At 73.4% G+C, this 55,652-nt stretch carries 54 protein-coding genes and 7 pseudogenes (2 of these 61 only partly in view); 46 read left to right on the top strand and 15 right to left on the bottom strand.

What is annotated here, in order from left to right:
- Positions 1–242: the 5' portion of a Gfo/Idh/MocA family protein gene (locus BJF86_RS10705; RefSeq protein WP_075818840.1), read on the bottom strand. The gene continues 814 nt to the left of window position 1, outside the view; only the first 242 of its 1,056 coding nucleotides appear in the window; it begins with the start codon at positions 240–242; the stop codon falls past the left edge of the window.
- A 23-nt stretch (positions 243–265) separates the two neighbouring features.
- On the opposite strand from BJF86_RS10705, the gene BJF86_RS10700 reads away from it, so the two are divergent.
- The 4 genes and pseudogenes from BJF86_RS10700 to BJF86_RS10680 all read left to right on the top strand — a co-directional run bounded on the left by BJF86_RS10700 (position 266) and on the right by BJF86_RS10680 (position 5,257).
- The gene (locus BJF86_RS10700) at positions 266–547 is read left to right on the top strand and encodes an acylphosphatase (protein WP_075818838.1); all 282 of its coding nucleotides are present in this window, start codon (positions 266–268) and stop codon (positions 545–547) included.
- Positions 548–656: 109 nt separating this feature from the next.
- A pseudogene (gene smc / locus BJF86_RS10690) lies at positions 657–4,345 on the top strand (chromosome segregation protein SMC).
- Positions 4,342–4,848 carry a hypothetical protein gene (locus tag BJF86_RS10685; RefSeq protein ID WP_075818832.1) on the top strand — a complete coding sequence of 169 codons (507 nt, stop codon included), beginning with the start codon at positions 4,342–4,344 and terminating at the stop codon, positions 4,846–4,848. The pseudogene smc and the gene BJF86_RS10685 overlap by 4 nt, the downstream one beginning before the upstream one ends.
- A gap of 118 nt (positions 4,849–4,966) precedes the next feature.
- On the top strand, positions 4,967–5,257 hold the full coding sequence (locus BJF86_RS10680) for a hypothetical protein (protein WP_075818830.1): 291 nt from the start codon (positions 4,967–4,969) through the stop codon (positions 5,255–5,257).
- A gap of 6 nt (positions 5,258–5,263) precedes the next feature.
- On the opposite strand, the gene BJF86_RS10675 is transcribed toward BJF86_RS10680, so the two are convergent.
- Positions 5,264–6,001 carry an AAA family ATPase gene (locus tag BJF86_RS10675; RefSeq protein WP_075818828.1) on the bottom strand — a complete coding sequence of 246 codons (738 nt, stop codon included), beginning with the start codon at positions 5,999–6,001 and terminating at the stop codon, positions 5,264–5,266.
- Positions 6,002–6,117: 116 nt separating this feature from the next.
- Here BJF86_RS10675 and ftsY point away from each other — a divergent pair, with 116 nt between their 5' ends.
- Positions 6,118–7,299 carry a signal recognition particle-docking protein FtsY gene (gene ftsY / locus BJF86_RS10670; RefSeq protein WP_075818826.1) on the top strand — a complete coding sequence of 394 codons (1,182 nt, stop codon included), beginning with the start codon at positions 6,118–6,120 and terminating at the stop codon, positions 7,297–7,299.
- Positions 7,300–7,316: 17 nt separating this feature from the next.
- Here ftsY and BJF86_RS10665 read toward each other — a convergent pair whose 3' ends face one another.
- Complete coding sequence (locus BJF86_RS10665) at positions 7,317–8,258, bottom strand: oxygenase MpaB family protein (protein WP_075818824.1); 942 nt, start codon at positions 8,256–8,258, stop codon at positions 7,317–7,319.
- A 94-nt stretch (positions 8,259–8,352) separates the two neighbouring features.
- On the opposite strand from BJF86_RS10665, the gene ffh reads away from it, so the two are divergent.
- The 5 genes and pseudogenes from ffh to BJF86_RS10640 all read left to right on the top strand — a co-directional run bounded on the left by ffh (position 8,353) and on the right by BJF86_RS10640 (position 13,905).
- Complete coding sequence (ffh, locus tag BJF86_RS10660) at positions 8,353–9,987, top strand: signal recognition particle protein (protein ID WP_075818822.1); 1,635 nt, start codon at positions 8,353–8,355, stop codon at positions 9,985–9,987.
- 49 nt (positions 9,988–10,036) lie between these two features.
- Entirely contained in the window at positions 10,037–11,185 is a 1,149-nt protein-coding gene (locus tag BJF86_RS10655) for a M4 family metallopeptidase (protein ID WP_075818820.1), read from the top strand.
- A complete protein-coding gene (locus tag BJF86_RS10650; protein ID WP_075818818.1) occupies positions 11,182–11,766 on the top strand; it encodes a mismatch-specific DNA-glycosylase in 585 nt (194 codons plus the stop codon). Before BJF86_RS10655 ends, BJF86_RS10650 begins: the two co-directional genes overlap by 4 nt.
- A 183-nt stretch (positions 11,767–11,949) precedes the next feature.
- A pseudogene (locus tag BJF86_RS18955) lies at positions 11,950–12,054 on the top strand (RidA family protein); the annotation flags it as partial.
- 748 nt (positions 12,055–12,802) lie between these two features.
- Positions 12,803–13,905, top strand: a pseudogene (locus tag BJF86_RS10640) (amidohydrolase family protein).
- An 85-nt stretch (positions 13,906–13,990) separates the two neighbouring features.
- On the opposite strand, the gene BJF86_RS10635 reads toward BJF86_RS10640, so the two are convergent.
- Positions 13,991–15,598, bottom strand: coding sequence for an aldolase/citrate lyase family protein (locus BJF86_RS10635; protein WP_075818816.1), 1,608 nt, complete (start codon positions 15,596–15,598; stop codon positions 13,991–13,993).
- A gap of 112 nt (positions 15,599–15,710) precedes the next feature.
- A complete protein-coding gene (gene aceA, locus BJF86_RS10630) occupies positions 15,711–17,015 on the bottom strand; it encodes an isocitrate lyase (RefSeq protein WP_075818814.1) in 1,305 nt (434 codons plus the stop codon).
- Positions 17,016–17,131: 116 nt separating this feature from the next.
- On the opposite strand from aceA, the pseudogene BJF86_RS10625 reads away from it, so the two are divergent.
- The 5 genes and pseudogenes from BJF86_RS10625 to trmD all read left to right on the top strand — a co-directional run bounded on the left by BJF86_RS10625 (position 17,132) and on the right by trmD (position 20,992).
- Positions 17,132–18,690, top strand: a pseudogene (locus tag BJF86_RS10625) (helix-turn-helix domain-containing protein).
- A gap of 133 nt (positions 18,691–18,823) precedes the next feature.
- A complete protein-coding gene (rpsP, locus tag BJF86_RS10620) occupies positions 18,824–19,396 on the top strand; it encodes a 30S ribosomal protein S16 (RefSeq protein WP_075818811.1) in 573 nt (190 codons plus the stop codon).
- A gap of 2 nt (positions 19,397–19,398) precedes the next feature.
- On the top strand, positions 19,399–19,641 hold the full coding sequence (locus BJF86_RS10615) for an RNA-binding protein (RefSeq protein ID WP_022926112.1): 243 nt from the start codon (positions 19,399–19,401) through the stop codon (positions 19,639–19,641).
- 107 nt (positions 19,642–19,748) lie between these two features.
- On the top strand, positions 19,749–20,270 hold the full coding sequence (gene rimM, locus BJF86_RS10610) for a ribosome maturation factor RimM (RefSeq protein ID WP_075818809.1): 522 nt from the start codon (positions 19,749–19,751) through the stop codon (positions 20,268–20,270).
- Positions 20,271–20,275: 5 nt separating this feature from the next.
- Positions 20,276–20,992: a tRNA (guanosine(37)-N1)-methyltransferase TrmD gene (gene trmD / locus BJF86_RS10605; RefSeq protein ID WP_075818807.1), complete on the top strand. Its 717-nt coding sequence runs from the start codon at positions 20,276–20,278 to the stop codon at positions 20,990–20,992.
- A gap of 55 nt (positions 20,993–21,047) precedes the next feature.
- Here the strand turns inward: trmD and serB are convergent, their stop codons facing one another.
- Together serB and BJF86_RS18950 are read right to left on the bottom strand one after the other, a co-directional pair.
- A complete protein-coding gene (serB, locus tag BJF86_RS10600) occupies positions 21,048–21,761 on the bottom strand; it encodes a phosphoserine phosphatase SerB (protein ID WP_237768176.1) in 714 nt (237 codons plus the stop codon).
- Entirely contained in the window at positions 21,665–21,925 is a 261-nt protein-coding gene (locus BJF86_RS18950; protein WP_237767477.1) for a hypothetical protein, read from the bottom strand. Before BJF86_RS18950 ends, serB begins: the two co-directional genes overlap by 97 nt.
- Positions 21,926–22,193: 268 nt before the next feature.
- On the opposite strand from BJF86_RS18950, the gene rplS reads away from it, so the two are divergent.
- The 4 genes from rplS (at position 22,194) to BJF86_RS10580 (ending at position 24,535) form a co-directional block, all read left to right on the top strand.
- Positions 22,194–22,595 carry a 50S ribosomal protein L19 gene (gene rplS / locus BJF86_RS10595; RefSeq protein ID WP_028131226.1) on the top strand — a complete coding sequence of 134 codons (402 nt, stop codon included), beginning with the start codon at positions 22,194–22,196 and terminating at the stop codon, positions 22,593–22,595.
- A 121-nt stretch (positions 22,596–22,716) separates the two neighbouring features.
- Positions 22,717–23,496, top strand: coding sequence for a signal peptidase I (gene lepB / locus BJF86_RS10590; protein ID WP_083652943.1), 780 nt, complete (start codon positions 22,717–22,719; stop codon positions 23,494–23,496).
- The gene (locus BJF86_RS10585; protein ID WP_237740066.1) at positions 23,493–24,218 is read left to right on the top strand and encodes a ribonuclease HII; all 726 of its coding nucleotides are present in this window, start codon (positions 23,493–23,495) and stop codon (positions 24,216–24,218) included. Before lepB ends, BJF86_RS10585 begins: the two co-directional genes overlap by 4 nt.
- Positions 24,215–24,535: a DUF2469 domain-containing protein gene (locus BJF86_RS10580; protein WP_075812478.1), complete on the top strand. Its 321-nt coding sequence runs from the start codon at positions 24,215–24,217 to the stop codon at positions 24,533–24,535. Before BJF86_RS10585 ends, BJF86_RS10580 begins: the two co-directional genes overlap by 4 nt.
- Positions 24,536–24,561: 26 nt before the next feature.
- Here the strand turns inward: BJF86_RS10580 and BJF86_RS10575 are convergent, their stop codons facing one another.
- A complete protein-coding gene (locus BJF86_RS10575) occupies positions 24,562–26,079 on the bottom strand; it encodes a CoA-acylating methylmalonate-semialdehyde dehydrogenase (protein WP_075818805.1) in 1,518 nt (505 codons plus the stop codon).
- A 158-nt stretch (positions 26,080–26,237) separates the two neighbouring features.
- On the opposite strand from BJF86_RS10575, the gene BJF86_RS10570 reads away from it, so the two are divergent.
- From BJF86_RS10570 to BJF86_RS10550, 5 genes are read left to right on the top strand one after another with little or no spacing between them, the layout of a single operon-like run.
- Entirely contained in the window at positions 26,238–26,612 is a 375-nt protein-coding gene (locus BJF86_RS10570) for a YraN family protein (RefSeq protein ID WP_028131223.1), read from the top strand.
- The gene (locus BJF86_RS10565; protein ID WP_075818803.1) at positions 26,612–28,141 is read left to right on the top strand and encodes a YifB family Mg chelatase-like AAA ATPase; all 1,530 of its coding nucleotides are present in this window, start codon (positions 26,612–26,614) and stop codon (positions 28,139–28,141) included. The genes BJF86_RS10570 and BJF86_RS10565 overlap by 1 nt, the downstream gene beginning before the upstream one ends.
- Positions 28,138–29,256, top strand: a complete 1,119-nt coding sequence (dprA, locus tag BJF86_RS10560; RefSeq protein WP_075818801.1) for a DNA-processing protein DprA — start codon at positions 28,138–28,140, stop codon at positions 29,254–29,256. Before BJF86_RS10565 ends, dprA begins: the two co-directional genes overlap by 4 nt.
- Before the next feature lie 2 nt (positions 29,257–29,258).
- The gene (locus BJF86_RS10555) at positions 29,259–29,888 is read left to right on the top strand and encodes a M23 family metallopeptidase (protein WP_083652940.1); all 630 of its coding nucleotides are present in this window, start codon (positions 29,259–29,261) and stop codon (positions 29,886–29,888) included.
- A gap of 44 nt (positions 29,889–29,932) precedes the next feature.
- On the top strand, positions 29,933–30,412 hold the full coding sequence (locus tag BJF86_RS10550; protein WP_237768175.1) for a DUF4112 domain-containing protein: 480 nt from the start codon (positions 29,933–29,935) through the stop codon (positions 30,410–30,412).
- Positions 30,413–30,467: 55 nt separating this feature from the next.
- Here BJF86_RS10550 and BJF86_RS10545 read toward each other — a convergent pair whose 3' ends face one another.
- From BJF86_RS10545 to BJF86_RS10535, 3 genes are all read right to left on the bottom strand, one after another.
- Positions 30,468–31,385, bottom strand: a complete 918-nt coding sequence (locus tag BJF86_RS10545; protein ID WP_075818797.1) for a tyrosine recombinase XerC — start codon at positions 31,383–31,385, stop codon at positions 30,468–30,470.
- On the bottom strand, positions 31,382–31,702 hold the full coding sequence (locus tag BJF86_RS10540) for an RDD family protein (protein WP_143553801.1): 321 nt from the start codon (positions 31,700–31,702) through the stop codon (positions 31,382–31,384). The genes BJF86_RS10545 and BJF86_RS10540 overlap by 4 nt, the downstream gene beginning before the upstream one ends.
- Before the next feature lie 240 nt (positions 31,703–31,942).
- Complete coding sequence (locus BJF86_RS10535) at positions 31,943–33,106, bottom strand: pyridoxal phosphate-dependent aminotransferase (RefSeq protein WP_075818794.1); 1,164 nt, start codon at positions 33,104–33,106, stop codon at positions 31,943–31,945.
- Positions 33,107–33,370: 264 nt separating this feature from the next.
- Between BJF86_RS10535 and rpsB the strand changes: the two genes are divergently transcribed.
- The 10 genes and pseudogenes from rpsB (at position 33,371) to BJF86_RS10485 (ending at position 41,468) form a co-directional block, all read left to right on the top strand.
- Positions 33,371–34,336, top strand: coding sequence for a 30S ribosomal protein S2 (gene rpsB / locus BJF86_RS10530; RefSeq protein ID WP_075818792.1), 966 nt, complete (start codon positions 33,371–33,373; stop codon positions 34,334–34,336).
- Positions 34,337–34,369: 33 nt separating this feature from the next.
- Positions 34,370–35,197, top strand: coding sequence for a translation elongation factor Ts (tsf, locus tag BJF86_RS10525; RefSeq protein ID WP_075818790.1), 828 nt, complete (start codon positions 34,370–34,372; stop codon positions 35,195–35,197).
- Positions 35,198–35,630: 433 nt separating this feature from the next.
- Positions 35,631–36,392, top strand: coding sequence for a UMP kinase (gene pyrH / locus BJF86_RS10520; protein ID WP_075818788.1), 762 nt, complete (start codon positions 35,631–35,633; stop codon positions 36,390–36,392).
- Positions 36,393–36,466: 74 nt separating this feature from the next.
- Positions 36,467–37,032 (top strand): annotated as a pseudogene (gene frr / locus BJF86_RS10515) (ribosome recycling factor).
- Positions 37,033–37,063: 31 nt separating this feature from the next.
- The gene (locus tag BJF86_RS10510; RefSeq protein WP_075818786.1) at positions 37,064–37,972 is read left to right on the top strand and encodes a phosphatidate cytidylyltransferase; all 909 of its coding nucleotides are present in this window, start codon (positions 37,064–37,066) and stop codon (positions 37,970–37,972) included.
- Between the two features lie 44 nt (positions 37,973–38,016).
- A pseudogene (gene rlmN, locus BJF86_RS10505) lies at positions 38,017–39,197 on the top strand (23S rRNA (adenine(2503)-C(2))-methyltransferase RlmN).
- Positions 39,198–39,242: 45 nt separating this feature from the next.
- The gene (locus tag BJF86_RS10500; protein ID WP_075815067.1) at positions 39,243–39,515 is read left to right on the top strand and encodes a hypothetical protein; all 273 of its coding nucleotides are present in this window, start codon (positions 39,243–39,245) and stop codon (positions 39,513–39,515) included.
- A 2-nt stretch (positions 39,516–39,517) separates the two neighbouring features.
- On the top strand, positions 39,518–40,120 hold the full coding sequence (locus BJF86_RS10495) for a hypothetical protein (RefSeq protein ID WP_075818784.1): 603 nt from the start codon (positions 39,518–39,520) through the stop codon (positions 40,118–40,120).
- A gap of 2 nt (positions 40,121–40,122) precedes the next feature.
- Complete coding sequence (locus tag BJF86_RS10490) at positions 40,123–40,971, top strand: hypothetical protein (RefSeq protein WP_075818782.1); 849 nt, start codon at positions 40,123–40,125, stop codon at positions 40,969–40,971.
- Positions 40,971–41,468, top strand: coding sequence for a hypothetical protein (locus tag BJF86_RS10485; protein WP_022926087.1), 498 nt, complete (start codon positions 40,971–40,973; stop codon positions 41,466–41,468). Before BJF86_RS10490 ends, BJF86_RS10485 begins: the two co-directional genes overlap by 1 nt.
- Before the next feature lie 41 nt (positions 41,469–41,509).
- Here the strand turns inward: BJF86_RS10485 and BJF86_RS10480 are convergent, their stop codons facing one another.
- The gene (locus BJF86_RS10480) at positions 41,510–42,724 is read right to left on the bottom strand and encodes an LOG family protein (protein ID WP_143553800.1); all 1,215 of its coding nucleotides are present in this window, start codon (positions 42,722–42,724) and stop codon (positions 41,510–41,512) included.
- Positions 42,725–42,816: 92 nt separating this feature from the next.
- Here BJF86_RS10480 and BJF86_RS10475 point away from each other — a divergent pair, with 92 nt between their 5' ends.
- The 12 genes and pseudogenes from BJF86_RS10475 (at position 42,817) to BJF86_RS10425 (ending at position 54,081) form a co-directional block, all read left to right on the top strand.
- Positions 42,817–44,739: an AMP-binding protein gene (locus tag BJF86_RS10475; RefSeq protein WP_075818780.1), complete on the top strand. Its 1,923-nt coding sequence runs from the start codon at positions 42,817–42,819 to the stop codon at positions 44,737–44,739.
- 130 nt (positions 44,740–44,869) lie between these two features.
- On the top strand, positions 44,870–45,190 hold the full coding sequence (locus BJF86_RS10470; RefSeq protein ID WP_143553799.1) for a hypothetical protein: 321 nt from the start codon (positions 44,870–44,872) through the stop codon (positions 45,188–45,190).
- Complete coding sequence (locus tag BJF86_RS10465; RefSeq protein ID WP_143553798.1) at positions 45,178–46,584, top strand: hypothetical protein; 1,407 nt, start codon at positions 45,178–45,180, stop codon at positions 46,582–46,584. Before BJF86_RS10470 ends, BJF86_RS10465 begins: the two co-directional genes overlap by 13 nt.
- On the top strand, positions 46,572–47,411 hold the full coding sequence (locus BJF86_RS10460) for a hypothetical protein (protein ID WP_075818774.1): 840 nt from the start codon (positions 46,572–46,574) through the stop codon (positions 47,409–47,411). The genes BJF86_RS10465 and BJF86_RS10460 overlap by 13 nt, the downstream gene beginning before the upstream one ends.
- A 64-nt stretch (positions 47,412–47,475) precedes the next feature.
- Positions 47,476–47,766 (top strand): annotated as a pseudogene (locus tag BJF86_RS19835) (threonine/serine exporter family protein); the annotation flags it as partial.
- Positions 47,767–47,779: 13 nt separating this feature from the next.
- Positions 47,780–48,208, top strand: coding sequence for a hypothetical protein (locus BJF86_RS18945; RefSeq protein ID WP_237768174.1), 429 nt, complete (start codon positions 47,780–47,782; stop codon positions 48,206–48,208).
- A gap of 4 nt (positions 48,209–48,212) precedes the next feature.
- Entirely contained in the window at positions 48,213–49,430 is a 1,218-nt protein-coding gene (dxr, locus tag BJF86_RS10450) for a 1-deoxy-D-xylulose-5-phosphate reductoisomerase (RefSeq protein ID WP_075818770.1), read from the top strand.
- A 15-nt stretch (positions 49,431–49,445) separates the two neighbouring features.
- On the top strand, positions 49,446–50,768 hold the full coding sequence (locus tag BJF86_RS10445) for a M50 family metallopeptidase (RefSeq protein WP_075818768.1): 1,323 nt from the start codon (positions 49,446–49,448) through the stop codon (positions 50,766–50,768).
- A 53-nt stretch (positions 50,769–50,821) separates the two neighbouring features.
- On the top strand, positions 50,822–51,997 hold the full coding sequence (gene ispG / locus BJF86_RS10440) for a flavodoxin-dependent (E)-4-hydroxy-3-methylbut-2-enyl-diphosphate synthase (RefSeq protein WP_075815087.1): 1,176 nt from the start codon (positions 50,822–50,824) through the stop codon (positions 51,995–51,997).
- 34 nt (positions 51,998–52,031) lie between these two features.
- On the top strand, positions 52,032–52,883 hold the full coding sequence (locus BJF86_RS10435; RefSeq protein WP_075818766.1) for a GNAT family N-acetyltransferase: 852 nt from the start codon (positions 52,032–52,034) through the stop codon (positions 52,881–52,883).
- A 4-nt stretch (positions 52,884–52,887) separates the two neighbouring features.
- The gene (locus BJF86_RS10430) at positions 52,888–53,589 is read left to right on the top strand and encodes a hypothetical protein (protein ID WP_083652938.1); all 702 of its coding nucleotides are present in this window, start codon (positions 52,888–52,890) and stop codon (positions 53,587–53,589) included.
- A 15-nt stretch (positions 53,590–53,604) separates the two neighbouring features.
- A complete protein-coding gene (locus BJF86_RS10425) occupies positions 53,605–54,081 on the top strand; it encodes an SRPBCC family protein (RefSeq protein WP_083652937.1) in 477 nt (158 codons plus the stop codon).
- A gap of 88 nt (positions 54,082–54,169) precedes the next feature.
- On the opposite strand, the gene BJF86_RS10420 is transcribed toward BJF86_RS10425, so the two are convergent.
- The 3 genes in view from BJF86_RS10420 to BJF86_RS18940 are tightly spaced (at most 1 nt apart) and all read right to left on the bottom strand, a layout consistent with a single transcriptional unit that may run on beyond the window.
- Positions 54,170–54,937, bottom strand: coding sequence for an amino acid ABC transporter ATP-binding protein (locus BJF86_RS10420; RefSeq protein WP_075818764.1), 768 nt, complete (start codon positions 54,935–54,937; stop codon positions 54,170–54,172).
- Position 54,938: 1 nt separating this feature from the next.
- Positions 54,939–55,541 carry an amino acid ABC transporter permease gene (locus tag BJF86_RS10415; RefSeq protein ID WP_237768181.1) on the bottom strand — a complete coding sequence of 201 codons (603 nt, stop codon included), beginning with the start codon at positions 55,539–55,541 and terminating at the stop codon, positions 54,939–54,941.
- On the bottom strand, positions 55,541–55,652 hold the 3' portion of the coding sequence (locus BJF86_RS18940) for a hypothetical protein (RefSeq protein ID WP_237768173.1). It continues 89 nt past the right edge of the window; 112 of the gene's 201 nt are visible here — the last part of the coding sequence; its start codon lies off the right edge, out of view; it ends in the stop codon at positions 55,541–55,543. Before BJF86_RS18940 ends, BJF86_RS10415 begins: the two co-directional genes overlap by 1 nt.

Here is a 55,652-nt window from a genome sequence, read left to right as displayed (position 1 = left end):
TCGGCGTCGTCGACCAGCTCGGCATAGCTGCCGTAGGCGCGAGGGATGCCGAACTCCTCCGCGAAGGACCGGGCGCGGTCGCCGTCGCGCGCCGCCACGGCGACCACCTCGCCCCCCTCGACCGCGGCGATCGCCTGGGCCAGGGCCCGGGCGATCCCTCCGGCGGCCAGCAGCCCCCATCGCACGGGCCGGTCGGCGATCGGGGTGTAGGCCGGCGGGGTCGCGGTCGACGGGTCGGTCATGGGTCCACCGTAGTCTCGGCGGCATGGAGCGCGCGCTGATCTTCGTCCGCGGCCGGGTCCAGGGCGTCGGCTTCCGCTGGTGGACGCGGGCGCGGGCGCTGGAGCTCGGCCTAGCGGGGCATGCCCGCAACCTGCCCGACGGCCGGGTCGAGGTGAACGCCCAGGGCGAGCGGGTCGCGGTGGAGACGCTCGCGGGGCTGCTGCGCGAGGACCCCTCCACCCGCAGCCGCCCCGGGAGGGTGGACGGCGTGGTGGTGCAGTGGCACGAGGTGCGGGAGGGGCTGACGGGGTTCCTGGAGCGCTGACCATGCTGACGAGCAGGAGGAGCCGGGTGTGGCGGCCGGGTCGCGGCATACCCGGCAGGTATGTTGACCGGACCACCGACTCGGCGACCAGTGCGGAAGACCCAGCCACATGTATGTGAAGAGCCTGACCCTCAAGGGCTTCAAGTCGTTCGCCTCGGCGACGAGCATGCGGCTCGAGCCGGGCATCACCTGCATCGTCGGGCCCAACGGCTCGGGCAAGTCCAACGTCGTCGACGCGCTCGCCTGGGTGATGGGGGAGCAGGGGGCCAAGAGCCTGCGCGGCGGCAAGATGGAGGACGTCATCTTCGCCGGCACCTCCGGCCGCCAGCCGCTGGGTCGCGCCGAGGTCTCGCTCACCATCGACAACACCGACGGCGCGCTGCCGATCGACTACAGCGAGGTGACGATCACCCGCACGATGTTCCGCGCCGGCGGGTCGGAGTACGCCATCAACGGCACCTCCTGCCGCCTGCTCGACGTGCAGGAGCTGCTCTCCGACTCCGGCATCGGCCGCGAGATGCACGTCATCGTCGGCCAGGGGCAGCTGGACCAGGTGCTGCGCGCCACCCCCGAGGAGCGGCGCGGCTTCATCGAGGAGGCGGCCGGCGTCCTCAAGCACCGCAAGCGCAAGGAGCGGGCGCTGCGCAAGCTCGAGACGATGGAGGGCAACCTCACCCGTCTCACCGACCTGACCACCGAGATCCGCCGCCAGCTCGGGCCGCTCGGCCGGCAGGCGGAGACCGCCCGGCGGGCCGCGACGATCCAGGCGGAGGTGCGCGACGCCCGGCTGCGCATCCTCGCCGACGACCTCGTCCAGCTCACGAGCGCGCTGGAGGCCGAGCTCGCCGACGAGCGGGCCCTCATCGAGCGACGCACCCGGGTGCAGGAGGCGGCGCGGTCCGCCGAGGCCAGGGTCGCCGAGCTGGAGCAGGAGCGGGCCGCGGCCGCGCCTGCGATCACCGCGGTGCAGGACCGGTGGTATGCCCTGTCCTCCCTGGTGGAGCGGGCCCGGGCCTGGGTGACCTCGCCGCCGAGCGGGTGCGCCTGCTCGGCGCGGAGGCCGAGGAGCTGGCGGCGGAGGAGAGCGGTCGCTCCCGCCGTGGCCGCGACCCCGAGGAGCTGCGTGCACAGGCGGCGAGGGTCCGGGAGGAGGAGGCCGCGCTGCAGGCCCGGGTGGCCGAGCTCGCGGCCGCGCTGGCCGACGCGGAGGGGGCGCGGGCGCAGGCCGAGGACGCGCATGCCCAGGAGCAGGCGCGGCTCCAGCGGCTGGCGAGGGCCGCGGCGGACCGTCGCGAGGGGCTGGCTCGGCTGTCCGGGCAGGTGGCCGCCCGACGCTCCCGGCTCGAGGCCGGCGAGGGCGAGGTCACCCGGCTGCAGCAGGTGGCCGCGGCCGTCGTGCAGCGGGCGGAGAAGGCCGAGCAGGACTACGCCGGGCTCGAGGGCACGGTCCTCGACGTCGAGCAGGGCGAGGAAGGGCTCGACGAGCACTACGAGGCCGCGGAGCAGCGCCGGGCCGAGGCGGGCGAGGAGGTCGAGCGGCTGACCGAGGAGCTGCGCGCGGCGCAGGCGGAGCAGGCGCAGTGGGGGGCCCGGGTGGAGGCGCTGTCGCTGAGCCTGCGGCGCACCGACGGCGCGAGCGCGCTGCTGTCGGCCGACGGCGTGACCGGCGTGACCGGCACCGTGACCGACCACCTCGTGGTCGAGGCCGGCCGCGAGGCCGCGGTCGCGGCCGCGCTGGGCTGGGCCGGTGAGGCGCTCGTCGTCGACGGGCTGGGCCAGGCGCAGGAGGCGCTGGCCTGGCTGCGCGACCAGGACCAGGGGCAGGCCGGCCTCATGGTCCCCGAGCTGGTGACGGGGGAGGCCGACGACGGTGCCGAGCGGGAGCGCTGGCCCGAGCTCCCCGGGTATGCCGTGTGGGCCGCCGACATGGTGCGCGCCAAGGACGGGGACGAGGCGCTGCGGCGAGCGGTCACCGGACTGCTGGAGCAGGTGGCCCTGGTCGACGACGCCGACGACGCCGCGCTGCTGGTGCGGGCGCTGCCCGGCATCACGGTGGTCACCGGTACCGGGGACGTCTACGGCCCGGGATGGGTCCGCGGGGGGTCGTCGGCCGCCCCCAGCATGCTGGAGCTGACCTCGGCGCTGGAGGAAGCGCAGAGCGGGGTCCAGGAGGCGACGTCGCGCGCCGAGCGGGCGACCTTCGCGCTGAGCTCGGCCACGGAGGACCTGGAGGAGGCGCAGCGCGGCGCCGACGAGGCGCTGGACGCGTTGCACGACTCCGACGCGCGGATGACCGCGGTGGCCGAGCAGCTCTCCCAGCTCGGCCAGACGATGCGCACGGCACGGGCCGAGCACGAGCGGGCCACCACCGCCATCGGCACCGCCGAGGAGTCCCTGGCCACGACCCGCGCCGAGCTCGCCGAGCTGGAGCAGCGGCTGGCCGACGCCGAGCAGCTCGCCAGCCAGGAGGGGACCGAGGAGCCGGACACCACCGAGCGGGAGCGCCTCGCCGAGGCGGCCGCCCGGGCGCGGACGCTGGAGACCGAGGCACGGCTGGCCCTGCGCACCCAGGAGGAGCGCGTCACCGCGCTGTCCGGCCGGGCCGACAGCCTGGAGTCGGCCGCCGCGGGCGAGCTCGCCGCCCGGCGGCAGGCCGCGCAGCGGCGGGAGCGCCGGGCCCGGGAGCGTGACACCGCCGCGGCGGTGCGTGCGGGGGCGGGCTACCTCCTGGCGCGGGCCGAGCAGGTCGTGGAGCGGGCCGCGCAGGAACGCTCCCGAGGGCAGGCGGAGCAGGCGGAGCGTGACCAGGCGCTCGCGACCGCCCGGCAGCAGGCCCGCGAGCTCGCCGACGACCTGCGTGACCTCACCGACTCCGTCCACGCCGACGAGATCGCCCGCGCCGAGCAGCGGCTGCGCATCGAGGCGCTGCAGACCCGGTCCGTCGAGGAGCTCGGTGTGGACCCGCAGACGTTGGTGGACGAGTACGGTCCGCACCTGCCCGTCCCTGTCATCCCCGGACCGGACGACCCCGCCCCGGACGACCCGGACGCGGACCTGCCCGAGGCCCAGCCGTTCGTCCGGGAGGCCCAGGACAAGCGGCTGCGCAAGGCGGAGCGTGCCCTGAACCAGCTCGGCAAGGTCAACCCGCTCGCCCTGGAGGAGTACGCCGCGCTCGAGGAGCGGCATACCTTCCTCACCGAGCAGGTGGAGGACCTGCGGCGCTCCAAGGAGGACCTGCTGGAGATCGTCCGCTCGGTGGACGAGCGGGTGGAGCGGGTCTTCACCGAGGCCTTCCACGACACGGCCGCGCAGTTCGAGCGCGTCTTCTCGCGCCTCTTCCCGGGGGGTGAGGGGCGGATCACGCTCACCGACCCGGACAACATGCTCACCACCGGCATCGAGGTCGAGGCGCGGCCCCCGGGCAAGAAGATCAAGCGCCTCTCGCTGCTCTCCGGCGGGGAACGGTCGCTGACGGCGGTGGCGCTGCTCGTCGCGATCTTCAAGGCCCGGCCCAGCCCGTTCTACATCATGGACGAGGTGGAGGCCGCGCTCGACGACACCAACCTGGGCCGGCTCATCACCCTCTTCGAGGAGCTGCGCGACTCCAGCCAGCTCATCGTCATCACCCACCAGAAGCGCACGATGGAGATCGCCGACGCGCTCTACGGCGTCTCCATGCGTGGCGACGGCGTGACCACGGTGGTGAGCCAGCGGATCAAGGACGTCGCCGCCGACGGGGTGGAGCAGCCCACCCGCCGCCGCGCGCCCGCCCCCGAGCCCGAGCCGTCGCCCGCATGACGGTGGTCTTCGGCGGCGCCGAGTTCCCCGCCTACGTCATCGACGACGAGACGCTGCGCGAGGAGCTGCTCGACGAGGAGGAGACCCGCGAGTGGTTCGGGGAGACGCCCGAGGACCCGCACGCCGTCGCGCTGCTGCGGATGCTGGGCGAGCTCGACGCGGCGCTGGCCGCGGGGCAGGCGCGCCTGGCCGAGCAGGACGCTGGGTCCTCCCCCTGGGCGCTCGCGGCGGTCCGGCTGGCGCACGTGCACCACTGGCGGGGCGAGTATGCGCCCGCGCACGCGCTGCTCGACGCCGCGGAGGAGATCCTCGCCGGCGACGACCCGCGGGCCGCCCTGGTCCACCAGCACCGGGCCAAGGTGCTCCTCGACGAGGGTCGACCGGAGGAGGCGCACGCGGCCGCGTCGCGAGCCCTGGCGCTGCGGGAGGCCGCCGGCGACGCGGGGCTCATCGCCTCCACCCGGCAGACGCTGCGCCGCATCGAGCGGGACCTCGCCCGCTGACTCCCCGACCGGCCGCACGGTCTGTGTCGTGTGATTCCGCTCACCCTGAGGGCGACACGCCCGCGACACGCCGGGCGTCAGATCGGCTCCGGCGCACACCGAGCGGCACACTGGTCACATGCTTGCACTAGTCCTGGCCATGCTGCTGTGTGTCGCCCTGGGCGTGGGGGTCGTGGGGTACGTCATGATCGAGGCGCGTCGCGAGGGCCGGGGAGAGTTCTGGACCCCCGAGGGGGAGGAGCTCATCGCCGGGGCGCGCCGGCGCGGCGAGCAGGTCCGGAGCCGCGGCGAGCAGCTCGGCCGCTCCGCCGCCCAGCGCACCCAGGCGCTGCGTGAGCGCCGCCGTTCGGCGTCCACCGCCCCGTCGGCGCAGGACGACGCGCCGGGTGAGTACCCCGCGGCCAGCTGAGAGCTCTCAGGCGCGCAGGTGCCGCAGGTAGCGCTCCGGCGCCTCCAGGAACCGCCGGTAGTGGTCGACCATGTCGAGCCGGTCCCACGCCGTCTCCCGCATCCCCTCCTCGGAGCACTCGAGCACCACGGCCCCGGGTAGGGCGGCCAGCAGCGGGGAGTGCGTCGCGAGGAGCACCTGAGCCCCCGGCTGCGAGGCTATCTCGACCAGCTCGGACAGCAGGCGCAGCTGGGCCTCGAAGGACAGACCGGACTCCGGCTCGTCCCAGACGAAGAAGCCGTCCCCCTGGTAGCGCTTCGAGCCCAGAAGCTCGACGAAGGCTTCCCCGTGCGAGAACCGGTGGAAGTCGTGCCGCACCGTGTCCTGCAGATAGCTGAACAGGCCGTGCATCGTCTCGGCCCGCACGAAGTAGCCCCACCGGGAGGCCCCCGGGCCCCGCACGACGCGCAACCACTGCGCGAGGTCGGACTCGGTCGTGCGCGTCCGATGCATCGCGCCGGTGGAGCCGCCCTCGGCGTTGAGGCCGTAGGTCATCGCCACCGCCTCCAGGATGGTGGACTTGCCCGAGCCGTTCGGCCCGACGAGCACCGTGGCCCGTCCGAGGTCGAGGCCCTCGGCGATCAGCTGGGCGACGGCCGGGATGGTCCGCGGCCAGGTGTGCTCGTCCGGCAGCGCGGACTGCGGGTCGCGCTCGACCCGTCTGACCGGCACCGGGGCGAAGTCCGGCTCCTGGGGCGTCGGCATACCTGCACGGTATGCCGGGGCGCGGACACACCTCGCCCAGCACGCGGCTGCGCGCGCCCGGCGCCGGTCGCGCGGTGCGGATCGGATCGGCCGAGCGGGTCTGAGAGACTGACGTCGTGGGACCGATCAACGAGCTCTGGGAGATCCTGACCCTCGTCACCGTCGTGGTGCTCGGGGGTCTCGCGCTGCTGGTGGCGCTGGTCCGCGGTCGAGGTGGTGACTCGGCGACGCTGCCGCCCGCCGGCACGCGGCGGGAGGAGGACTCCGACGTCCTCACCGAGGAGCGGCCCGAGCCCTCCGGCGAGGTCGAGAATCGCGGTGGTGGGGTCGCGGTCGAGGAGCCCGAGGCGTCCGCGCCCACGCTGGAGCGGCCGGACTCGGCCCGCGGCCGGCTGCAGCGGCTGCGCGCCCGGCTCGCCCGCTCCAACAACGCCATCGGCAACGCGCTCCTCGCGCTGCTGTCACGCGGTGGCCTCAGCGAGCAGGACTGGGAGGACGTCGAGGACACCCTGCTCGCCTCCGACCTCGGCGTGGAGGCGACCCAGGAGCTCGTCGACTCGCTGCGGACGCAGGTCAAGGTGGACGGCACGACCGACGCGGCCCAGGTGAAGCAGTGGCTGCACGACGACCTGCTCCGGCTCGTCGACCCGACCCTCGACCGGCGGATCGCCGCGAGCCGCGAGGGCGAGCACCCGGCGGTCATCCTCGTGGTGGGCGTCAACGGGACCGGCAAGACCACGACGGTGGGCAAGCTCGGTCGGGTGCTCGTCGCCGAGGACAAGGACGTGCTCTTCGGCGCCGCCGACACCTTCCGCGCCGCCGCCGCCGACCAGCTCCAGACCTGGGGTGAGCGGGTGGGTGTGCCCACCGTGCGCTCGCACACCGAGGGCGCCGACCCCGCGTCGGTCGCCTACGACGCCGTCAAGGGCGGGGTGGACGCCGAGGTCGACGTCGTGCTCGTCGACACCGCCGGGCGGCTCCACACCAAGCGGGGCCTCATGGACGAGCTCGGCAAGATCAAGCGGGTCGTGGAGAAGGTGGCCCCGGTCGGCGAGGTGCTGCTCGTGCTCGACGCCACGACGGGGCAGAACGGCATGCGGCAGGCGGAGGAGTTCGCCCGGGAGGTCGCGATCACCGGGATCGTCCTGACCAAGATGGACGGCACCGCCAAGGGCGGCATCGTCGTCAACGTGCAGCGCAAGCTCGGCGTCCCGGTGAAGCTCATCGGGCTGGGCGAGGGCCCGGACGACCTGGCGCCGTTCGACCCGGAGGCCTTCGTCAGCGCGATCGTCGGCTGACGGCTGACGGCTGACGGCTAGGAGTGGGGTGCCCGGGCGGTGCGGTCGACGACGGCCGAGCTCTGGGGTGAGTTGCGCGGATCGTCAGGACTGCTGAGCGCCCAGCCGACTGCCGCGGTCCCGAGCCGGCCGAGCGGGTCGAGCGCCGCCAGCGCGGGTCGCTCCAGGGCGCGCAGCGGCTCCGGCAGACGCAGCCCGAGCAGGTCGCGGGCATACCCGGGCAGCATCTGCACCGCGCCGGCGGCGAGCATCCAGAATCCGGGTCGCGCGGCCCACGGCAGCGGCGGCTCGGCCAGCAGGAAGCGGGCGACGTCGAGCGCCCCCTCGCTGGCCTCCAGCTCGGGCCGGTATGCCGCGAGCGACTCGGCCAGACCCCGCGCCGTGCGCGGCGGGTCGAGCACCCCGAGCTCCTCGGCGGCCCACGCCGCCTGGTCGACGTAGCGGTCCGCCTCGGCGGGAGTGAGCGGGGTCCGCGCGTAGTGCTGGTGGGCCACGAGGAAGCTGTCGATCTCGGCGACGTGCACCCAGCGCAGCAGGTGCGGGTCGGTGGCGGCATACCGTCGCCCGTCCGGCGCGGTCCCCCTGACCGTGCGGTGCACCCGGTTGATCCGGTCGATCACACGTTGCGCGGAGTCCACGGGCCCGTAGGTCGTCATCGCGATGAACTCGCTCGTGCGCTGCAGCCGGCCCCACGGGTCGCCGCGGTAGCCGGAGTGCTCGCCCACGCCGGCCATCGCCAGCGGGTGCAGCGCCTGGAGGAGCAGCGCGCGGATGCCCCCGGCATACATCCCGGCGTGGCCGTGCACCCGGCAGATCGGGTCGGAGGGGGCGAACCGGCGCTCGCCCGGAGCCAGCCAGATGGCCGCGGCCCGGGGTGCGGCGTCCGGTCCCGCCACCCGCTGCCGCAGCGCCTCGGCGAGGCGGTTGCGGGCCTGCTCGGCGAGTCGGGGGGAGGGCACGGGCCCAGTATGCGCAGCCGGAGGGGCCCGGTGCGCGCCGGAGGTGACCCGGCGGCGGACCGGTCGGCGCCGTGCGGCACGTATCGTAGGGCGGGTGTTCACCAGTCTCTCCGACCGCCTGACGCAGACCTTCCGCAACCTCAAGCGCAAGGGCACCGTCACCGAGTCCGACCTCAACTCCACCATCCGCGACATCCGGATGGCGCTGCTGGACGCCGACGTGGCGCTGCCCGTGGTCAAGGAGTTCACCGGCCGGATCCGCGAGCGGGGGCTGGGCGCGGAGGTGCACCAGGCGCTGAACCCGGCGCAGCAGATCGTCAAGATCGTCAACGAGGAGCTCGTCGCGATCCTCGGGGGCCAGACGCGGCGGCTCAACCTCGCCAAGAACTCGCCGACCGTGATCATGCTCGCCGGCCTGCAGGGCTCGGGAAAGACCACCTTCGCGGGCAAGCTGGGCAGGATGCTCGCAGACCAGGGGCATACCCCGATGCTCGTGGCCGCCGACCTGCAGCGCCCCAACGCCGTCACCCAGCTCGAGGTCGTCGGCGAGCGCGCGGGGGTGCCGGTCTTCGCGCCCGAGCGCGGCAACATCTTCGGTCACGACGCGACCCTGGAGTCGGGGGAGGGGACCCGCAGCTTCGGGGACCCGGTCGACGTCGCGGTCGACGGGGTCGAGGAGGCCCGCCGCAAGAACCACGACGTCGTCATCATCGACACCGCCGGCCGGCTGGCCGTCGACGTCGACCTCATGCGCCAGGCGCACGACATCCGGGTCGAGACGAGCGCGCACGAGGTGCTCTTCGTCATCGACGCGATGATCGGGCAGGCCGCGGTCGACACCGCCAAGGCCTTCGCCGACGGCGTCGGCATCACCGGAACCGTGCTGTCCAAGCTGGACGGCGACGCCCGCGGTGGCGCCGCGCTGTCGGTCGCGACCGTCACCGGGCAGCCGATCCTCTTCGCCTCCACCGGGGAGGGGGTCAAGGACGTCGAGCTGTTCCACCCCGACCGGATGGCCTCGCGCATCCTCGACATGGGCGACGTGCTGACCCTCATCGAGCAGGCGGAGAAGGCCTTCGACCAGGCTCAGGCGAAGGAGATGACCCGCAAGTTCCTCGCCGACGAGGACTTCACCTTCGACGACTTCCTCGAGCAGATGTCGGCGATCAAGCGGATGGGTTCGCTGAAGCAGATGCTCGGGATGATGCCCGGGATGCAGGGGATGAAGGCGCAGCTGGACTCCCTCGACGAGCGGGAGTTCGACCGGGTCGAGGCCATGGTCCGCTCGATGACCCCGCTCGAGCGTGGCCACCCCAAGATCCTCAACGGCTCGCGCCGCGCTCGCGTCGCGCGGGGCTCGGGTGTGAGCGTCGGCGAGGTCAACCAGCTCATCGAGCGCTTCGGCGAGGCGCAGAAGATGATGCGTCAGCTCAAGAAGGGCGGCGGCATGCCCGGTATGCCGGGCATGCCCGGCATGGGCGGCGCCGGGGGTGGCGCCAAGAAGGGCAAGCAGCAGCGCAAGAAGGGCAAGTCGGGCAACCCGGCCAAGCGGGCGCAGCAGGAGCGGGAGGCCGCGGCCAAGGAGCAGGCGGCCCGGGATCGCTCGCTGGAGAGCGCCTTCGGCGGTGGGGCCGCCGGGCTGGAGGACGACCCTGGGCAGGGCAACGACCTGTCCGGGCTCAAGCTGCCGCCGGGTTTCGAGAAGTACCTCGACGGCGGCAAGGGCTGAGCCGAGGGCGCCGCAGGCGTCTGTCGGCGCCCGATGTCAGAGTGGGTCCATGACGGGGACACGCTGCACGATCATCCCGGGCTACCTGCTGGCCCGGATCGCCCAGGCCGACCCGGAGGTCGCTCCGATCGTCCAGGCCACGCTGCAGGACAGCGAGCAGACGCGGGGGCGCCGGGAGCTCATGGCGACCCGGTGGCCGGGAGGAGAGCCGCCGTCCCAGGGGACGATCCTGCCCACGACGATGCCGCTGCCGCGGCTGCCCGCCGAGCCGGTCGTCGCCCCCGACCTAGCGCGGACCGTCGTGCCCGACGACGCGGCGCCCCGGCGCAGCATCTACGACGCTGGTGGGGCGACCACGCTGCCCGGCCGGTTGGTCCGCGGCGAGGGTGACCCGGCGACCGGCGACGTCGCTGCCACCGAGGCCTACGACGGCCTGGGCGCGACGTGGGAGCTGCTCGCGCGTTCCTACGGCCGGGACTCCCTCGACGGTCAGGGCATGCTGCTCGCGGCCACGGTCCACTACGGGCGCGACTACGACAACGCCTTCTGGGACGGCCGGCAGATGGTCTTCGGCGACGGGGACGGCGTCTATTTCCGGCGGTTCACCGCGAGCCTGGATGTCATCGCGCACGAGTTGGGTCACGGGCTGGTGCAATACACCTCCGGCCTGACCTACGTCGGCCAGCCGGGCGCGCTCAACGAGTCGGTCTGCGACGTCCTGGGTGCGCTGGTGCGGCAGCGGCTCCTGGGGCAGGAGGCCGGCTCGGCCGACTGGCTCATCGGCGCCGACCTGCTCACCGATCGCGTCCAGGGCGTGGCGCTGCGCTCGATGGCCGCTCCCGGGACCGCCTACGACGACCCTGCCCTCGGCCAGGACCCGCAACCGGCGCACATGGACGACTACGTCGACCTGCCGCACGACGCCGACAACGACAACGGCGGGGTGCACATCAACTCCGGCATCCCCAACAAGGCGTTCCACCTCTTCGCCACCGGGCTCGGGGGATGGGCCTGGGAGCGGGCCGGCCAGGTCTGGTACGACACCCTCGCCACCCGCGGCCGGATCGCGCGGGACGTCGACTTCGCCACCTTCGCCGCCGCCACCGCGGAGTCCGCGCGGGAGCGGTATGCCGATGCCCCGGAGGTGCTCGACGCCCTGCTCTCGGCCTGGGACGGCGTGGGGCTGCCGGTCTCGTGACGCCCCGCTTCACGCGGGAGGAGCTGCAGTCCTACCGGGGGGCCGAGGTCCCCGACCTCCTCCCGGAGCCGGGCTCGGGCCCGAGGGTGCGGCTGCTCTTCGTCGGGATCAACCCCGGCCTGTGGACCGCCGCGACGCTGACCCACTTCGCCCACCCGGGCAACCGGTTCTACCCCGCGCTCGAGCGGGCCGGGATCAGCGGGCGTCGCATCGACCCGGCTGCCGGGATGGACGACGAGGACCGTGCCCACCTGCTCGACCGGGGCATCGGCATCACCAACCTCGTGCCCCGGGCCACCGTCCGCGCCGACGAGCTGAGCGCCGCGGAGCTGCGCGAGGGCGGTGAGCGGCTGCGTGAGACCGTGCGCCGGGTGCGGCCGCGCGTCGTCGCGGTCGCGGGGATCACGGCATACCGCAGCGCCTTCGGGGCTCGCGGCGCGACCCCGGGTCGGCAGCCGGAGGATCTCGAGGGCGCGCAGCTGTGGGTGGTCCCCAACCCCAGCGGCCTCAACGCCCACGAGACGGTCGCGTCGCTCGCGCAGGCGTACGCCGAGCCGGCCCTCGCTGCCGGCGTGATCTGATCGCGACGGCGAGGCCGGGCGGGGGTGGCGCGCCGTCGACCGCCCCGGCGCCTACGGTGTGGCCGTGCCCTCCTCCATCGTCCGACTGTCCGCCGACTCGGCGCTGGCCCCGTCCCCCTACGCCTACTCAGCCACCACCGACGGCGCGAGTCGGCCCATCTTCGTCGCCGGCGCCTCGCGACCTTCGCCGAGCACGAGGTGCCCAGCACGCTGAGCGGAGTCACCGGCCTGGGCTATCCCGGCCAGCTCGTCGAGGTCGAGGCGGTGGCCGCCGTCCCGCTGGCCTGACCGCGGGTCAGGCGTCGCGGCTTCCAGAGCTGCTCGCTGGCGACCGGCACGAATCCGCGGCGCAGGAAGAAGCGCAGCGAGCGGGCGTTGCCGGGCGTCACCGACGCGAGGACGACCTCGCCGGCCGGTCGGCGCGCCAGGATGCCGTCGAGCAGGGTGGCGGCGTGGCCGTCTGCGGCCTGGATGCCGACCTCCGGCAGGCCGCCGATCCCGCGGGAGAGCGTCGCCAGCGAGCTGACGCCACGGTCGGGCAGGCCGTAGACGTCGATCTCGGTCCGCCACTCGCCGGCGTGCGTGGCGCGGTCGGTGCCGGCGAGGTCGGGGCGGGGGACCAGCGGCCCGCCGGTCCCTGTCCCGCGCCCCACGAGCAGCGCGTCGAGGACCCCGATCGGGCCCTCACCCGCGAGCGTGGTCGCGATCCGCGGGTCGTGCGCCCCGCCGAAGCCGTGGACACCCAGGGCCGCGAGCTCGCCGTCGGTGACGTCCTCGGTCACGGCCATGACGGCGTGGCCGGTGAAGGCGATCGCGCCCTCGACCCCGCCCCGCCACGGTGCGGTGCGCGAGAAGCCGCCGTCCGGTTCTGGGAAGTGACCGTCGGCGGCCGCCCGCAGCATCGCGCCGAGGTCGACGCGCGGGACACGCAGCGGCTCGCGGGTGGGCATACCGGGGTCGGACACGAAGGGGGAGTCTACGGCCGCACTGCTGGACGCTACGGTGAGGATCCACGGCGAAGAAGGCGAGGCGAGCGATGAGCGCACCGGTGCTCCACGTCACGGGTCAGATCCTGGTCGGTCCCGAGGAGGTGCTCGACGAGATCTGGGTGGTCGACGGCCGGGTCAGCCTCAGCGCCCCGACGGGTGGCGAGGTCGAGACGATCCGGGGGTATGCCCTCCCCGGGCTGGTCGACGCGCACTGCCACGTCGGCCTCGAGGCCCAGGGTGCGGTGGACGACGCCCGGGCCGAGGAGCATGCGCTGGCCGAGCGGGACGCGGGCGCGCTGCTGCTGCGCGACGCGGGCAGCCCGGCCGACACGCGGTGGGTGCAGGACCGGGAGGACCTGCCGCGGCTGATCCGCGCGGGCCGGCACATCGCCCGCACCCGGCGCTACATCCGCAACTTCGCCTGGGAGATCGAGCCCGAGGACCTCGTGGCCTACGTGCGCCAGGAGGCGCGCGCCGGTGACGGGTGGGTCAAGCTCGTGGGTGACTGGATCGACCGGGAGACCGGTGACCTGGGGACCTGCTGGCCGGTCGACGTGCTCACCGAGGCCATCGCCGCGGCGCACGAGGAGGGGGCACGGGTCACCGCGCACTGCTTCGGGGAGCAGTCGCTGGTCGACTTCGCCGCCGCCGGGACCGACTGCATCGAGCACGCCACCGGGCTGGTCGACGACACCATCGACACCTTCGCCGCCCAGGGCATCGCGATCGTGCCGACCCTGGTCAACATCGACAACTTCCCGGGCTTCGCCGACGCCGGTCGCGGCAAGTTCCCGACCTACGCCGACCACATGATGGACCTCTACGCCCGGCGGCACGAGACGGTCGCCAAGGCGCACGAGGCGGGCATACCGGTGTATGCCGGGTCCGACGCGGGCGGCAGCTGCCGCACGGGCTCGGCGCCCAGGAGGTGGAGGCGCTGACCCGGGCCGGGATGAGTGCGACCGAGGCGCTCGGGGCGGCCACCTGGTCGGCCCGCGAGTGGCTGGGTCGCCCCGGGATCGCCGAGGGTGAGTCGGCCGACCTCGTCGTCTACCGCGAGGACCCGCGCGCGGACGTCAGGGTCCTGGCCGATCCGGAGCACGTCGTCCTGCGCGGGCACCGGCACCCCCGGTCGGGGGTCTCCGGCTGACCGACCGGGTGGTTGGGTGTCGTCCGGGCTGCCCGTCCGCACCGCGGTGGCCGGGGGTCGTCCCGGCACCACATCCCCACCGCGGTCAGGCGGCGCCGGAGGTGGCCTCCTGCGCGTCGGCGGACTCGTCCTCGGGTTCGCCGATGCCGAGCAGGACGTCGTAGGCCCGCTGGGAGAGGAAGGCCGGCGGCTCGGTCGCCACCACCGAGTCCCGGAGCAGCTCCACGGCGTGCCCGAGCAGGTCCTCGCGCGCCCCACGGCGACGCAGCAGCGCCACCTCGTCCTCGAGCATCCGGTCCAGCAGCAGCGTCGACATCGTCGGACCCTCGGCCAGCCGGGTGCCGTGCGAGAGCCACTGCCACAGCTGCATGCGGGCCAGCTCGACGGTGCCGAAGTCCTCGACGTGACCGGCGAGCGTGGCGGTGCCCTCCCCGGCCAGCCACCCGGTGAGATAGGTCAGCGACGAGCGCATCGCCGTGCGCACCCCGGTCAGGGTCGACGCGCCGGGGATCGCGCTGACGTCACGCAGCGCCTCGGCATCCGGAGCCGCGTCGGACGCCCGGCCGGGCGAGGGTGCGTCCTCGGCCGGAGCCTGCCGCTCGGCCCGCCGCCGGTCGCGCTCCTCGAAGGGCTGCCGGGCGACCGGCACGAGAGCGGGGTGCAGCACCCATGCGCCGTCGAAGCCCTGCTTGGCCTCGCGGGCCTTGTCGCGGTGCACCCGCGCGTGGGTCATCGCGGCCGAGTCGTCGAAGGGGCCGCTGGCGGCGAGCGCGATCGGTCCGCCGATGGCCTGGACGCCCCGCCGGTGGCAGGTGCGCACGATGAGGTCGGTGTAGGTCCGCAGGAAGCGGGTGTTCATGGTGAACGCGTCCCGGTCCGGCAGCACGTGGTCCGGCCGGTCCCCGTAGGTCCGCAGGTGGGAGAAGACGTAGTCCCAGCGTCCGGCGGCCAGCCCGGTGACCCGCTCCCGCAGCGCGTGGACGATCTCGTCCAGCTCGTAGGCCGCCTGCACCGTCTCGACGAGCACGCTGACCCTGGTGCATCCGGTGGGCAGGCCGAGCGCCTCCTCGGCGGCGGTGAGCATCCGGTCCCACCACTGCGCCTCGGCGGCCGACTCGACCTTGGGCAGGTAGAGGTAAGGGCCGGTGCCCCGCTCGAGCAGCAGCCTCGCGCAGCGGGCGAGGAAGGTGACGGTGTCGACGAGCGAGGCCGCCGTGGGCTGCCCGTCCACCTCCAGGTGGGCCTCGTCGAGGTGCAGCCCACGCGGCCGGACCATGAGCGTGGGCACGCCGGGGTCCGGGTCACCGGTGCGGGTCCCCGCCACCTCGAGGATGACCTCCTGGGCGGCGACCAGCCGGCGCGAGGTCGGCACCAGCATGTCCTCCAGGTCGGCCACCCAGACGTCGGCGCCGGAGGCGAGCGCGCCCTTGGCCTGCTCCGCGGTGGCCGCGGTCGCGAGCTCGACCCGGCGGTGGGTCAGGTCCGCCGGTGGCGGCGCCACCTGCCAGGCGTCGTCGGCGCGCAGCTGCGCGGTCTCGGAGCGGGTGTGCAGCTCGGTCCCGGCGCGCACGCCCCGCGACTGCTCCTTGCGGCCGCGCAGCAGCTCGGCGCGGGACTCCCGCAGCGCGCGCTCGAGGTCGGTCAGCGTCGCGAGCTGCTCGTCCTGGAGCAGCGCCTCGGGGTAGGTCTCCATGACCTCATCCTCTCGGGTGGACGGCCGCGGTGGCCAGGGCGATCCCTGGCCACCGCGGTGGGTTCCGGTCGCTGTGGCCGCACTTGGCCACCGCGGTGGGTTCGGCTGCTGCTCAGTGGAACTGCTCGGACTCGGTCGAGCCGGACAGCGCGGTGGTGGAGGACTCCGGGTTGACCGCGGTGCTGACCGCGTCGAAGTAGCCGGTGCCCACCTCCGCCTGATGCTTGACCGCGGTGTAGCCCGAGGAGGCCGCGGCGAACTCCGCCTCCTGCAGCTCGACATACGCGCTCATGCCGGTCCGGGCATACCCCTGGGCGAGCTGGAACATCGAGTGGTTCAGCGCGTGGAAGCCGGCCAGGGTGATGAACTGGAAGGCGTAGCCCAGGTCTCCGAGCTCGTCCTGGAAGGAGGCGATCTCGCTGTCCGACAGCGCCGACCTCCAGTTGAAGGACGGGCTGCAGTTGTAGGCGAGCTTCTGCCCGGGGAAGTCCTTGTGCAGCTCGGTGGCGAACTCCCGCGCCAGGCCGAGGTCCGGGGTGCCGGTCTCGACCCAGATGAGGTCGGCGTAGGGCGCGTACGCCTTGGCCCGCGCCAGCACCGGCTCGATGCCGTTGCGCACCCGGAAGAAGCCCTCGGAGGTGCGCTCGCCGGTGGTGAACTCCTGGTCGATCTCGTCCACGTCACTGGTCAGCAGGTCCGCCGCGAGAGCGTCGGTGCGGGCGATGACGACCGAGGGCACGCCCAGGACGTCGGCGGCGAGCCGGGCCGAGCTGAGGGTGCGGACGTGCTGACCGGTGGGGATGAGCACCTTGCCGCCGAGGTGGCCACACTTCTTCTCCGAGGCGAGCTGGTCCTCCCAGTGCACGCCGGCCGCACCGGCCGCGATCATCGACTTCATCAGCTCGAAGACGTTGAGCGGCCCGCCGAAGCCGGCCTCGGCGTCGGCCACGATCGGGGCGAAGAAGTCGGTGCTGGTGTCCCCGGTCATCCAGGCGATCTGGTCGGCGCGCTGCAGCGCGTTGTTGATCCGGCGGACCACGGCCGGGACCGAGTTGGCGGGGTAGAGGCTCTGGTCGGGGTAGGTCTGGCCCGCGAGGTTGGCGTCCGCGGCGACCTGCCACCCGGAGAGGTAGATGGCCTCCAGCCCACCCTTGACCATCTGCACCGCCTGGTTGCCGGTGAGGGCGCCGAGGGCGCGGGTGAAGGGCTTGGTCTCCAGCGCCTCCCACAGCTTCTCCGCGCCGCGGCGGGCGAGGGTGTGCTCCTCGACGACGGAGCCGCGCAGCCGCACGACGTCGTCGGCGGTGTAGCGGCGCTCCACCCCGGACCAGCGGGGGTTGGTCTGCCAGTCGCGCTCGATCTCCAGCGCCTGCTGGGCGGCGGGAGCGGTGGTGCTCTGCTCGGTGGTCGTCGTCATCGTCGTGCCCTTTCCCTGTGGCGACGGGGTGTGTGACACCACTCTGAGGGGCGGATCGGGGGTCGGGGCAGGTTCCTCTGTGTCAAGAATCGTCGAATTTTCGCTAAAGTGGAGGTATGCCGTCCTCCCACCGTCGGGTGCTGCCGTTCCGTCCCTCCGAGCGTCTGGAGGGCACCGACAGTCCGTCCTCTGGCGCCGCCGACCCGGTCTCGGTCGGCCGCCGGGTGCGGCACCACCGCCGCGAGGCCGGCCTGACCCTCGCCGACGTGGCCGCCCGGGTCGAGCTGTCGACCTCGGCCCTGTCGCTCATCGAGAACGGTCGCCGCGAGGCCCGTGCCTCCGTGCTCGGTCGGCTCGCGACCGCCCTCGACGTCGATCTCACGACGTTGCTCACCGGCGGGCCGCCGAGCCGTCGGGCGGCGCTGGAGGTGCGCTGGGAGCGGGCGCAACGGGCCGAGGGCTTCCAGACCCTGGGGATCCCGCCGGTGCGGGTGGGCCCCGGTCTGCCGGACGACGCCCTCGAGGCCCTCGTCGGGCTCTACGAGAGCGTCGTCGGGCTGCAGCAGCAGCGGGCGGCGACCCCGGAGTTCGCGCGCCTGGCCAACGCCGAGCTGCGCGCCCGGATGCGCGAGGCCGGCAACTACTTCGCCGACATCGAGTCCGCCGCCGCGGCGCTCGTCGAGCAGGTCGGGCATACCCAGGGCCCGCTGTCCCGCGAGGCGGTGAACCGGATCGCGCGCCACGTCGGCTTCGAGATCGTCGCCGTCCCGGACGTGCCGGCCTCGACCCGGACCGTCACCGACCTGGCGCACCGGCGGATCTACCTGCCCGAGGGCGGCGGGCACGACCCGCGGGCCGCGGCGCTGCAGGCCCTCGGCCACGTCGTGCTGGACCACCAGCCCCCGCGCGACTACGCCGAGTTCCTCGCCCAGCGGGTCGAGATCAACTACTTCGCGGCGGCCACCCTCGTGCCCGAGAGCAGTGCGGTACCGCTGCTGCGCCGAGCCAAGGCCGAGCGCGACATCGCGCTGGAGGACCTGCGCGACACCTACGCCGTGTCCTACGAGACGGCCGCCCACCGGTTCTGCAACCTCGCGACCGAGCACCTCGACCTCCAGGTCCACTTCATGCGGACCAGCGCCGACGGCGTCATCTACAAGCCTACGAGAACGACGGCGTGCGCTTCCCGATGGACGCCTCGGGAGCGATCGAGGGCGCGCGGGTCTGCCGGTCGTGGACCGCCCGGGTCGTCTTCGACCAGCCCCGTGGCTCGGTCTACCACCAGTACACCGACACCGGTCGCGGGACCTACTGGTGCACCGCGGTCGCCGAACCGACCTCGGCCGGGCTCTTCTCGATCAGCCTCGGGGTGCCCTTCGACCAGGTGCGCTGGATGCGCGGGCGGGACACCACGCAGCGACGGGTCTCCCGGTGCCCCGACCCCCGGTGCTGCACCCGACCCCCGGCCGCGCTGGCCCGTGCCTGGGACGGGCAGGTCTGGCCCAGCGCCCGGGCGCACTCGCACCTCCTCGCCGTCATGCCGCCGGGCGTCTTCCCGGGGGTCGACGAGACCGAGGTGCTGCGCTTCGTGGCGGGGCACGCCCCCGAGGGCGAGGACGGGGAGGCGACCGACGCCGCGCCGGAGCAGGGGGAGCGTGCCGATGTGGCACAATGAGGGCGTACCCATCTGCGGTCGGCCCTCTCACCGTGCCCGGATGTGTCCATCGCCACCGCGGCGCCGTGCGTGTTCTTCCCCACGCGGACGCCGGGTAGCCCACCACAGACAAGACTGAGGAGACACCGCACACGTGGCTGTCAAGATTCGCCTGAAGCGCATGGGCAAGATCCGTGCACCGTACTACCGCGTCGTCGTCATGGACTCGCGCACCAAGCGCGACGGCCGGGCGATCGAGGAGATCGGCAAGTACCACCCGACCGAGGAGCCCTCGCTCATCGACATCGACTCCGAGCGGGCGCAGTACTGGCTCGGCGTCGGTGCGCAGCCGACCGAGCAGGTCGCCGCGCTGCTCAAGGTCACCGGTGACTGGCAGAAGTACAAGGGTGAGGACGGTGCCGAGGGCACGCTGAGGACCCGCGAGCCCAAGGCCGACAAGAAGGCCCTCTACGAGGCCGCGCTCGCCGCCGCCGACGGCGAGGACACCTCGGGCGCCACCACGCAGAAGCGCTCGAAGGCCGACAAGGCGGAGAAGACCGAGGCCCCGGCCGCAGCCACGGCCGCGACCGAGGCCCCCGCCGAGGAGACCGCCCCGCCCGCCGACACCGAGGGCTCGGCCGCGGCCAGCACCGGCGAGGGTGCCACCGAGGACTCCGCCACCGGCACCGAGGCCGCCGAGGGCGACGCGAAGACCGACGAGGCCTGAGCGTGCTCGAGGAAGCCCTGGAGCACCTGGTCAAGGGCATCGTCGACCACGACGGTGACGTCGCCGTCCGGACCAAGAACGCCCGCCACGGCGAGGTCCTCGAGGTCCGGGTCCACCCTGACGACCTCGGCCGCGTCATCGGCCGGCGGGGCCGGACCGCGAGCGCGCTGCGCACCGTGGTCGGCGCGCTCGCCGGCGGGGACAAGGTCCGGGTCGACATCGTCGACACCGACCGCACCCGCTGACGCGAGGCATCCCGCTTGACGGCCCGTCCCGGCACCACCGCCGGGGCGGGCCGCACGCGTCCCACCCGCAGCCCGTCCCGGCGGACGGCACACCCGACAGGAGCACCATGACCGAGGCCTTCGTCGCCGCCCGGATCGGCAGGCCGCACGGCCTGCGGGGCGAGGTCACCGTCCAGGTGCACACCGACGACCCCGAGGGGCGGTTCGTCGTGGGGGAGAGCTTCACCACCGAGCCGGCCGCGACCGGGCCGCTGGTGCTGCGCTCGATGCGGCAGCACCAGGGGATCTACCTGCTCGCCTTCAAGGGGCATACCGACCGGACCGCGGCCGAGGCGCTGCGCGGCACCCGGCTGCTCGTCGCCGACGACGAGGACGACGCAGCCGAGGGCGAGGAGGACGGCTGGCGCGAGGACGACCTGCTGGGTTTCGCCGTCGTCCTCCCCGACGGCAGCCCCCTGGGCGAGGTGAGCGCGCTGCACGTCCGCCCGGTGCAGGACCTGCTCGAGGTCCGCACCCCCGGCGGCGAGGTGCTCGTGCCCTTCGTCGACGAGCTGGTGCCCGAGGTGGACGAGGACGCCCGCCGGGTCGTCGTCGACCCGCCGCCGGGTCTGCTCGAGCTGGGGGAGTGAGCGGTATGCCGCTGCGTGTCGACGTCGTCACGATCTTCCCGGACTACCTCGCGCCGCTCGAGCTGTCCCTGCTGGGGCGGGCGCGGCGCGAGGGACTGCTCGAGGTGCAGGTGCACGACCTGCGCGACTGGACCCATGACCGGCACCGCACCGTCGACGACACGCCCTACGGCGGTGGCGCCGGCATGGTCATGCGGCCCGAGCCGTGGGGCGAGGCGCTGGACGCGATCTGCACCTCCGTCCCCGGGCGGACGCCGCGGATCGTCGTCCCGGGCCCCGGCGGTGAGGTCTTCACGCAGGCGACCGCCGAGCGGCTCGCGGAGCAGGAGGACTGGCTGGTCTTCGTCTGCGGCCGCTACGAGGGCATCGACGAGCGGGTCTACGACGAGTTCGCCTCCCGCTACCCGCTGTCGGTGCTCAGCCTCGGCGACTACGTCCTCAACGGCGGCGAGGTCGCCGTCCTGGCGATGACTGAGGCCATCGCCCGGCTGCTGCCCGGCATGGTCGGCAACGAGGCGTCGCTGGCCGAGGAGTCGCACACCGGGGGGCTGCTGGAGTACCCCGTCTACACCAAGCCCGCGAGCTGGCGGGGGCACGAGGTGCCCGACGTCCTGCTGTCGGGCCACCACGGCCAGATCGCGGCCTGGCGGCACGAGCAGCGACTGGCCCGCACCGCGCAGCGCCGCCCGGACCTCATGGAGCGCTACCAGGCCGGTCGATGATCTTCTGGACCGGCGTTTCTGGGCGACGGGCCCCACGAACCATGGTCCAGAAGGCTCAGGGGCGCACGATCTCGTCGTCGGAGTAGCCCTGCAGGTAGAGCAGGGCGGTGAGGTCGCCGTGGTTGACCCGGACCGGGGCGCGCGCGGCCACCGCCGGCTTGGCGTGCAGAGCGACGCCCAGCCCCGCGAGCTGCAGCATCGGCAGGTCGTTGGCCCCGTCGCCGACCGCCACGGCGTCGGCGGGGGTCAGCCCGAGGCGGGACGTGATCGCACGCAGCGCGGCGACCTTGGCGTCCTGGCCGACCACCGGTGGGACCACCCGGCCGGTCAACCGCCCGTCGGCCACCTCGAGCGTGTTGGCACGGTGCTCGTGGAAGCCGAGCCGTGCGGCGACCACCTCGGTGAAGTGGGTGAAACCGCCCGACACGAGCGCGGCATACCCTCCGTGCGCCGCCGTCGTGGCGAGCAGCTCGGGTCCGCCCGGCGCGAGGGTGATGCGCTCGTCGAGGACGGTCCGGACGACGTCGACGGGCAGTCCCTGGAGCAGCCCGACCCGTTCGTGCAGCGCCTCGGCGAAGTCGAGCTCACCGTTCATGGCTCGCGCGGTGATGGCGGCCACCCGCTCGCCCACGCCCACCTGCGCGGCGAGCTCGTCGATGCACTCCTGCTCGATCATCGTGGAGTCCATGTCGGCGAGCAGCACCCGGCGCCGCCGTGCTCCCTGGGACTGGACGACGACGTCGATCCCCCGCGCCTGCCAGGCTCCCACGTGCCCTCCTCCAGACCGGCGTCGCCGTCCAGCTCCACCTCGACCGCGGCGCCGGGGCGCAGCCAGCGCGGCGACGACGTGGCCCGGTCGCCGCTCACGTCGTGGACCGCCGAGTCGCCGAGGTCGCGGGCCGTGGGGTCGCTCAGCAGGGTCAGCAGGGGCACCGCCCGATCGTAGGTGGCGGACGGGCATACCCGCGCACCTGCGTCGACCGGGCCGGCGCGGACTTGGAGGCCGTGGCGCACCTCTGGCAGACTGGATCCTTGCGTCCCGGCGTCCGTGCCGAGCATCCCGTGCCCCTGCCACAGGGGGAGCGTGCGGGTGGCACCCGACGGAGACGACACCACGACGACCCGTGCCGTGCCGCCCACCGGCGGCGCCGAGCACCGATCGCCGCGGGTGACCTGTGGCACCTGCGAGCAGGAGACAACCATGCACAAGCTCGACGATCTCGACGCCGCCAGCCTGCGGAGCGACATCCCCGACTTCCGCGCCGGCGACACCGTCGACGTCCACGTGAAGGTCATCGAGGGCAACCGCTCCCGTGTCCAGGTCTTCAAGGGCGTCGTCATCCGCCGTCACGGCGGTGGCCTCGGCGAGACCTACACCGTCCGCAAGGTGTCCTTCGGCGTCGGCGTGGAGCGGACCTTCCCGCTGCACTCCCCGAACATCGAGAAGATCGAGGTCGTGAGCCGCGGCGACGTGCGCCGCGCCAAGCTCTACTACCTGCGCGACCTGCGCGGCAAGGCGGCCAAGATCCGCGAGCGCCGCGACAGCGTCCCCGCGATGAAGGGCGGCGCGCCCGCCGCTCAGGCACCGGCCCAGCAGGACTGAGCACCGGCTCGGGCCGCAGAACCACCCGATCCCTCGCCGGCCCCCGGCGGGGGATCGGTCTGTTACCAGGCTCCCGGGTTAGGGTCGGGACGACTTCAGGACGACGCAAGGACGGCAGCAGGTGAGCGACCCCACGCGGGACACCCGGGCGGAGGGCGGGTCCGACGACCTCGGGCCCCGGCCCGCCCCGGAGCGCGAGGAGGGGCAGGGGCAGGAGCCCCGGCGGCGGGGCGGCTTCCTCGCCGCGGTGCGGGAGATCGCGGCCATCGCCGCGACCGCCCTCGTGATCTCCTTCCTCATCAAGACCTTCCTGGCGCAGGCCTTCTGGATCCCCTCCGGCAGCATGGAGAACACGCTGGTCTACGGCGACCGGGTCATGGTCAGCAAGCTCCAGGTCGGCTCGCTCGGGGTGGACCGGGGGGACATCGTCGTCTTCGAGGACCCGGGGGGCTGGCTGCCACCGGTCGAGCGGGTCGACCGCGGCCCGCTCCTCAACGGGACCCTGCGGGCGCTGGAGTTCGTCGGCGTGGCACCCTCCTCGCAGGGCAACCACCTCATCAAGCGGGTCGTCGGTATGCCGGGGGACACCGTCGCCTGCTGCGACGAGGACGGCAGGTTGAGCGTCAACGGGGAGCCGCTGGAGGAGGACTACCTCTACCCCTCGGACCAGCCGAGCACGAGCGACTTCGAGATCACCGTGCCCGAGGACCACATCTGGCTCATGGGCGACCACCGCTCCAACTCCCGCGACTCGCGGGCCAACGACGACGGCACCGGGGAGCAGGGGTCGGTCCCGCTCGACGACGTCGTCGGCCAGGCGGTCGTGCTCCTCTACCCCTTCGACCACTTCGTCTGGTTCGGCGTGCCCGAGACCTACGCCGACGTCCCGGACGCACCGTGACCACCACGACCCGCCGACCAGCGAGCCGCCGACCGAGCCTGCGGGTGGAGCGCACCCTGCAGCGGGAGGGCTACGAGCTGTTGGTCGGGATGGACGAGGTGGGGCGCGGGGCCCTGGCCGGGCCGGTCAGCGTAGGCGTCGTCGCCATCGGTGCGACCTGCCGCAGCGCCCCGCAGGGGGTCAAGGACTCCAAGCTGCTGACCCCGGCCGCGCGCGAGGGGCTGGTCCCGCGGATCCGCCGCTGGGCGCACGGGCACGGGGTCGGTCATGCCTGGCCCTCGGAGATCGACGCGATCGGCATCATGGCGGCCCTGCGCCTGGCCGGGGAGCGCGCCCTCGCACAGCTCGGGGGACTGCGACCCGACCTGGTGCTGCTCGACGGCAACCACGACTGGCTCACCGACCCCGAGCGGGTGGGTCTGCTCGGGCTCGTCGACGGAGCCGCACCGCCGCCGGTCCGCACGATGATCAAGGCCGACCTGCGCTGCTCCTCGGTCGCCGCCGCCTCCGTCCTGGCCAAGGTGGAGCGCGACGGGCTCATGGTGCAGGCCGCGCGCGAGGAAGGGCACGAGGCCTACCTCTGGGAGCACAACAAGGGGTATGCCGCGCCGGAGCACCAGGAGGCGCTGCGCCGTCTCGGTCCGTGCGCGTGGCACCGGCGCAGCTGGAACATCGCCGCGGCGGGTACGGTCGTGGGGCGCGAGGAAGGGATGACGGAGTGAGCGCGGAGGACCTGGAGAAGTACGAGACCGAGGCCGAGCTGGCGCTCTACCGCGAGTACCGCGACGTCGTCGGGCTGTTCACCCACGTCGTGGAGACCGAGCGCCGGTTCTACCTCGCCAACGAGGTCGACGTGCAGGTGCGGGCCGGGGCCGGCGAGACGTGGTTCGAGGTCACGCTGACCGACGCCTGGGTGTGGGACGTCTACCGGCCCGCGCGCTTCGTGAAGAAGGCGCGCGTCATCACCTTCAAGGACGTCAACGTCGAGGAGCTGGCCAAGTCCGACCTGGACGTCAAGGGGCTCACGGACCACGGCTGAGGCGGCCGTCGCCCGACCCCGGTGAATCAGTCGTGGCGCGGGAAGCCGAGGTCGATGCCGCCGTGCGTGGCGGGGTCCGGCCAGCGGGCCGTGACGGCCTTCTCCCGGGTGAAGAAGTCGAAGGCCCGGACCCCGTAGGCCTTGGCATCGCCGAACAGCGAGGACTTCCACCCGCCGAAGGAGTAGTAGGCGACCGGCACCGGGATCGGCACGTTGATGCCGATCATGCCGACCTGGATCTCGTGCTGGAAGCGGCGCGCGGCGCCGCCGTCACGGGTGAAGATCGCGGTGCCGTTGCCGAAGGTGCCGGAGTTGATGAGCTCCACCCCGTCCTCGTAGGACGCCACCCGCACCACGGACAGGACCGGTCCGAAGATCTCCTCGGTGTAGGCACGGCTGCTCGTGGGCACGCGGTCGAGCAGCGTCGGGCCCAGCCAGAAGCCGCCGGGGTCGCCGTCCGGAGTGACCTCGCGCCCGTCCACGACGACGTCGGCGCCGTCCGTCGCCGCGATGTCGATGTAGGAGGCGACACGGTCGCGGTGCTCGCGTGTCACGAGCGGCCCCATGTCGGGATCGCGGCGCCCGTCACCCACGCGGAGCCGCCCGATGCGCTCGGTGAGGCGCTCGATCAGCTCGTCGGCGACCGGCTCCACCGCCAGCACGACGGAGATGGCCATGCAGCGCTCGCCGGCCGAGCCGTAGCCGGCGTTGACCGCCGAGTCCGCGACGAGGTCCAGGTCGGCGTCGGGCAGCACGAGCATGTGGTTCTTGGCACCGCCCAGCGCCTGGACCCGCTTGCCGTGCCGGGCACCGGTCTCGTAGACGTGCTGCGCGACGGGGGTGGACCCGACGAAGGAGAGCGAGGCGACGTCGGGGTGGGTCAGCAGGCCGTCGACCGCCTCCTGGTCGCCGTGGAGCACGCTGAAGACGCCGTCCGGCAGGCCCGCCTCCTGCCACAGCCGGGCCATCCACATTGCGGCCGAGGGGTCCTTCTCGCTGGGCTTGAGGACGACGGCGTTGCCGGCGGCGATCGCGACCGGGAAGAACCACAGCGGCACCATCGCCGGGAAGTTGAACGGTGAGATGACCGCGACCACGCCGAGCGGCTGCTTGAGGGAGTAGACGTCGACCCCGGTGGAGACGTTCTCCGAGAACGCGCCCTTGACGAGGTGCGGGAACCCGGTGGCGAGCTCGACGACCTCGAGCCCGCGCTGGATCTCCCCGAGCGCGTCGGCAAGGACCTTGCCGTGCTCAGCGGTGATGATCGTCGCCAGCTCGTCCTTGCGCTCGTGCAGCAGCTCCCGGAAGCGGAAGAGCACGGCCTGGCGCTGGGCGAGAGAGGTGTCCCGCCACCCGGGGAAGGCGGCGCTCGCGGCCGCCACCGCGGCCTCGACCTCGGCCGGGCCCGCCAGGGCGACCCGCGCGCTCTCGGTCCCGCGCGCCGGGTCGTACACCGGCGCCGTGCGCGGATCGGTTCCCGGCGTCTCGACGCCGCCGATCCAGTGCGCGACGAGGGGCAGGTCGGGAGCGTCGTCGGTCTGCATACTGCCCATGATGCTCCCTCAGGGCCGGGGGTCGTCCACACCCCTCGACGGCCGCTGACCTTCTCCACAGATCGGCGCCGGCCTCTTGAGGTCGACGCCGACGCGTCGTCTGCTGGTCCGAAGCGGGCGCGCGACGCGTCCGCCGAGAGGGGGAGGACATGGCAGCAGGTATGCCCTGGGCGCGGGCCCGGGCGGTCGGTGACCGGGGGGAGGACCTCGCCTGCGCGCACCTGGAGTCGCTCGGCTGGCAGGTGGTCGACCGCAACTGGCGGTGTCCGGAGGGCGAGCTGGACGTCGTCGCCGAGGACGGGCGCACCCTGGTCTTCTGCGAGGTGAAGACGCGCCGGTCGGTGCGCTTCGGTGAGCCCGTGGAGGCGGTGGGTGCGGACAAGGCGCGGCGCCTGCGGACACTGGCGTGGGCCTGGCTGGAGGCTCACGACCGGCGGGGCGCCGCCTTCCGCATCGACGTCGTGGGCGTGCTGCGGCCGCACGACGACGAGCCGGTCCTGACCCACCTGCGGGCGGTGGCCTGATGGGCCTGGCCCGGACCCACGCGGTCACCCTGAGCGGAGTCGAGGGACGCCTGGTCACCGTGGAGGCACAGGGGGCCGACGGCCTGCCGGCGACGGTGATGACTGGGCTGGCGGACAACGCGTGCCGGCAGGCCCCGGACCGGGTGCGCCCGGCCCTGCGCAACTGCGGCATGTCGATCCCGCCGCGGCGCTGGACGATCAACCTCTCGCCGGCGGGGGTGCCCAAGACCGGCAGCGGGCTGGACCTGGCGATCGCCGTGGCGATGATGGCGGCCGAGGACCACGTGCCGGCCAGCGCCGTCGCCGGGGTGGCCCAGATCGGCGAGGTCGGCCTCGCCGGCGACGTCCGGCCGGTCCCGGGGGTGCTGCCGATGGTCGTCGCGGCGGCCGACGGTGGTGTCACAGACGTCCTCGTCGCCGCTGACGCCGCCCGGGAGGCCGCGCTGGTGCGTGGTGTCCAGGTCCACCCGGTGCGGACGCTGGGGGAGGTCCGCTCCTTCTTCCGGGCGCGGGCCGAGGGCGGCCAGGTGGACCTCACGATGCCGCAGGCGACGCCCCGAGCGGTGCAGGCCGTGCCCGACCTGGGGGACGTCGTGGGCCAGGCCGTCGCACGGCAGGCCTTGGAGATCGCGGCCGCGGGCGGGCACCACCTGCTCCTCGTCGGCCCGCCGGGGGCGGGCAAGACGATGCTGGCGGAGCGTCTCCCCGGCCTCCTGCCCCCGTTGGAGGGTCCGGACGCGCTCGCCGTCACCGCCATCCACTCCGTGCTCGGCGCCCTCACCGTGGACGACCGGCTCGTGTCCGAGCCGCCCTTCGTCGCACCCCACCACACCGCCTCGACCGCGGCAGTCATCGGTGGCGGCTCGCGGGCCGTGCACCCGGGGGCGGTCTCGCGCGCCCACCACGGCGTCCTCTTCATGGACGAGGCCCCGGAGTTCCGCCGCGACGTGCTCGACGGGCTGCGGCAGCCGCTGGAGTCCGGCGAGGTGGTCATCGCCCGTGCCGACCGCCACGTGCGTCTGCCCGCGCGCTTCCAGCTGGTGCTGGCCGCCAATCCCTGTCCGTGCGGCAGCGCGGGCGGACAGTGCGTGTGCCCGCCGTTCCGGCGCAACGGCTACCTCGGGCGGCTGTCGGGGCCGCTGCTGGACCGGGTGGACCTCAAGCTCGCGGTGAGCGCCGTGACCCGAGGGGACCTCGCGCTGCCACCGGGCGAGCCGACGGCCGTGGTCTCCGCGCGAGTGGCTCTGGCACGGCAGCGTCAGCAGGAGCGGTGGCACGAGCTGCCCTACCGGCTCAACAGCCAGGTCCCGGGTGCGTTGCTCCGCGAGGAGCCGTGGCGTCCGGCGGCGCGCGAGCGTCGCCCGCTGGAGCTGGCGATGGACCGCGGTGCCCTGACCCTCCGCGGGCTGGACCGGGCCCTGCGGGTGGCCTGGACGCTCGCGGACCTGCGCGGGGCCTCCCGGCCCGGGCTGGACGACGTGACGCTGGCGCTCGACCTGCGCACCCCGACTGGGGTGAAGGTCGCGTGAACCAGGTGCAGGACCCTGAACGGCGGGCCCGGATGCTGCTCTCGCGGCTCGCCGAGCCCTACGACGAGAAGGTGCAGCAGGTCGTCGCCGAAGACGGGGTGGAGGCCGTCGTGGGCTACGCGCTGGAGGGCGGCAGGGTGCCGGGCGGTCCGGACCTGCACCGGCTGGCCGCTCGCGTCGAGCGGGCCAGCACCGTCGACGAGGCCCACGTCGCGAGGCTGGTCGGTGCGAGGGTGCTCGTGCCGGGGGACGAGGAGTGGCCCCACTGCCTCGACGAGCTGGAGCAACCGCCGTGGTGCCTGTGGGTCACCGGTCCGGGGCGCCTGGACGAGCTGGTGCGGCGCAGCGTCGCGGTGGTCGGGGCCCGGGCGAGCACGGCCTACGGCGACCACGTCACCGCCGGGCTGTGCACGGACCTGGTGGGCCGCGGTTTCACCATCGTCTCGGGGGCGGCCTTCGGCATCGACGCCGCTGCCCACCGGGCGGCCCTGGCGGCGGACGGGTGCACGGTGGCGGTCCTCGCGGGGGGTGTCGACGTCGCCTACCCCCGTGCCAACGCCGATCTCATCGAGGGAGTCCGGCGCACCGGCCTGGTCGTGAGCGAGACGCCTCCAGGGGGCGCCCCGGCCCGGATGCGCTTCCTGGCCCGCAACCGGATCATCGCCGGGCTGGCGCAGGGCACGGTGGTGGTCGAGGCGGGACTGCGCTCCGGCGCGCGGTCCACGGTCAAGCACGCCCGCGAGCTGGGCCGCCATGTCATGGCGGTCCCCGGGTCGGTCGAGAGCCTGATGTCTCAGGGTGCCCACGCCGAGATCCGCATGGGGGCAGAGCTGGTCACCGACGGAGCCGAGGTCGCTGAGCTGGTCGGGCGCATCGGCGCGGACCTGGCCCCGGTGAAGCGAGGTGGCCGGCAGGCCGCCGACGACCTCACGGAGGAGCTGCGTCGCGTGTGGCAGTGGTTGCGACCCCGCTCCTCCAGCGGGGTCGACGAGGTCATGGTGCGCAGCGGCCTGAGTCTGCCGGAGACGCTCGGCGCGCTCCGCTCGTTGGAGCGGGAGGGCCTGGCCGAGGAGCTCCTCGACGGCTGGCAGCGCCGGCCCACGGGGGTGCGGTGAGCATGGCCGGCCGACCGTGGCGCCACGTCCTCGCGGTGACGGTGGCTGCCGCCCTCGGCCTGGTGTGGCCCCTGCCGGCCCCCGCCCAGCCGGCCCCGGTCCACTCGACGACGACCGTGCCGATCCCGCGGCCCGAGGCGGGCACAGCCGGGGCGACGGCCTCCGTGGTGATCGGTGTCCGGACGGCTGCTCCCGCCTCCGAGGACCGCGAGCGCACCGCGCTGTGGGGGTGGCCACTGGCGGGGGAGCCAGGCATCGTGCACGGCTTCGACCCGCCGCGGCAGCGCTGGGGCGCCGGTCACCGCGGGATCGACCTGGCCGGTGTGGCGGGGGAGTCGGTGCTTGCCGTCGACGACGGGGTCGTCACCTTCAGCGGGGTGGTGGCCGGTGTCGGCGTCGTGAGCGTGACCCACCCCAGCGGGCTGCGCAGCACCTACCAGCCGGTGGCCGATCGCGTGGGGCGCGGCGCCCGGGTGGCGCGTGGTGACCGGGTCGGACACCTCGACGAGGGCGGTCATTGCGTGATCCGGGCCTGCCTGCACCTCGGGGCGGTGCGGAACCGCGACGACTACGTCGATCCCACCCCGCTGCTGCTGGGGGTCGAGCTGACGTTGCTGCCGGTCGACCGGTGAGGCAGGCAAGCAGCACGACGACGCGGGTGAGGCACACTCGTCCGGTGACCCAGCCGCGGCGGACCCCAGCTCCCGACACCGGTCTGAGCCGTCACCTCGCGAGGGTGATGGACGACCTGGTGACGATCCCGGGCACCCGCATCGGCCTCGGCCTGGACGCGGTGCTGGGGCTGCTGCCGGGGGCCGGGGACATCCTCGGCTCCGGGATGTCGGCGGCCATCATGTACGACGCCGCACGTCGCCGGGTCCCGCTCCTCGTGCTCGCGCGGATGGCCTGGAACATGCTGCTGGACGCAGCTCTCGGGCTGGTCCCCGTCGTGGGTGACGCCGCGGACGTCGCGCACCGCGCCAACCGGAAGAACTACCGGCTGCTGCAGGCGTCCCTCGCCGAGGGACGCACCTCGACGCGGTCGGGTCCGGTCTACCTCCTGCTCGCGGCACTGCTCATCGTCCTGCCGCTGGTGATCGGGATCGCGATCGGCGTCCTGGTCCTGGTGGCGCTCTGGTCGTTGCTCACCCGGTGACCGCGGGGCGCGACCTGCCGCTGGGCCGGCGTCTGGGTGGCGGCTGCGGGATGCCTCAGGCCCGGGGGTGCGCCTGCTGGTAGGCCGCGCGCAGCCGGTCCACCGACACGTGCGTGTAGATCTGCGTCGTGGCCAGGCTGGCGTGGCCCAGCAGCTCCTGGACGGTGCGCAGGTCCGCGCCGCCCTCGAGCAGGTGGGTGGCGGCGCTGTGCCGCAGCCCGTGCGGCCCCATCTGCGGGGTGTCCGGGAGGTGCGCCAGCAGCGCCTGCAGCGTGGAGCGCACCTGCCGTTGGTCCACCCGCCGGCCGCGACGCCCCAGGAAGAGCGCGGCACCGGACTCGGCGGTCGCCAGCCGCGGGCGGCCTCCCGCCAGCCAGAGGGTGAGCGCCTCGGTCGCCGGGGTGCCGAAGGGCACGACCCGCTCCTTGTCGCCCTTGCCGAGCACCCTCGCCGTGCCGGCCTCGAGGTCCACGTCGTCCACGTCCAGGCCGGTGAGCTCCCCGACCCGCATCCCAGAGGCGTAGAGCAGCTCGAGCATCGCGCGGTTGCGCAGGTGGACCGGATCGTCGTCGTCCGCGGCCACGGCCGCCAGGTCCAGGAGCTCGCCCGCCTGCGGGGCGCGCAGGACGCCCGGCAGGTGCTTCTCCTTCCCCGGCGCGGCGAGGCGCAGCGATGGGTCGGCGGTGATCCTGCCGGTCTGCTGAGCCCACCGGAAGAACGTCTTCGCCGCCGCCGCGCGCCGGGAGACCGTCGAGCGGGAGGCCCCGGCCGCCCCGATGCTGCCGAGCCAGGCCCGCAGGTCCGGCAGGCGGACCTCGGCGCTCGACCGCACCCCGCGGTCGGCGAGGAAGACGTCCAGCGCGTCGAGGTCGCCGAGGTAGGCGCGCACCGTGTGCACCGACCGACCCTTCTCCACCCGCAGGTGCTGCTCGAAGGCCTGCAGCTGCGCGGCCGCACCCAGCGGGCCGTTCACGTCGCCCGCTCCACCCGCGTGCCGGCGACCCGGTCATGGACGCCCTGCCCACCCGTCAGCGCCGGGACCGCGCAGGCTGCCAGCAACGCGAGGGAGAGGACCAGGAAGACCACGGCCCACCCCGTCTGCAGCTCGAAGAGCATTCGGCTGACGCCCAGGTGGGCCAGCTGCCAGGGCGACGCCTTGACCAGGTTGCGTCCCCACACGGCTCTCCCGGCGCTCCCGGGTGTCGGCCCGACCACGACGAGGCCCGCCCACCGCTTGCCGAGCGTGGCGCGCCGGCGCGAGGCTCGGTGATCGAGAGGTAGAGCCACCACGGCAGGACGGTGATCAGGGTGAAGATCAGATCGGCGACGAGCAGCCCTCGCACGGACGTCGCCGATGCCCCGGGCAGGTCCAGACGGGGGACGAGGAACGCCCCGACGGCCGTGAGCACACCGATCCAGACCCCGATCACCAGCCAGTCCCCGAGCCGCGACCGCACCCGCGCCACCGGCGCCGGGCGCCGGGCCGCACCTGACGAGGAGGTGGCGAGAGAGGTCATACCGGTGAGGGTGTCAGGCCCGTCCCAGACCCCGCAGACGGCGCGCCGCCTCGCGCAGCACCTCGTCCTGCTTGCAGAAGGCGAAACGGACCAGGCTCCGCACCGGGCCGGGGTCGTCGCAGAAGACCGAGACCGGGACGCCGACCAGCCCGAGCTCCTCGGGCATACGCCGGCAGAAGTCGACCGCGTCGTCCACCCCGTGACCGGCCAGGTCGGCGATGACGAAGTAGCTCCCGCCGCACGGGCTGACCGGCACGTCGACCTCGGCGAGCGCGGCGGCGAGCAGGTCCCGCTTGGCCTGCAGCTGCGCCGCGAAGCCGGTGAAGAAGTCGTCGGGCATCCGGAGCCCGTGCGCGACGGCGGGCTGCACGTGCGTCACCCCGACGAAGGTCAGGAACTGCTTGACCGCCGCCACCGCGTCGACGAGGTGGGCCGGTCCGCTGACCCAGCCGGTCTTCCACCCGGTCAGCGAGAACGTCTTGCCGACCGAGGAGATGGTGAGCGTGCGCTCGAACATGCCGGGGAGGGTGGCGATCGGGGTGTGCCGCCGCCCGTCGAAGACCAGGTGCTCGTAGACCTCGTCCGCGACGACCAGCAGGTCGTGCTCCTGCGCGATCGCCGCGATCCCCTCCAGCTCCTCCCGGCTGAAGACCTTGCCCGTGGGGTTGTGCGGCGTGTTGAGCACGAGCGCCCGGGTGCGCCCGGTGACGGCGGCGCGCATCGCGTCGAGGTGCAGCTCCAGATCCGGGAAGCTCAGCTGCACGGTCCGCCGGACGCCGCCGGCCATGGCGACCGCGGCGCCGTAGGAGTCGTAGGACGGCTCGACGAGCAGCACCTCCTCGCCCGGTTCGACGAGCGCGATGAGGGAGGCGGCGATGGCCTCGGTGGCGCCGACCGTCACCAGCACCTGGGTGGCCGGGTCCAGCGGTATGCCGTACCAGTGGTCCTGGTGCTCGGCCACCGCCTGGCGCAGGTCCGGCAGCCCGCGGGCGGGGGCGTACTGGTTGAGCCCGTCGCGCAGCCCCTGCGCCGCGATCTCCCGCATCTGCGACGGTCCGTCGGTGTCCGGGAAGCCCTGCCCGAGGTTGACCGCGTCGAACTCCAGCGCCCGCTGGGTCATCTCCGCGAAGACGCTGGTGCCGAAGGGTCGCAGCCGCTGCACGAGGGGATCGCTCATGCCGACACCGTAGCGATTCGGGGCAGGGGCTCTCGGTCCCGTAGGATGGGAGGCACGTGCGTCTCGTCCTGCCCTCGGGCAGGTCCGACGCGCGAATTCGCGCCCGGGCGCGACCGGTCCGCACCGCATACCTGCGAGGTATGCCGGCCAGCGGCCGGTGGCGCACCCCGCGGTCCCGACGGATCTCGCACCAGCGAGCCGGCGGGTGGGGAGCGTCCCCGGGCCAGGACACAACTGCAACCGAGAAGAAAGCGAGACCACGGCATGGCCGTCGTCACCATGCGCCAGCTCCTGGAGAGCGGCGTCCACTTCGGGCACCAGACCCGTCGCTGGAACCCCAAGATGAAGCGCTTCATCATGACCGAGCGCAACGGCATCTACATCATCGACCTGCAGCAGTCGCTGACCTACCTCAACGAGGCCTACGACTTCGTCAAGCAGACCGTCGCGCACGGTGGGTCGATCCTGTTCGTCGGCACCAAGAAGCAGGCGCAGGAGTCCATCGCCGAGCAGGCGACCCGCGTGGGGATGCCCTACGTCAACCACCGCTGGCTGGGCGGCATGCTCACCAACTTCCAGACCGTCTCCAAGCGCCTCACCCGCATGAAGGAGCTCGAGGAGATCGACTTCGACGACGTGGCCGGCAGCGGCCGCACGAAGAAGGAGCTCCTCATGATGAGCCGCGAGTACGAGAAGCTCGCGAAGACCCTCGGCGGCATCCGCGACATGCAGAAGGTGCCCTCGGCCGTGTGGGTCGTCGACACCAAGAAGGAGCACCTCGCGGTCACCGAGGCCCGCAAGCTCGGCCTCCCGGTCATCGCGATCCTCGACACCAACTGCGACCCGGACGAGGTCGACTACAAGATCCCGGGCAACGACGACGCCATCCGCTCGGTCACGCTGCTGACCCGCGTGGTCGCCGACGCCGTCGCCGACGGCCTCATCGCCCGCTCCGGCGGTGGCAGCGAGTCCGGCGCCGAGAGCGAGGGCGCCGAGAACGAGCCGATGGCCGAGTGGGAGCGCGAGCTGCTCGCCGGCGCGGAGGAGACCTCCGAGCAGACCCCCGCCGAGACCGCCCCCGCCGCGGAGGCGCAGGCCGCCGCGACGGAGGACGCCGAGGCGACGCCGGCCGCGACCGAGCAGGCCGAGCAGGCCGACGAGGCGCAGGTCGACACGCAGGCCGACGAGGCCCAGCCGGTCGAGGCCGACGCCCAGACCACCCAGTCCTGACGCACCGTTCGACGAAGGAGCACAGAAGCACTCATGGCGAACTACACCGCCGCTGACATCAAGGCGCTGCGCGAGTCCACCGGCGCCGGGATGATGGACGTCAAGAAGGCGCTCGACGAGGCCGACGGCGACACCGCGAAGGCCACCGACCTGCTGCGGGTCAAGGGGCTCAAGGGCGTCACCAAGCGTGAGGGCCGCTCGGCCACCAACGGTCTGGTGCGCGCCCAGGTCGACGGTGGCGTCGGCACCCTGGTCGAGGTCAACTGCGAGACCGACTTCGTCGCCAAGGGCCCGAACTTCGGCGAGCTGGCCGACCGCGTCCTGGCCCAGGCCGTCGCGGTCGGGGCCGCCGACGCCGACGCCCTGCTGGCTTCGGAGCTGGACGGCAAGACCGTCAAGGAGGTCCTCGACGACGCCAACGCCACCATCGGCGAGAAGATCGAGGTGCGCCGCGTCGCCCGCGTCGAGGGCGACCAGGTCGTGTCCTACCTGCACAAGACGATGCCGGACCTGCCCCCGCAGATCGGCGTCCTCGTCGCCACCACCGGTGGGGACGAGCAGGTCGCCCGCGACATCGCGATGCACGTCGCGGCCTTCTCCCCCTCGGTGCTCACCCGCGACGAGATCGACGCCGAGACCGTCGCGAGCGAGCGGCGCATCGCCGAGGAGACCGCCCGTGAGGAGGGCAAGCCGGAGCAGGCGCTGCCCAAGATCATCGAGGGTCGCGTCAACGGCTACTTCAAGGAGAACGTGCTGCTCGACCAGCCGTTCGCCAAGGACAACAAGAAGACGGTCGCCAAGGTGGCCGACGAGGCCGGGGCGCAGGTGACCGGCTTCGCCCGCTTCAAGGTCGGCGTCTGACGCCAGCCTGAGCGGTCGCCGGAAGGCCGGGTCCCCGTCGGGGCCCGGCCTTCCGGTCGTCCGGGGAGCCGGTCAGAGCCCGAGCACGTCCGCCGCCCGGGTATGCCGGTGGGCCTGGTCCACCAGGGCCTCGCGCTCGCCGTCGTCGTGCAGCAGGCCCAGCACCAGCACCCGGAAGAGCAGCCCGCGCGCGACATCGTCGGTCGGGATGTCCAGGGACGGGTCGGCTCGTGGCGGCCTCCCAGCACGTCCCCTGCCCGCCGCGGACCGGGCGGTTCTCGCCCCGCAGCCCGAACGACTCGAGCACGGCCGGGGAGGGGCTGCGCACACCGACAGTGTGCCGGGAGCCGGGGCCGGGACGGTGCGGATCGCCGCTCCTGGGGTGGTGTGGCAGGATCGAGCGACCGCCCGGCACGACCTCAGGAGGATCCGCATGACCACGACGGTGCCCGAGCACGAGACCGCCGCCGCGCCCGAGTCCGACGACTCCCCGAGGCGGGTCCTGCTCAAGCTGTCGGGGGAGGCCTTCGGGGGCGGCAACGTCGGCGTGGACCCGGACGTGGTCAAGGGGATCGCGCACCAGATCGCCGACGCCCACCGCTCCGGGGCGCAGATCGCGGTCGTCATCGGCGGCGGCAACTTCTTCCGCGGGGCCGAGCTGCAGCAGCGGGGGATGGAGCGCGCGCGGGCGGACTACATGGGGATGCTCGGCACCGTCATGAACTGCCTGGCGCTGCAGGACTTCCTGGAGAAGGAGGGCGTCGACACCCGGGTGCAGACCGCGATCACCATGGGCCAGGTCGCCGAGCCCTACATCCCGCGCCGCGCCATGCGCCACCTGGAGAAGGGCCGCGTCGTGATCTTCGGCGCCGGCGCCGGTATGCCCTACTTCTCCACCGACACCGTGTCGGCGCAGCGGGCGCTGGAGATCAAGTGCGACCAGGTGCTCATGAGCAAGCACGGCGTCGACGGGGTCTACACCGCCGACCCGCGCACCGACGCCGACGCCCGCAAGCTGGACCGGCTCACCTTCTCCGAGGCGCTCACCGGCAACCTGCGGGTGGTGGACGCCGCCGCCTTCAGCCTGTGCATGGACAACGCGCTGCCGATGCTCGTCTTCGGCATGGACGGCGAGGACTCCATCACCCGCGCCATCAAGGGTGAGAGGATCGGCACACTCGTCACGGCGGGCTGACCCGCCGCCGCACACCGACCAGCCGCACACCGACCAGCCGCACGGGCGGCACACGCGATAAGGAGCACGACATCATGTCCGAGGTCGTCGAGATGGCCCTCCTGGAGGCCGAGGAGAAGATGGACAAGGCGCTGGACGTGGCGCGCGAGGACATGGCGTCCATCCGCACCGGCCGGGCCCACCCCGGCATGTTCAGCAAGCTCGAGGTGGACTACTACGGCGCGCCGACGCCGCTGCAGCAGCTGGCCAGCTTCAGCATCCAGGACGCCCGCACCGTGCTCATCACCCCCTACGACAGGGGCGCGATGAAGGACATCGAGAAGGCGCTGCGCGAGGCCGACCTCGGCGCCAACCCGAGCAACGACGCAACGCCATCCGCATCGTCATGCCGCAGCTCACCGAGGAGCGTCGCCGGGAGTACATCAAGCTGGCGCACACCAAGGGCGAGGAGGCCAAGGTGTCGGTCCGCCACGTGCGGCGCCACGCCAAGGACCAGATCGACAAGGCCGTCAAGGACGGCGAGATCGGCGAGGACGAAGGCACCCGGGGGGAGAAGGACCTGGAGTCGCTGACCAAGCGGCACGTGGACGTCGTCGACGACATCCTCAAGCACAAGGAGGCCGAGCTGCTCGAGGTCTGAGCAGCCCGAGCCCCGGCGACCACCCACCCTCATGACGGAGCCCACCTCCGGCGCCCCGGCCCAGACCGGGGAGGCGCCGGCGACCCGTCGGGAGGCGCGCGCCGCGCAACGCGCCGCGCGGGCCGCGGAGCCCGGCCGCACCCCACGGGCCGGGCGCAACCTGCCCGCCGCCATCGGCGTGGGGGTCTTCCTGGGCGGCCTCATCATCGCCAGCCTGGTCTTCTGGAAGCCGGCCTTCGTCTACCTCGTCACCGCCGCCGCGGTCGTCGGCGTGTGGGAGCTCGTCGGGGCGCTGCGCAGCGGCCGGGTGTCCCCGCCGCTGCCGCCGGTGCTCGCCTCGGTCGGGCTGGTCCCGCTCGCCTACTACGGCGGAGCCGACGCGCTCGCGGTCGGCTTCGCGACCGCAGCTGCCCTCGTGCTGGCCTGGCGCAGCGTCGGCGACCCGGAGGACGCGGCGCGGGACGTCGCCGGCGGGGTCTTCATCGTGGCCTACGTGCCGCTGCTCGCCGGGATCACCTCGCTGATGCTCGCCCAGCCGGACGGGGTGGGCCGCATCATCACCTTCATGCTGGTCACGGTGGCCTCGGACACCGGAGGGTATGCCGTGGGCGTCCTGCGGGGGCGGACGCCGATGGCACCCTCGCTGTCGCCGAAGAAGTCGTGGGAGGGCTTCGCGGGGTCGGTCGGCACCAGCGCCCTGGTGGGTGTGGCCTGCGTGACGTTGATCCTCGACGGACCCTGGTGGGCGGGTGCCGTCGTCGGCGCTGTCGCCGCAGCCTTCGCCACCGTGGGTGACCTGGCCGAGTCGGCGATCAAGCGCGACCTCGGCATCAAGGACATGGGCAGCATCCTGCCGGGCCACGGCGGCGTCATGGACCGGCTGGACTCGCTCGTCGTCACGGCGCCCGTCTGCTGGGCGCTGCTGCGGCTCTTCGTCTGAGGGATGCGGCAGGTCGGGGCCCGACCTGAGACACTGGGGGCGCCATGACCACCGAGCTGCCCACCCCCTCCACCGACCGCCCTGCCCCGGGCCAGCTGACCTTCCGCGCGCCCCGGCGCGGCAAGGCGCCCACCCACCTCGCCGACCACGACCTGGCCGGGCGCAAGGACTGGGCGCGCGAGCTGGGCATCCCCGCCTTCCGCGCCGACCAGGTCAGCCGCCACTACTTCGAGCGGCTCGTCACCGACGCCGAGCAGATGACCGACCTGCCGAAGGCCGGGCGCGGCGAGCTCGTCGACGGGCTGCTCCCGCGCCTGCTCACGCCGGTCCGCACGCTGTCCGCCGACGACGGGGCGACGCTCAAGCAGGTCCACCGCCTGCACGACGGGGCGATGGTGGAGTCGGTGCTCATGCGCTACCCGGGTCGGGTGACGATGTGCATCTCCAGCCAGGCCGGGTGCGGCATGAACTGCCCGTTCTGCGCGACCGGTCAGGCAGGTCTGACGCGCAACCTGTCCACCGCGGAGATCGTCGAGCAGGTCGTCGCCGCCGCCCGCGCGCTGCGGCACGGGGACCTCCGTGGAGGCGCGGAGGAGAGCGACGAGGGTGGCGGTGACGTCCAGGAGGCGCTGCGGGTGTCCAACGTCGTCTTCATGGGGATGGGCGAGGCGCTGGCCAACTACAAGGCCTCGCTCGGTGCCGTCCACCGGCTCGTCGAGGCGGCTCCGGAGGGGCTGGGTATGTCGGCGCGCGGGATCACCATGTCCACCGTCGGGCTGGTGCCCGGGATCGACCGGCTGGCGGGAGAGGGCATACCCATGACCCTCGCGCTGTCCCTGCACGCGCCGGACGACGAGCTCCGCGACGAGCTGGTCCCGATCAACACCCGGTGGAAGGTGGACGAGGCGCTGGACGCCGCCCGACGCTACTTCGAGGCGACCGGGCGACGCGTCTCGATCGAGTACGCCCTCATCCGGGACATCAACGACCAAGCCTGGCGCGCCGACCTGCTCGGGGACAAGCTCACGCCCGCGGCCGTGGTTGGGTGCATGTCAACCCCATCCCGCTCAACCCGACGCCCGGGAGCAGGTGGACCGCCTCGCGCCGGGGGGTCGAGCAGCAGTTCGTCGAGCGTCTGCTGGCCCACGGCATCCCCACGACGGTGCGGGACACCCGCGGCTCGGACATCGACGGCGCCTGCGGCCAGCTCGCCGCCTCGGTCTGACGCCGGGGTTATATTGGGGGAGAACGACGACGAGGGGGTCGACCGATGCCGGAGGACGTGGCCAACCCGCGCAAGGCCGAGCTGCGCCGCCTGGTGGAGCGCGCGGAGACGATCGAGCAGGAGCTCGACGACGTGCTGAGGCCGGCCCGGGACGCCCTGGCCGCCGGCGCCTGGGTGTCATCCGCCGCGCGGCCGTTCGAGGAGGGGCTGCAGGAGGCCCGACGAGATCTGCTCCGTGGCGCGGAGGCCACCACCACGGCCCTCCGGGCCGAGTGGTCGACCACGCCGGCCCGGATCCCGGCGGGGGAGCCGAGGTAGTCGTGCCCCTCACCCAGATCCACCTGGCGGCGATGCGGCGGCTCATCGAGGACGTGCGGGCCGTCGGCGACGAGGGCGAGAGCACACACCGGGAGCTCTCCGGGTTGCTGGACCAGGCGGACCTCGGCTCTGGGGACGCCGCTCCGGTGCGGACGGCCGGGGACTGGCTGACCTCGCAGGTGCCCATGCTGCGCCGCAGGCTGGCGCTGGCGGAGGAGGTCGAGGCCTCGACGCCGGGGATCCAGGCCAGCGTGCAGATCGATGAGTCGCAGCTGTCCGGGCTCACACCCGAGGAGGCCGAGGAGCTCGCGCAGGAGCTCGCCGACCAGATCGCCGACGGCCCGCACACGCAGCGGCTGGCCGACCAGCTCGGCGAGCATGCGAGCGACCCCTACTTCGCCTCGGCGCTGCTCGACGCCCTGTCCCCGGAAGAGCTGGCCGCATACCTGGAGTCCGTGGACATGGAGGTGCAGCGGACCGGGCAGGCCGACCTCGACTACGCCCGCACGCACGGGGGCGTCATGAGCGGGCTGCGGCTCGCCCTGCAGACCGCTGCCCGGGCGGAGGAGCTGCCCGACGGGTATGCCGAGCTCTCGCCGAGGTGATCATGACCGGGGACGGCGAGGACGCCGTCGCGCTCGCCGACTTCCTGTCCGCCACCCAGGGGCTGCACGCCGATATCGCCGTCCCCACCGCGGACGCCCGGGCGGTGATCGAGGGATACCACGAGCTGGTGGACGAGGGCGTCCTCGCCGACCCACCTGCCGCCTACCTGCGCGAGTGGCTCCAGCACGTCCAGGCCCAGGGCGGTGATCCGGTCGCGCTGACGCAGCAGGAGGGTGTCGACGACCGGACCTTCGATCTCCTCGAGGAGCTCGAGGTCATGCGCGACCCGGACGGTCGCGCCTACTTCCTCATCACCGCGGAGCACGGTGAGGACGCTCGACGGATCGCCGAGCTGACCGAGCTCCTCGCGGGCGGGGAGCCCTCGAGCAACGCCTGGCGGCGGGACGCCAACTCCTGGACCTTCGACACCTGGTTCGGCGATGGTGACATCGATCTCGTCCTCGACGACGGCGCGGCCCTGGCAGCGACACCCCACGGCATCTTCATGGCGGTGGGAGAGGACCGGCTCATGCCCAGCACGACGGATCTGTTCGCCTACGAGGGTGGGACCATGTGGGGCGAGATCTTCATGGTCAACGACGAGTCGAGCGACCCGGCGGCACGGCTGAGGGACATGGTCGAGAACGACACCAAGGACCCGCCCGACTCGATCCATCCGTTGTGGCGGGTGCTGCGCCACGAGGAGGTGCACGCCCAGCAGTGGGCACGGTACGGCTACTCGGGCTTCACCGCACGCTACCTGTGGCACAACCCCCTGGACCCGTGCGGTCACCCGATGGAGGAAGAGGCCGGTTTCGAGGACGGGGGATACTTCCAGTGCGTCGACTGATGCCCCGGGCGACCGTGGCTCCGCTCTTCCTGGTAGCTCTGGCGGGATGCTGGAGCGCGCCCGAGGATCCCGAGGGATCCCTCGTCGGTCTGCGCCAGGTCGACGGCCGGCTCGAGTTCTGGGCCGGGCGTGAATGCGCTGGTGTGGCCGGCGTGGACGTCACCGTGGGCGAGGACGCAAGCACGGACGCGCAGGAGTGGGGGATGGTCGCCGACGCGGGCACCGGGACGGTGGAGACCGTGGTGGTGGGGCAGCCGCCACCTGGCTTCAGCGGGGACGCTGCCACCCCGACGAGCGGGGAGCAGGGTCCGGTCACCGTGGTGGTGCGCGGTGAGGACGGCACGGCCTTCTCCAGGACCACGTGGTCGGGGATGGATCTCGCGCCGCCCGCGGACGACCCGTCGGCCTGGCTCACGCCGGACGGGGAATGGGTCACCGAGGGCGATGCCGAACGCCTCGCCGACGACGGGATCGTCGCGCCGCTCTGCAGCTCCTGAGGACTGCGGGACATACGCGCCGCCCCGGGGCACCCCGGTGCTCAGCCGCGCCCGGTCACCAGGTCGGCAGCCTCCTCGACGGTGTCGACGAGGTGCAGCGCGGCGCCCATGGACCGGCCCTGACCGAGTGCCTGGAGCAGCGGCCAGACCGGCAGCCGCTCGGTCCAGTGCTCGCGGCCCACCAGCACCACCGGCGCAGAGCCCTGCTCCGGTGCGTCCACCTCGTAGTAGAGCCGGGTCGCCATCTGGAAGATCTCCTGCACCGTGCCGGCCGCGCCGGGCAGGACGACGAGGCCGCCCCGCGAGTGCGCCAGCAGCAGGTCCTCACGCAGCGCGTTGCTGAAGAACTTCGCGATGAGCTGGCCGAAGGCGTTCGGCGGCTCGTGGCCGTAGTACCAGGTCGGGATGCCCACGCTGCGCAGCCGACGCGGCACGACCGCCTCGCCCGATCTCGCCCGCAGCCTCAGCGCGGGCTCGACCCACGCCCGGACGTCCGGCGCGAAGCCGGGCACCCGGCCGAGGGAGTCGAGCGCGGTCTGCAGCAGCTCCTCGTCCGCGGCCCAGGCGCCGAGGTTGGCGGCCTCCATCGCCCCTGGCCCGCCACCGGTGAGCACCACCGCGCCGTCCTGGGCGAGGCGGTGCCCCAGCAGTGCGGCGGCGGCGAACTCCGGGGTGCCGCGCTGCAGCGCGTGCCCACCCATGACCCCGACCGCCCGCCGGTCGGTCAGCACCCCGGCCAGGGCGTCGGACATCGCGTCGTCGTGGATGGCGCGCAGCGCGGTGACGTAGGCGTCGTGCCGCAGGGCGGCGTCCTCGAACCAGCGGTAGGCCCGGGCGTCGGGCGTCTGGGCGTACCCGTCCTGCTCGAGGCCGGCATACAGCTCCTCGGCGGTGTAGAGGTGCCCGCGGTAGGGGTCGATCGGCGCCTGCGGTGCCGCGGGGAAGACCAGGGCCCCGCCGGCCCGCAGGTGGGCCTCCACCTCGTCGTCGAGCTGGCCGCCCAGGACCACCAGGCCATGCAGGTCCGCGCGCCCGAGGAGCAGCTCCCGGTCGGCGGTGAGGTCCAGGCCCTGCACCCGCAGCGGGGGGATCGGCCCGTCAGACTCCAGCCATCGCCGCCAGGTCGCCCGGTCCTCCACCTCGCGCGGGCCCTCCCCGGCCCGCGGCTCCACCCTGCGGTAGCGCACCTCCGCCGTGGGCCCGGCACCGACCCGCAGGTCGGAGACGTCCTCGCTGACGGGCTGGCGGCGCTGCATACCTCGCGACCCTATCCGCCGCCCGTCGCAGGATCGGGACCGCCGGACGGCGACGTGTGGCGCGCCGTCCGGCGCGGGTGTGTGATGGACCCATGAGCGCGATCAGCGACCCGGCGTCCCCGCAGTCCTACCGAGACCTCGTCGCCGGGAGCCTGACCGACCCGGTCGACTTCTGGGGCGGGGCCGCCGGGCTCGTCGACTGGATCCACCGACCCGCCCAGGTCCTCGACGACAGGGACCCGCACTTCCCCCGCTGGTTCCCCGACGGGACGCTGAACGTCTGCTACAACGCCCTCGACCGCCACGTCGTCCACGGGCGCGCCGACCAGACCGCGCTGATCTACGACAGCCCGGTCACCGGCACCACCCGGCGCTACACGTATGCCGAGCTGCTCGACCTCGTGGCCCGGTGCGCCGGCGTGCTGCGCGACCTCGGCGTGGGGCAGGGGGACCGCGTCGTGGTCTACCTGCCGATGGTGCCGGAGGCGGTGATCACGATGCTGGCCTGCGCCCGGATCGGTGCCGTCCACTCCGTGGTCTTCGGTGGCTTCGCCCCGGCCGAGCTCGCCGCCCGGATCGAGGACGCCCGGCCCACCGTCGTGGTGTCCGCCTCGTGCGGCATCGAGCCCTCCGGCGTGGTGCCCTACAAGCCCATGCTGGACGCCGCCATCGAGCGCTCCGGGCATACCCCCGACCACTGCGTCGTCGTGCAGCGCGAGCAGCAGCCGTGCGAGCTGGGCAAGCGCGACCTCGACTGGGCCACGCTGATGCACCCGGACGCCGTCGCGCCCGCGGCGTGCGTGCCGGTGCGCGCGACCGACCCGCTCTACGTCCTCTACACCTCGGGGACCACGGGCCGGCCCAAGGGCATCGTGCGCGACAGCGGCGGGTATGCCGTCGCGCTGCGCTGGTCGATGACGCACCTCTACGGCGTGCAGCCGGGCGAGACGTGGTTCTGCGCCTCCGACGTCGGGTGGGTCGTCGGCCACTCCTACATCGTCTACGCCCCGCTGCTCACCGGGGCGACCACGGTCCTCTACGAGGGCAAGCCGGTCGGCACCCCGGACGCGGGAGCCCTCTGGCGGGTGGTGGCCGAGCACGGCGCCGTCGCGGCCTTCACCGCCCCGACGGCGATCCGGGCGGTCACCAAGCAGGACCCGGCCGGGGAGCTGATCGGCGGCCACGACCTGTCCGGCTTCCGCGCGCTCTTCCTCGCGGGGGAGCGGCTCGACCCGGACACCTGGTCGTGGGCGACCGAGCACCTCGGGGTGCCCGTCGTCGACAACTGGTGGCAGACCGAGACCGGCTGGCCGATCGCGATCAACCCGGTCGGGCCCGACGGCGCGCTCTTCGAGATCCGTCCGGGCAGCCCCGGACCGCCGACCGTGGGCTACGACGTCCGCGTGCTCGACCCGCAGGGGGTGGAGGTACCGGCCGGCACGGAGGGCGCCATCTGCCTGCGGCTGCCGCTGCCGCCCGGGACCTTGCCCACGCTGTGGCAGGACGACCAGCGCTTTGTCGACTCCTACCTGTCCGCCCACGAGGGCTACTACCTGTCCGGCGACGGAGGGTATGTCGACGACGACGGCTACGTCTTCGTCATGGGGCGCACCGACGACGTGCTCAACGTCGCCGGTCACCGGCTCTCGACCGGCTCGCTGGAGGAGGCGCTGGCGGGGCACCCGGCGGTGGCCGAGTGCGCGGTCATCGGCGTCGCCGACGACCTCAAGGGCCAGGTCCCCCGGGCCCTGGTGGTGCTCAAGTCGGGGACCGACACCGGTGAGGCCGGGGTGGCCCGGCTGCGGGAGGAGCTCGTCGCGCGGGTGCGCTCCGAGGTGGGGGCGGTCGCCGCGCTGCGGCGGGTCGACGTCGTGGACGCGCTGCCCAAGACCCGGTCGGGCAAGATCCTGCGGCGCACGATGCGGCAGATCGCCGACGGGGAGACGCCGATGGTGCCGTCCACCATCGAGGGCCAGGGCGTCCTCGACACCCTGCGGACGGTCTTCCGCGAGTAGGCGTCGGCGTACCGGTCCGTGACGACGACGTCCCGGGCCTGTGGACAACTTCTGCGGCGGAGCCGCCGACCTGCCTAGCCTCGACACCGAGCCGGACGCTCCAGGTCCGGACCGACAGGGAGGGGCGCAGATGGCAGAGGTCGTGCGCGTGGACGGCGACCAGCTGGCCGCCGCGGCGCAGCAGCAGGACGGGGCAGGGGCCGCGCTGGAGGACCTCGCCGACGGGGTGGCGCGGGTGCTGACGATGGTCGCCCACGGGGCGGGCGAGGGTGCGCTGGCGCAGGCTGCCCAGGCCGTGACCGGGCGCTGGCGCGGCGGGCTGCACGAGCTGGGGCAGCAGGGCAGGTCGCTCGCGCGGGCCACCCGGCAGGCGCGGGAGGACTACCTGCTCGTCGAGCGGCTCCTTAGCGGCGGGTGGCGTGCGCACGGACCGGCGGGGTGGACGCCGTGACCGGCTCGGTGCTGACCGTCTCGCCGGAGGAGCTGGAGCGGGCAGCACGGTTGCTGCGCGAGGCAGGAGCCCAGATCGAGTCCGTGGCCGAGGAGGTGCTGGGCAGCAGCCCCACGGAGGGCGGATGGTCGGGCCTGGCCGCGTGGCAGGCCCGCGCCCGCGTGCAGACCGTGCACCGGGTGACGCGCTCCGCGGCACGGCCCTCGCAGCACGCTGCGCGCGCCGTGGCCGAGTGCGCCTCGGCGGCACGTGGCGCCACCGAGGAGGTGCTCCGGTGGCAGCGGGCCGGGGAGCGCGCGGCGGGGGAGTCCGCGGCCCTGCGTGCGCCCGGGCCGCCGCCGGAGCCTGCGCTCGAGGCCCTGTGGCGGCGACGGCTCGAGCAGCTGGAGCAGGAGGTGCAGACCGCGCGCCGGCGGGTCCAGGAGGTCGAGGAGGACTTCCGCACCACGCAGGAGCGCAGCGCGCAGCAGGTCCGGGAGGCCGTGGACCTCTTCGACGACGTGCGCCGGGTCGCCGAGGTCCCGAAGAAGGCACTCGACGCCGTGGGGTATGCCTGGGGCACCGTCGAGCGGGTGGTGCGGACCACGCAGGTGGTGATCCACCGGGCCCGGGCCCGGTGGGCCCGGGCCCTGCAGGTGCGTCAGGTGGCCATGCGACGCGCCCAGCGGGCGCTGGCCCGGCTGCGCGCGCTGGGCCGGCTGCGGGACGCGCCGAAGCTGCTGTCGCGGGTCCGTCTGGTCCCCGGTCCGGTCGGGATGGTCGCGGCGTGGTTCACGGCCTGGTCGGACGTGAAGGACGGCGGCGGCTACTCCGGGTGGCGGGGCGACGTCACGCGGGTGCTGGCCGGTGGTGGGTTGATCGGGGGTGTGCTCGTCGTGGCCACCCCGGTCGTGCCCGTGGCCGGCCCGATCGGAGTGGGGCTGCTGGCCGCCTACCAGGCGTGGTCGGCCGGCAACGCCGCGGTCGACGGTGCCGTCATCGCCGCTCGCTACCTGCGCCGGGAGGCCCCGCGGCTGGCGCGGCGGGTGGGGGAGGCGACGGTGCGGGCGCACGGCCGGGCGCTCACCCGGCTGCGGTCGGCGCGGGTGGCGCTCGGCCGCGCCAGGAGCGCCCTGACCCACGAGGTCGGGCGCCGGGTCTCCGACGTCCGCGAGACGGTGGCGCCGGTGCTGGAGCCGTTGCGCGACCCGCGCCACCGGGTCGTGGGGCTGCCGCCCGGGGCACCGCTGCGCCTCCCCGCCCGGGAGCTGGTCGACCAGGTCGTCGGGCGGCTGCCCGACATCGAGCCGGTCCGGGACTGGTGGCGTCAGCTGGGGGACCCGATCCTCATGCCGGTCGTCCCCCTCCCACCGAAACTCCCGGTGCCGGTGGACCTGGGCCGGTGGGGACCGTGACCGGCGTCGATCCCTCCGCGGCCGAGGTGCCGGGCGTGGGCACCGGCCCGCTGCTCGTGGTCACGCCCGAGGAGCTCGACCTGCTCGAACGGGCGCACGCGGCCCACCTCGGGCTCGACCCGCAACCTGAGCCGCTGACGGAAGGCGCAGACCTCCAGCGGCGCGAGGGTGCCCGGGACGAGGCGCTGCGCTCGCTCCAGGGGCGTGGCCTGCTCGACGCCCACGGTCGGCTCGTCGAGGACCAGCCGCTGGCCGAGCTGGTGCTCCTGCTGCTCGACGTGCGGCTCGCCGCCCGCGCGCTCCTGGTCGTCGAGCGGCGCCTGGCAGGCGCGGAGGACCGTCCCGACCTGCGGCTGCTGCACCTGATCGAGGCCGGGGGAGTGGTCGAGGACCAGCACCACACCGGCTGGCACGGTCTGGACCTGTGCCTCGAGCCGTCCGAGCTGGCCGACCGGGCCCTCGCGCCGGTGCTGCCACCGGACGCGGTGGCCGGGCAGGGCGAGGCGATGGTCCTCGACCTCGGCGATCCCGACGCCGCGGCGGCGCGGCTGCGGGCATCGGTGCTCGCGGAGCTCACCCTGGTGCGGCCCGAGCCCGTCGCGGGCGCGGAGCCCGGTCCAGGGTCCACCCCCGAGGTCGGCCCGGAGGAGTCGGTCCTGCTGGCGGTCGGCGAGCACGGTTGCCACCTGGCCCGGCCCGGGACCGGCACCGACGGGGAGGTCGGCGGGCCGGTCTTCGAGCCCGTCACGCCCGGCGACGTGCGTGACCTCGTGCGGGGGTGGGTGGAGCGCGTCGTGGAGCCGGTCGCGCCGGACGGCATACCGTAGGCCGGTGAGCGACCACGCCCCCGAGCCGCAGCAGGCGCTGCTGACCCGCACCGTGCTGCTGCGGATGGCCGGGGAGCTGGCCGCCTCCGGCGAGCCGGTGGTCGACGTCGAGCGGGCGGTGCGCTCGCTGGGTGCGCGGGCCGGCTACCCGGGGGTTCAGGTCGCCGCCAGCCCGACCGCGGTCTTCCTCAGCCTCAGCGCCGGGGCACCCGCCTCGATCGCCCCGGTGCGCGGCCCGCTCCGGCTTGACCAGTGCGCCGCGGTGCACCCGGTGCGCCACTTCCTGGACACGGGACGGCTGACGATGGCGCAGGCCGAGACCGAGCTCGACGCCATCCGGGCCCTCCCGCACCCCTACCCCCGCCTGGGTGCGTCACCTCGGCCTCATGGGGGTGTCGGTCGGGATCTTGCTCATCCTGCAGCCCGGCCTGCCCGAGGTCGCCGTCGCCGCGCTCGCGTCCCCCGTGGTGAGCCTGCTCCCCACGCAGTCCGGGCGGCACACGCTGCTCGGCTCGCTGCTGCCCTCGCTGGCCGCCTTCGCCGTGGCGCTGCTGGGACGCTTCCGGGAGGACGTGCCGCGGCTCGTGGCCTTCCTGCCCTCCTTCTGGCTGCTCGTCCCCGGGACCGTGGGTCTCAGGGGGGTCAGCCAGATCGGGGTCGGCACCGGGGACGGCGCGACGCAGCTGGGGACCGTCAGGATCGTGGCCTCGATCGCGCTCGGCCTGCTCATCGGCTCCGCGCTGGCGCTCCCGGTGTCCCGGCCGGCCGCCACCTGGCGGCGCCGCACGGCACAATGAACCGGTGAGTCCACGGAGCCTGACCCTGCTCGGGTCGACCGGATCGATCGGCACCCAGGCGATCGACGTCGTCCGCGCCCACCCGGACCGGTTCCGGATGCAGGCGCTCGCCGCGGGCGGGGGAGACCTGAGATCGCTCGCCCGGCAGGCGGCCGAGCTGCGGGTCGACCAGGTGGCGATCGCCAGGGACGACACCGGCGCGCGTTCCGAGCTGGCCGACGCCCTGGACGAGGCGGCCCGGGCCGCCGGGCTCCGGGCATACCGTCCCGAGATCCACACCGGGCCGGACGCCGCCGAGCGGGTGGCGGGCCAGGGCGCGGACGTCGTGCTCAACGGCATCACCGGGAGCATCGGGCTGCGTCCCACCCTCGCCGCGCTCGCCGCCGGGAGCACGCTGGCCCTCGCCAACAAGGAGTCCCTGATCGTCGGGGGCACCCTGGTGACGCGGGCGGCCCGACCCGGCCAGATCGTGCCGGTCGACTCCGAGCACAGCGCCATCGCCCAGGCGCTGCGCGCCGGGGCGCGCGGCGAGGTCCGCAGACTCGTGCTCACCGCCAGCGGGGGTCCCTTCCGTGGTCGGTCCCGCGCCGAGCTGGCCGACGTCACGCCGCAGGAGGCGCTGGCCCACCCCACCTGGGACATGGGGCAGGTGGTCACCACCAACTCCGCGACCCTGGTCAACAAAGGCCTGGAGGTGATCGAGGCGCACCTGCTCTTCGACGTGCCCTTCGACGCGATCGAGGTGGTGGTGCATCCCCAGTCGATCGTGCACTCCATGGTCGAGTTCGTGGACGGCTCGACCCTCGCGCAGGCCTCGCCGCCGACGATGCACATCCCCATCGCCCTCGGTCTGTCCTGGCCGGAGCGGTTGGCCGACGTCGCTCCGGCGTGCGACTGGACCCGGGCCTCCACGTGGGACTTCCTGCCGCTGGACGACGAGGCCTTCCCCGCGGTGCGGCTGGCCGAGCAGGTGGGACGGGCAGGGGGCACCGCTCCCGCGGTCTACAACGCCGCCAACGAGGTCTGCGTCGCCGCCTTCCACGAGCACCGCCTGCCTTTCCTCGGCATCGTCGACGTGGTCGCCGAGGTCGTCGACGAGCACGTCGGCGGGAACTCCGCGTCGCCGTCAGGGGTTGACCTGACGGTGGAGGAGGTGCTCGCCGCCGACGGCTGGGCGCGCGAGGCCGCCGCGCGTAGCATCGACCGACGTCCCCGGGACTGACGAGGAGTTCGCCGCATGCTGTACCTGCTCGGTGTGGTCGTGGTCTTCGTCGGCATCGCCGCGTCGATCGCGCTGCACGAGATCGGGCACCTCGTCCCGGCCAAGCTCTTCCGCGTGCGGTGCACGCAGTACATGGTCGGCTTCGGCCCGACACTGTGGTCGACCCGGCGCGGGGAGACGGAGTACGGCCTCAAGGCGATCCCGCTCGGTGGCTACGTCCGGATGATCGGGATGTTCCCGCCCCGCCCCGGTGACGACGGACGGGTGCGCGCGAGCAGCTCCAACCCGCTGCACCTCATGATCGAGCAGGCCCGCCAGGACTCGCTGGAGGAGGTCCGGCCCGAGGACACCGACCGCGTCTTCTACAAGCTGCCGGTGTGGAAGCGGGTGGTCGTCATGGCGGGCGGTCCGCTGATGAACCTCGCGATCAGCGCCGTGCTCATCACGCTGCTGATGACGATGCAGGGCCCCGCCTTCGTCCGACCGGTCGTCAGCGAGGTCGCTCCCTGCGCCAACACCGTCGTCACCGACGAGGACTGCACCGGGCAGGAGCCCTCGCCCGCGGCCGCGGCCGGTTTCGAGGTCGGGGACACCATCGTCTCGGTCGACGGCACGCCCGTGGACGACTGGGCCGACACCACGTATGCCATCCAGAACGCCGGCGAGCAGGCCACCTTCGTGGTGGAGCGGGACGGTGCCCGGCGGGAGCTGACGGCGGACCTGGTGCTGCGGGAGCGCCCGCTGGTCGGCGCGGACGGGCTGCCCGTGCTCGACGAGCAGGGCGAGAACGTCTACGGGGAGGTCGGCTTCCTCGGCGCCTCGCCCACGATCGTGCACGAGCCGCAGCCGATCACCGCGGTCCCCGGCATGGTCGGGGAGATGTTCACCGGCACGGCGCGCATCGTGCTCACGCTGCCGCAACGTCTCGTGGACGTCTCCCAGGCGGCCTTCGGCACCGAGGAGCGCGACCCGAACGGCCCGATGTCGGTGGTGGGTGTCGGCCGGGTCGCCGGCGACGTCACGCAGAACGGCATCGAGGGCTTCGTGGAGAGCGCCGGGGAACGCTTCTGGCTGCTGGTCTCGGTCCTCGCCTCGCTCAACATGGCGCTGTTCGTGTTCAACCTCATCCCGCTGCTGCCGCTGGACGGCGGCCACGTCGCGGGGGCCCTCTGGGAGGGGGCGAAGAAGACCTGGGCGCGGATCTTCCGGCGTCCGGACCCGGGTCCGGTCGACACCGCGGCCGCGCTCCCCATCGCCTACGCCGTCGCCATCGGTCTGCTCGGCATGACCGTCCTGCTCATCTACGCCGACATCGTGCGGCCGATCCAGCTCGGCTGAGGTGTCCAGCGACCACCCAGGGATCCGTCAGCGATGGGTGCGACAATGACCGCATGACTGCTGGTGTCCCCATCTCCCTCGGTATGCCCTCGGCCCCGCCGCCCGTGCTCGCGCCCCGCCGTCCGACCCGCAAGATCAAGGTCGGCAAGGTCGAGGTCGGGGGCGACGCACCGGTGTCGGTGCAGTCGATGACCACGACCCCGACGACCGACATCAACGCCACGCTGCAGCAGATCGCCGAGCTGACGGCCACCGGCTGCGACATCGTCCGGGTGGCCTGCCCCACCCAGGACGACGCCGACGCCCTGCCCGCCATCGCGCAGAAGTCCCAGATCCCGGTCATCGCCGACATCCACTTCCAGCCGAAATACGTCTACGCCGCGATCGACGCGGGCTGCGCGGCCGTGCGGGTCAACCCCGGCAACATCCGCAGGTTCGACGACCAGGTCAAGCAGATCTCGCAGGCCGCCAAGGACGCGGGGGTCTCGCTGCGCATCGGTGTCAACGCCGGGTCGCTGGACAAGCGGCTGCTGGAGAAGTACGGCAAGCCCACGGCCGAGGCGCTCGTCGAGTCCGCGGTGTGGGAGGCCAGCCTCTTCGAGGAGCACGACTTCCACGACTTCAAGATCTCGGTGAAGCACAACGACCCGGTCGTCATGGTCCGGGCCTACGAGATGCTCTCCGAGCGGGGGGACTGGCCGCTGCACCTCGGCGTCACCGAGGCCGGCCCGGCCTTCCAGGGCACGATCAAGTCCTCGGTCGCCTTCGGCTCCCTGCTCTCGCGGGGCATCGGCGACACGATCCGGGTCTCGCTGTCGGCCCCGCCGGTCGAGGAGGTCAAGGTGGGCAACCAGATCCTGCAGAGCCTCAACCTCAAGCCCCGCAAGCTGGAGATCGTGTCCTGCCCGTCCTGCGGTCGCGCGCAGGTCGACGTCTACACCCTGGCCGACGAGGTGACCGCCGGTCTGGAGGGCATGGAGGTCCCGCTGCGCGTCGCGGTCATGGGGTGCGTCGTCAACGGCCCCGGCGAGGCCCGGGAGGCCGACCTCGGTGTGGCCTCCGGCAACGGCAAGGGCCAGATCTTCGTCAAGGGCGAGGTCATCAAGACGGTGCCCGAGAGCCAGATCGTCGAGACCCTCATCGAGGAGGCCTCCCGGATCGCCGAGGAGATGGGCGAGGGTGAGGCCGGGGACGAGGTCGCCGGCTCGCCGACCGTCACCGTCGGGTAACCCGCTCGACACACGGGACCGGTAACGTCTGGTCATGGTGCCCGACCCCATCAGCCGGCAGACCGCCCGCCAGTCGACGTGGCACGAGGTGTGCCAGGCCTACCACTTCGTGGAGCGGGCCGACCTCACGGTGGTGCACGAGCACATGCCGCCGGGCACGGCGGGCAATCCGCACAGCCACCAGGGCTCGCGCCAGTTCTTCTACGTCCTGGCCGGGACGGGCACGATGACGCTCGGCCAGCGCGAGGTGCGGGTGCCGGCGGAGTCGGGCATCGAGGTGCCACCGCGCACGCACCACTACATGCGCAACGACGCCGAGGACGACCTGGAGATGATCGTCGTCACGGCACCCCGGGCGAGCGGCACGCCGCACGTCAGGGAGCGTCCGCTGGGCCGGGACCGTGGCGGGCTCGTCGTGGGCTCCCACCTGCGCCACACGCGCTCCGGCGACCTCTCGACGGTGGTGCGCTTCGAGGAGGCCATGGACACCAGCCCCTTCCTCGGGCAGGGCGGCCTCGACTGGCACAGCGCGGCGCTGGACGACCCGGACCTGGAGCACTGGGTGCTGGTGGACCGGCTCGACCGGGTCATCGCCTTCGGCGTCCTCGTCGGCGTGAGCGAGGGCGACGTCGTCGAGATCCGGCGCATGGTGGTCGCGCCCGAGGGCCGGGGGCAGGGCCTGGGCCGGTTGCTGCTGCGGCAGCTGCTCGAGCACGCCCTGGCCAACCCCGGGGTGCACCGCGTGTGGCTCGACGTCAGCGCTGACAACACCCGCGCGCGGTCGCTCTACCGCACGGTCGGATTCGTGGAGAAGCAGCCACCGGACTGGGCCACGCTGCTCGAGAACGGCGTCTACATGGAGTGGGGGGACACCCGCCTATCCTGAGGCGGTGAGTGCGCCCGGATTCCTGCCCCTGCGACAGCTCGTGCTGGTCGACCTGCTGGGGCTGCTGCTCGCGGTGCGGCCGGGGGAGCGTGCCGTCGTGGCCCTGGACGGGCCGGACGGGGTGGGCAAGAGCCATCTGGCGCGCGAGCTCGCGGCGCTGGCACCGCACGTGGCCGGCCGGGAGCTGCACGCGATCTCGGTCGACGGCTTCCACCACCCCGCTGCGCACCGGCACGCCCGCGGCAGCACGGGGACGACCTGCTACGAGGACTCCTACGACTACGACGCCCTGCGCCGGGCCGTCCTGTGGCCGTTCCGCGCCGGACAGGACGTCGTGCCGGCCGTCTTCGACGTCGCCCGCGACGTCCCGGTCTTCCCCGAGCCGGTGCCGCTGGCCGTCGATGCGCTGCTCCTCGTCGAGGGCGTCTTCCTGCGCCGCCCCGAGCTGCGCGGCGAGTGGGACGCCACCGGTCTGGTCACTGCCCCGCCCTCCGTGACCGTGCCGCGCGGCAACGCCCGCTTCCCCCGCCTCGCCGGGGCGGACGATCCCGCCCACGAGTCCAACGCGCGCTATGTTGAGGCCCAGGAGATCTACCGGCTGCAGTCCCGCACCTGGGCCCCCGACTGGATCCTGGACAACACCGACCTCCAGCGCCCCGAGCTGGTCTGGCCGGATCCCGACGAACCGCAGTGGTTCGAGCAGTGACGAGGAGCTGACCGCATGCCCCTGGCGCCCGTGCCCTACCGCGTGTCCCGGACGACCCGCATCGAGGCAGCACCTGAGCGGGTCTTCACCGAGCTCGTCGACTTCCGCCGCTGGCGGGACTGGTCGCCGTGGGAGGGTGTGGACCCCGACATGGAGCGCTCCTACTCGGGTCCGAAGTCGGGCGTGGGCTCGGGGTATGCCTGGGACGGCGACAAGCAGGCGGGGTCGGGGTCGATGACCATCACGAGTGCGCAGCGCCCCTCGCGGGTGGACCTGGACCTCCACTTCGAGAAGCCGTTCCCCTCCGACAACGTCATCCGCTTCGACCTGGACCCGGAGGACGGGGGTGCGGCGACGATGGTGACCTGGAGCATGTCGGGGGAGCACACCGGCCTCATGCGCGTCCTGGGCCGGGTGCTGTCGATGGACAGGCTGGTCGGCAAGGACTTAGAGAAGGGACTGGCCCAGCTCAAGGACCTCATCGAGCCCTGACCCACCGAGCGCCGCTCGTGGTTGCTCTGCGCCCCACCGAGCGTCGCTCGTGGTTGCCGGAGGGCAATCATTCGCGACGCTCGGTGGGTCAGAGGACCTTGGCGAGGAAGTCCTGGGTGCGGGCTTGCTGCGGGTTGCCGAGCACCTCGCGCGGGTCGCCCTCTTCGACGATGACGCCGTCGGCCATGAAGACCAGCTTGTCGCCGACCTCGCGGGCGAAGCCCATCTCGTGCGTGACGACCATCATCGTCATGCCCTCGGCGGCCAGCGTCTTCATGACGTCGAGCACGTCGCCGACGAGCTCGGGGTCCAGGGCCGAGGTCGGCTCGTCGAAGAGCATCATGTCCGGGTCCATCGACAGCGCCCGCGCGATGGCGACCCGCTGCTGCTGGCCACCGGACAGGTGCGCCGGGTAGGCGTCGACCTTCTCGGTGAGCCCGACCCGCTCCAGGTTGGCCCGCGCGACCTGCTCGGCCTCCTTGCGCCCGCGCTTCTTCACCCGCTGCTGGGCGATGGTGAGGTTGCGCAGGACGGTCATGTGGCTGAAGAGGTTGAACTGCTGGAAGACCATGCCGATCCGGGAGCGGACGGCGTCCAGCTCGGTCTCCGGGTCGGTGATGTCGATGCCCTCGATGAGCACCTGTCCGGCGGTGGGCTCCTCCAGCCGGTTGACGCACCGCAGCAGCGTGGACTTGCCCGAGCCGGACGGGCCGATGACGCAGACCACCTGGCCGGAGTCCACGTGGAAGTCGATGCCGGTGAGCACCTCGTTGTCGCCGAAGGACTTGTGCAGGTCGCGGACCTCGATCGCGGGGGCGACCGGGTCGACCTGCTGGGTGGGGTGGAGTGCCGTCATGTCAGCGGGACCTCTTCTGTCGGCGCTCCAGCCAGGCGACCAGCTGGGTGAGCGGCAGCGTGATTGCGAGGTAGAGCAGGCAGGCGAAGACCAGCGACGTCGCCGTCCCGGCGGAGGGGCCGCTGGTCATGAAGTCCCGAGCCATCGTCGTGAGCTCCTTCTCGTTGACGGCCATCCCGACGACGAAGAGCAGCGAGGTGTCCTTGATGAGGATGACGAGCTCGTTGGTCAGCGGCGGGACCACGATGCGCAACGCCTGCGGCATGACGACGGTGGCCATGGTCCAGGGACCGTTCATGCCCAGCGACCGGGCCGCCTCGGTCTGCCCCTTGGGCACCGCCTCGATGCCGGCGCGCAGCGTCTCGGCCATGTAGGCACCGGCCACGAGCATCAGGGCGACCAGCCCGGCGCCTATAGTGCCCCCAGGCGGGCGCCATCCGAAGGCGATGGGCACTCCGAAGGCCATGAAGAGGATGACGACCAGGGCAGGCAGCCCGCGGAAGAGCTCGATGTAGGCGGTGGCCACCCAGCGGAACGGGGCGATCGGGGCCAGCTTCATCAGCACGAGGACCAGCGCCAGCATGAAGCCGCCGACGAAGGAGATCAGCGTGTAGAGGACGGTGTTGCGCGCACCGACGGTGACGAAGTCCTGCCAGTTCTCGGTGAAGCCTCGCGCATGAAGAAGTTCTCGCGGATCGCCTCTCGGTCGGCGACC

Source organism: Serinicoccus sp. CNJ-927 (assembly GCF_001942435.1).
GTDB classification, from domain to species: domain Bacteria; phylum Actinomycetota; class Actinomycetes; order Actinomycetales; family Dermatophilaceae; genus Ornithinicoccus; species Ornithinicoccus marinus.
This window is presented reverse-complemented; position numbering and strand designations above follow the sequence as displayed.

What these genes read in the sequence shown, in the direction of transcription:
- BJF86_RS10565 (WP_075818803.1), top strand. Translation starts at nt 26,612, where the DNA reads ATGGGCCTGGCCCGGACCCACGCGGTCACCCTGAGCGGAGTCGAGGGA.
- BJF86_RS10535 (WP_075818794.1), bottom strand. Translation starts at nt 33,106, where the DNA reads ATGAGCGATCCCCTCGTGCAGCGGCTGCGACCCTTCGGCACCAGCGTC.
- BJF86_RS10655 (WP_075818820.1), top strand. Translation starts at nt 10,037, where the DNA reads ATGACGGGGACACGCTGCACGATCATCCCGGGCTACCTGCTGGCCCGG.
- BJF86_RS10420 (WP_075818764.1), bottom strand. Translation starts at nt 54,937, where the DNA reads ATGACGGCACTCCACCCCACCCAGCAGGTCGACCCGGTCGCCCCCGCG.
- BJF86_RS10685 (WP_075818832.1), top strand. Translation starts at nt 4,342, where the DNA reads ATGACGGTGGTCTTCGGCGGCGCCGAGTTCCCCGCCTACGTCATCGAC.
- BJF86_RS10470 (WP_143553799.1), top strand. Translation starts at nt 44,870, where the DNA reads ATGGCAGAGGTCGTGCGCGTGGACGGCGACCAGCTGGCCGCCGCGGCG.
- rimM (WP_075818809.1), top strand. Translation starts at nt 19,749, where the DNA reads ATGACCGAGGCCTTCGTCGCCGCCCGGATCGGCAGGCCGCACGGCCTG.
- BJF86_RS10570 (WP_028131223.1), top strand. Translation starts at nt 26,238, where the DNA reads ATGGCAGCAGGTATGCCCTGGGCGCGGGCCCGGGCGGTCGGTGACCGG.
- BJF86_RS10425 (WP_083652937.1), top strand. Translation starts at nt 53,605, where the DNA reads ATGCCCCTGGCGCCCGTGCCCTACCGCGTGTCCCGGACGACCCGCATC.
- BJF86_RS10555 (WP_083652940.1), top strand. Translation starts at nt 29,259, where the DNA reads ATGGCCGGCCGACCGTGGCGCCACGTCCTCGCGGTGACGGTGGCTGCC.
- BJF86_RS10510 (WP_075818786.1), top strand. Translation starts at nt 37,064, where the DNA reads ATGACGGAGCCCACCTCCGGCGCCCCGGCCCAGACCGGGGAGGCGCCG.
- tsf (WP_075818790.1), top strand. Translation starts at nt 34,370, where the DNA reads ATGGCGAACTACACCGCCGCTGACATCAAGGCGCTGCGCGAGTCCACC.
- BJF86_RS10445 (WP_075818768.1), top strand. Translation starts at nt 49,446, where the DNA reads ATGCTGTACCTGCTCGGTGTGGTCGTGGTCTTCGTCGGCATCGCCGCG.
- BJF86_RS10575 (WP_075818805.1), bottom strand. Translation starts at nt 26,079, where the DNA reads ATGCAGACCGACGACGCTCCCGACCTGCCCCTCGTCGCGCACTGGATC.
- ispG (WP_075815087.1), top strand. Translation starts at nt 50,822, where the DNA reads ATGACTGCTGGTGTCCCCATCTCCCTCGGTATGCCCTCGGCCCCGCCG.
- BJF86_RS10680 (WP_075818830.1), top strand. Translation starts at nt 4,967, where the DNA reads ATGCTTGCACTAGTCCTGGCCATGCTGCTGTGTGTCGCCCTGGGCGTG.
- BJF86_RS10490 (WP_075818782.1), top strand. Translation starts at nt 40,123, where the DNA reads ATGACCGGGGACGGCGAGGACGCCGTCGCGCTCGCCGACTTCCTGTCC.
- rplS (WP_028131226.1), top strand. Translation starts at nt 22,194, where the DNA reads ATGCACAAGCTCGACGATCTCGACGCCGCCAGCCTGCGGAGCGACATC.
- aceA (WP_075818814.1), bottom strand. Translation starts at nt 17,015, where the DNA reads ATGACGACGACCACCGAGCAGAGCACCACCGCTCCCGCCGCCCAGCAG.
- BJF86_RS10635 (WP_075818816.1), bottom strand. Translation starts at nt 15,598, where the DNA reads ATGGAGACCTACCCCGAGGCGCTGCTCCAGGACGAGCAGCTCGCGACG.
- BJF86_RS10435 (WP_075818766.1), top strand. Translation starts at nt 52,032, where the DNA reads ATGGTGCCCGACCCCATCAGCCGGCAGACCGCCCGCCAGTCGACGTGG.
- BJF86_RS10485 (WP_022926087.1), top strand. Translation starts at nt 40,971, where the DNA reads ATGCCCCGGGCGACCGTGGCTCCGCTCTTCCTGGTAGCTCTGGCGGGA.
- rpsB (WP_075818792.1), top strand. Translation starts at nt 33,371, where the DNA reads ATGGCCGTCGTCACCATGCGCCAGCTCCTGGAGAGCGGCGTCCACTTC.
- BJF86_RS10480 (WP_143553800.1), bottom strand. Translation starts at nt 42,724, where the DNA reads ATGCAGCGCCGCCAGCCCGTCAGCGAGGACGTCTCCGACCTGCGGGTC.
- trmD (WP_075818807.1), top strand. Translation starts at nt 20,276, where the DNA reads ATGCCGCTGCGTGTCGACGTCGTCACGATCTTCCCGGACTACCTCGCG.
- pyrH (WP_075818788.1), top strand. Translation starts at nt 35,631, where the DNA reads ATGACCACGACGGTGCCCGAGCACGAGACCGCCGCCGCGCCCGAGTCC.
- BJF86_RS10700 (WP_075818838.1), top strand. Translation starts at nt 266, where the DNA reads ATGGAGCGCGCGCTGATCTTCGTCCGCGGCCGGGTCCAGGGCGTCGGC.
- BJF86_RS10475 (WP_075818780.1), top strand. Translation starts at nt 42,817, where the DNA reads ATGAGCGCGATCAGCGACCCGGCGTCCCCGCAGTCCTACCGAGACCTC.
- BJF86_RS10675 (WP_075818828.1), bottom strand. Translation starts at nt 6,001, where the DNA reads ATGCCGACGCCCCAGGAGCCGGACTTCGCCCCGGTGCCGGTCAGACGG.
- BJF86_RS10500 (WP_075815067.1), top strand. Translation starts at nt 39,243, where the DNA reads ATGCCGGAGGACGTGGCCAACCCGCGCAAGGCCGAGCTGCGCCGCCTG.